This is a genomic window from Streptomyces sp. MA5143a (assembly GCF_900290235.1).
GTDB lineage: Bacteria > Actinomycetota > Actinomycetes > Streptomycetales > Streptomycetaceae > Streptomyces.
This window is the reverse complement of the sequence record NZ_OLMK01000062.1, coordinates 1-57,671: the sequence shown is the minus strand read 5'-3', so window position 1 is coordinate 57,671 and position 57,671 is coordinate 1. Positions and strand designations below refer to the sequence as shown.

The 57,671-nt window shown below is 72.2% G+C and carries 43 protein-coding genes and 5 pseudogenes (1 of these 48 running past the window's edge); 24 read left to right on the top strand and 24 right to left on the bottom strand.

From position 1 onward, the window contains the following. The 3 genes from SMA5143A_RS25265 to SMA5143A_RS25255 all read right to left on the bottom strand — a co-directional run. Window positions 1-1,494, bottom strand: the 5' portion of a protein-coding gene (locus SMA5143A_RS25265; protein WP_107465135.1) for an acyl-CoA carboxylase subunit beta. It extends 105 nt beyond the left edge of the window; only the first 1,494 of its 1,599 coding nucleotides appear in the window; the start codon lies at window positions 1,492-1,494; its stop codon lies beyond the left edge, outside the window. A gap of 91 nt (window positions 1,495-1,585) precedes the next feature. After that, window positions 1,586-3,265, bottom strand: a complete 1,680-nt coding sequence (locus tag SMA5143A_RS25260) for an acyclic terpene utilization AtuA family protein (protein WP_107465134.1) — start codon at window positions 3,263-3,265, stop codon at window positions 1,586-1,588. Continuing rightward, a complete protein-coding gene (locus SMA5143A_RS25255; RefSeq protein WP_107465133.1) occupies window positions 3,262-4,056 on the bottom strand; it encodes a TIGR03084 family metal-binding protein in 795 nt (264 codons plus the stop codon). Before SMA5143A_RS25255 ends, SMA5143A_RS25260 begins: the two co-directional genes overlap by 4 nt. Before the next feature lie 232 nt (window positions 4,057-4,288). On the opposite strand from SMA5143A_RS25255, the gene SMA5143A_RS25250 reads away from it, so the two are divergent. Next, window positions 4,289-5,272 carry an EamA family transporter gene (locus SMA5143A_RS25250; protein ID WP_107465132.1) on the top strand — a complete coding sequence of 328 codons (984 nt, stop codon included), beginning with the start codon at window positions 4,289-4,291 and terminating at the stop codon, window positions 5,270-5,272. 111 nt (window positions 5,273-5,383) lie between these two features. On the opposite strand, the gene SMA5143A_RS25245 is transcribed toward SMA5143A_RS25250, so the two are convergent. Continuing rightward, window positions 5,384-5,932: a GNAT family N-acetyltransferase gene (locus tag SMA5143A_RS25245; RefSeq protein ID WP_107465131.1), complete on the bottom strand. Its 549-nt coding sequence runs from the start codon at window positions 5,930-5,932 to the stop codon at window positions 5,384-5,386. Between the two features lie 143 nt (window positions 5,933-6,075). Between SMA5143A_RS25245 and SMA5143A_RS25240 the strand changes: the two genes are divergently transcribed. After that, window positions 6,076-6,924, top strand: coding sequence for an alpha/beta fold hydrolase (locus SMA5143A_RS25240; RefSeq protein ID WP_107465164.1), 849 nt, complete (start codon window positions 6,076-6,078; stop codon window positions 6,922-6,924). A 44-nt stretch (window positions 6,925-6,968) separates the two neighbouring features. Here SMA5143A_RS25240 and SMA5143A_RS44800 read toward each other — a convergent pair. The 3 genes and pseudogenes from SMA5143A_RS44800 to SMA5143A_RS25220 all read right to left on the bottom strand — a co-directional run. Next, window positions 6,969-7,073 (bottom strand): annotated as a pseudogene (locus tag SMA5143A_RS44800) (DUF3626 domain-containing protein); the annotation flags it as partial. A 259-nt stretch (window positions 7,074-7,332) separates the two neighbouring features. Beyond that, a pseudogene (locus SMA5143A_RS25225) lies at window positions 7,333-8,113 on the bottom strand (GntR family transcriptional regulator). Then, on the bottom strand, window positions 8,110-8,652 hold the full coding sequence (locus tag SMA5143A_RS25220; protein ID WP_107465130.1) for a GntR family transcriptional regulator: 543 nt from the start codon (window positions 8,650-8,652) through the stop codon (window positions 8,110-8,112). The pseudogene SMA5143A_RS25225 and the gene SMA5143A_RS25220 overlap by 4 nt, the downstream one beginning before the upstream one ends. Window positions 8,653-9,104: 452 nt before the next feature. On the opposite strand from SMA5143A_RS25220, the gene SMA5143A_RS44110 reads away from it, so the two are divergent. Continuing rightward, complete coding sequence (locus SMA5143A_RS44110; RefSeq protein ID WP_107465128.1) at window positions 9,105-9,407, top strand: hypothetical protein; 303 nt, start codon at window positions 9,105-9,107, stop codon at window positions 9,405-9,407. 150 nt (window positions 9,408-9,557) lie between these two features. Beyond that, entirely contained in the window at window positions 9,558-9,929 is a 372-nt protein-coding gene (locus SMA5143A_RS25205) for a DUF952 domain-containing protein (RefSeq protein ID WP_107465127.1), read from the top strand. 49 nt (window positions 9,930-9,978) lie between these two features. Here SMA5143A_RS25205 and SMA5143A_RS25200 read toward each other — a convergent pair whose 3' ends face one another. After that, window positions 9,979-10,749 carry a metallophosphoesterase family protein gene (locus SMA5143A_RS25200; RefSeq protein ID WP_107465126.1) on the bottom strand — a complete coding sequence of 257 codons (771 nt, stop codon included), beginning with the start codon at window positions 10,747-10,749 and terminating at the stop codon, window positions 9,979-9,981. Then, entirely contained in the window at window positions 10,746-13,967 is a 3,222-nt protein-coding gene (locus SMA5143A_RS44105; RefSeq protein WP_375136543.1) for an FAD-binding and (Fe-S)-binding domain-containing protein, read from the bottom strand. The genes SMA5143A_RS25200 and SMA5143A_RS44105 overlap by 4 nt, the downstream gene beginning before the upstream one ends. 429 nt (window positions 13,968-14,396) lie before the next feature. On the opposite strand from SMA5143A_RS44105, the gene SMA5143A_RS44605 reads away from it, so the two are divergent. From SMA5143A_RS44605 to serC, 6 genes and pseudogenes are all read left to right on the top strand, one after another. Further along, window positions 14,397-17,024, top strand: coding sequence for a sensor histidine kinase (locus SMA5143A_RS44605; protein ID WP_107465125.1), 2,628 nt, complete (start codon window positions 14,397-14,399; stop codon window positions 17,022-17,024). Continuing rightward, window positions 17,021-17,422 (top strand): annotated as a pseudogene (locus SMA5143A_RS25180) (roadblock/LC7 domain-containing protein); the annotation flags it as partial. The gene SMA5143A_RS44605 and the pseudogene SMA5143A_RS25180, both read left to right, overlap by 4 nt. Window positions 17,423-17,574: 152 nt before the next feature. After that, entirely contained in the window at window positions 17,575-17,922 is a 348-nt protein-coding gene (locus SMA5143A_RS25175) for a DUF742 domain-containing protein (protein ID WP_055541466.1), read from the top strand. After that, entirely contained in the window at window positions 17,903-19,192 is a 1,290-nt protein-coding gene (locus tag SMA5143A_RS25170) for a cytochrome P450 (protein WP_375136542.1), read from the top strand. The genes SMA5143A_RS25175 and SMA5143A_RS25170 overlap by 20 nt, the downstream gene beginning before the upstream one ends. Before the next feature lie 133 nt (window positions 19,193-19,325). Next, on the top strand, window positions 19,326-23,024 hold the full coding sequence (locus SMA5143A_RS25165) for an NACHT domain-containing protein (protein ID WP_107465123.1): 3,699 nt from the start codon (window positions 19,326-19,328) through the stop codon (window positions 23,022-23,024). A 10-nt stretch (window positions 23,025-23,034) separates the two neighbouring features. After that, window positions 23,035-24,153 carry a phosphoserine transaminase gene (serC, locus tag SMA5143A_RS25160; RefSeq protein WP_107465122.1) on the top strand — a complete coding sequence of 373 codons (1,119 nt, stop codon included), beginning with the start codon at window positions 23,035-23,037 and terminating at the stop codon, window positions 24,151-24,153. Between the two features lie 91 nt (window positions 24,154-24,244). On the opposite strand, the gene SMA5143A_RS25155 is transcribed toward serC, so the two are convergent. The 4 genes from SMA5143A_RS25155 to SMA5143A_RS25140 form a co-directional block, all read right to left on the bottom strand. Continuing rightward, entirely contained in the window at window positions 24,245-25,852 is a 1,608-nt protein-coding gene (locus SMA5143A_RS25155) for an alpha/beta hydrolase (protein ID WP_107465121.1), read from the bottom strand. Window positions 25,853-26,107: 255 nt separating this feature from the next. Beyond that, window positions 26,108-27,637, bottom strand: a complete 1,530-nt coding sequence (locus SMA5143A_RS25150) for a cellulase family glycosylhydrolase (RefSeq protein WP_107465120.1) — start codon at window positions 27,635-27,637, stop codon at window positions 26,108-26,110. A gap of 170 nt (window positions 27,638-27,807) precedes the next feature. Beyond that, complete coding sequence (locus SMA5143A_RS25145; RefSeq protein WP_258193733.1) at window positions 27,808-28,728, bottom strand: ABC transporter permease; 921 nt, start codon at window positions 28,726-28,728, stop codon at window positions 27,808-27,810. Further along, complete coding sequence (locus SMA5143A_RS25140) at window positions 28,725-29,741, bottom strand: ATP-binding cassette domain-containing protein (RefSeq protein ID WP_107465119.1); 1,017 nt, start codon at window positions 29,739-29,741, stop codon at window positions 28,725-28,727. Before SMA5143A_RS25140 ends, SMA5143A_RS25145 begins: the two co-directional genes overlap by 4 nt. An 87-nt stretch (window positions 29,742-29,828) precedes the next feature. On the opposite strand from SMA5143A_RS25140, the gene SMA5143A_RS25135 reads away from it, so the two are divergent. Beyond that, window positions 29,829-30,605, top strand: coding sequence for a TetR/AcrR family transcriptional regulator (locus tag SMA5143A_RS25135; protein ID WP_107465118.1), 777 nt, complete (start codon window positions 29,829-29,831; stop codon window positions 30,603-30,605). Between the two features lie 55 nt (window positions 30,606-30,660). Here the strand turns inward: SMA5143A_RS25135 and SMA5143A_RS25130 are convergent, their stop codons facing one another. Then, a complete protein-coding gene (locus SMA5143A_RS25130) occupies window positions 30,661-31,401 on the bottom strand; it encodes a VOC family protein (protein WP_107465117.1) in 741 nt (246 codons plus the stop codon). Between the two features lie 70 nt (window positions 31,402-31,471). Next, window positions 31,472-32,488: a hypothetical protein gene (locus SMA5143A_RS25125; protein WP_107465116.1), complete on the bottom strand. Its 1,017-nt coding sequence runs from the start codon at window positions 32,486-32,488 to the stop codon at window positions 31,472-31,474. Between the two features lie 167 nt (window positions 32,489-32,655). Here SMA5143A_RS25125 and SMA5143A_RS25120 point away from each other — a divergent pair, with 167 nt between their 5' ends. The 4 genes from SMA5143A_RS25120 (at window position 32,656) to SMA5143A_RS25105 (ending at window position 36,606) form a co-directional block, all read left to right on the top strand. Continuing rightward, entirely contained in the window at window positions 32,656-33,339 is a 684-nt protein-coding gene (locus SMA5143A_RS25120; protein WP_107465115.1) for a GDSL-type esterase/lipase family protein, read from the top strand. Window positions 33,340-33,450: 111 nt separating this feature from the next. Next, window positions 33,451-34,038, top strand: coding sequence for a Uma2 family endonuclease (locus SMA5143A_RS25115; RefSeq protein WP_107465114.1), 588 nt, complete (start codon window positions 33,451-33,453; stop codon window positions 34,036-34,038). Between the two features lie 156 nt (window positions 34,039-34,194). Next, on the top strand, window positions 34,195-35,535 hold the full coding sequence (locus SMA5143A_RS25110; protein ID WP_258193731.1) for an MFS transporter: 1,341 nt from the start codon (window positions 34,195-34,197) through the stop codon (window positions 35,533-35,535). Between the two features lie 78 nt (window positions 35,536-35,613). Then, entirely contained in the window at window positions 35,614-36,606 is a 993-nt protein-coding gene (locus tag SMA5143A_RS25105; RefSeq protein WP_107465113.1) for an aldo/keto reductase, read from the top strand. A 634-nt stretch (window positions 36,607-37,240) separates the two neighbouring features. On the opposite strand, the gene thpR is transcribed toward SMA5143A_RS25105, so the two are convergent. The 3 genes from thpR to SMA5143A_RS25085 form a co-directional block, all read right to left on the bottom strand. Continuing rightward, a complete protein-coding gene (thpR, locus tag SMA5143A_RS25100) occupies window positions 37,241-37,807 on the bottom strand; it encodes an RNA 2',3'-cyclic phosphodiesterase (protein ID WP_107465112.1) in 567 nt (188 codons plus the stop codon). A gap of 34 nt (window positions 37,808-37,841) precedes the next feature. Beyond that, window positions 37,842-39,509 (bottom strand): MFS transporter, encoded by a 1,668-nt coding sequence (locus SMA5143A_RS25095; protein WP_258193730.1) that lies wholly within the window; start codon window positions 39,507-39,509, stop codon window positions 37,842-37,844. A 206-nt stretch (window positions 39,510-39,715) separates the two neighbouring features. Beyond that, entirely contained in the window at window positions 39,716-40,153 is a 438-nt protein-coding gene (locus SMA5143A_RS25085; protein ID WP_107465109.1) for a MarR family winged helix-turn-helix transcriptional regulator, read from the bottom strand. A 147-nt stretch (window positions 40,154-40,300) separates the two neighbouring features. Here SMA5143A_RS25085 and SMA5143A_RS25080 point away from each other — a divergent pair, with 147 nt between their 5' ends. Next, window positions 40,301-40,483, top strand: a complete 183-nt coding sequence (locus SMA5143A_RS25080) for a hypothetical protein (protein ID WP_055520139.1) — start codon at window positions 40,301-40,303, stop codon at window positions 40,481-40,483. 37 nt (window positions 40,484-40,520) lie between these two features. Here SMA5143A_RS25080 and SMA5143A_RS25075 read toward each other — a convergent pair whose 3' ends face one another. Next, window positions 40,521-41,927: an NCS2 family permease gene (locus SMA5143A_RS25075; protein ID WP_107465108.1), complete on the bottom strand. Its 1,407-nt coding sequence runs from the start codon at window positions 41,925-41,927 to the stop codon at window positions 40,521-40,523. Between the two features lie 189 nt (window positions 41,928-42,116). On the opposite strand from SMA5143A_RS25075, the pseudogene SMA5143A_RS25070 reads away from it, so the two are divergent. Both SMA5143A_RS25070 and SMA5143A_RS25065 read left to right on the top strand, forming a co-directional pair. Beyond that, a pseudogene (locus SMA5143A_RS25070) lies at window positions 42,117-42,368 on the top strand (DUF2530 domain-containing protein); the annotation flags it as partial. A gap of 220 nt (window positions 42,369-42,588) precedes the next feature. Further along, on the top strand, window positions 42,589-44,988 hold the full coding sequence (locus SMA5143A_RS25065) for an HAD-IC family P-type ATPase (protein WP_107465106.1): 2,400 nt from the start codon (window positions 42,589-42,591) through the stop codon (window positions 44,986-44,988). Window positions 44,989-45,114: 126 nt separating this feature from the next. Here SMA5143A_RS25065 and SMA5143A_RS25060 read toward each other — a convergent pair whose 3' ends face one another. The 3 genes from SMA5143A_RS25060 to SMA5143A_RS25050 all read right to left on the bottom strand — a co-directional run bounded on the left by SMA5143A_RS25060 (window position 45,115) and on the right by SMA5143A_RS25050 (window position 50,548). Further along, complete coding sequence (locus SMA5143A_RS25060; protein ID WP_107465105.1) at window positions 45,115-45,891, bottom strand: calcium-binding protein; 777 nt, start codon at window positions 45,889-45,891, stop codon at window positions 45,115-45,117. 285 nt (window positions 45,892-46,176) lie between these two features. Further along, a complete protein-coding gene (locus SMA5143A_RS25055; protein ID WP_107465104.1) occupies window positions 46,177-49,302 on the bottom strand; it encodes a sacsin N-terminal ATP-binding-like domain-containing protein in 3,126 nt (1,041 codons plus the stop codon). A gap of 316 nt (window positions 49,303-49,618) precedes the next feature. Continuing rightward, window positions 49,619-50,548, bottom strand: a complete 930-nt coding sequence (locus SMA5143A_RS25050) for a DUF3027 domain-containing protein (RefSeq protein ID WP_107465103.1) — start codon at window positions 50,546-50,548, stop codon at window positions 49,619-49,621. Window positions 50,549-50,982: 434 nt separating this feature from the next. Between SMA5143A_RS25050 and SMA5143A_RS25045 the strand changes: the two genes are divergently transcribed. The 4 genes from SMA5143A_RS25045 to SMA5143A_RS25030 all read left to right on the top strand — a co-directional run bounded on the left by SMA5143A_RS25045 (window position 50,983) and on the right by SMA5143A_RS25030 (window position 54,557). Continuing rightward, on the top strand, window positions 50,983-52,374 hold the full coding sequence (locus SMA5143A_RS25045; protein ID WP_107465102.1) for an MFS transporter: 1,392 nt from the start codon (window positions 50,983-50,985) through the stop codon (window positions 52,372-52,374). Window positions 52,375-52,467: 93 nt separating this feature from the next. Then, entirely contained in the window at window positions 52,468-52,935 is a 468-nt protein-coding gene (locus SMA5143A_RS25040; protein ID WP_055521983.1) for a hypothetical protein, read from the top strand. 16 nt (window positions 52,936-52,951) lie between these two features. Next, window positions 52,952-53,704, top strand: coding sequence for a futalosine hydrolase (locus SMA5143A_RS25035; RefSeq protein WP_107465101.1), 753 nt, complete (start codon window positions 52,952-52,954; stop codon window positions 53,702-53,704). Next, on the top strand, window positions 53,667-54,557 hold the full coding sequence (locus tag SMA5143A_RS25030) for a 1,4-dihydroxy-6-naphthoate synthase (protein ID WP_181362005.1): 891 nt from the start codon (window positions 53,667-53,669) through the stop codon (window positions 54,555-54,557). The genes SMA5143A_RS25035 and SMA5143A_RS25030 overlap by 38 nt, the downstream gene beginning before the upstream one ends. A 34-nt stretch (window positions 54,558-54,591) precedes the next feature. On the opposite strand, the gene SMA5143A_RS44600 is transcribed toward SMA5143A_RS25030, so the two are convergent. Next, a complete protein-coding gene (locus SMA5143A_RS44600) occupies window positions 54,592-54,975 on the bottom strand; it encodes a cold-shock protein (RefSeq protein ID WP_055521981.1) in 384 nt (127 codons plus the stop codon). Window positions 54,976-55,134: 159 nt separating this feature from the next. After that, window positions 55,135-55,533: a recombinase family protein gene (locus SMA5143A_RS25020; protein ID WP_107465100.1), complete on the bottom strand. Its 399-nt coding sequence runs from the start codon at window positions 55,531-55,533 to the stop codon at window positions 55,135-55,137. Window positions 55,534-55,610: 77 nt separating this feature from the next. On the opposite strand from SMA5143A_RS25020, the pseudogene SMA5143A_RS25015 reads away from it, so the two are divergent. After that, window positions 55,611-56,371, top strand: a pseudogene (locus SMA5143A_RS25015) (transposase). 882 nt (window positions 56,372-57,253) lie between these two features. Beyond that, window positions 57,254-57,580, top strand: coding sequence for a hypothetical protein (locus tag SMA5143A_RS25010; protein WP_258193734.1), 327 nt, complete (start codon window positions 57,254-57,256; stop codon window positions 57,578-57,580). Window positions 57,581-57,671: the final 91 nt, after the last annotated feature.

The window sequence follows — 57,671 nt, the reverse complement described above, 5'->3', positions numbered from 1 at the left end:
GACGCCGTCGTCGTACAGCCGCCCGGACAGGAACATGGGCAGCGACTCGGACTCGATCTGCTGCTCCACCATGGCGCGCAGGGCCGCGTCGGCGTCCTCGTCGTAGGGGTGTCCCTTGGCGGCGGCCGACTGGCGGGCGACGATCGACAGGACACCCGCGAGCTGCTGCGGGCCCATGACGGCGGATTTGGCGCTGGGCCAGGCGAAGAGGAAGCGGGGGTCGTAGGCGCGGCCGCACATGCCGTAGTGGCCGGCACCGTAGGAGGCGCCCAGCAGGACCGACAGGTGCGGGACCTTCGAGTTGCTGACCGCGTTGATCATCATCGCGCCGTGTTTGATGATGCCGCCCTGCTCGTACTCCTTGCCGACCATGTAGCCGGTGGTGTTGTGGAGGAACAGCAGCGGGATGTCGCGCTGGTTGGCGAGCTGGATGAACTGGGCGGCCTTCTGCGACTCCGCGCTGAACAGGACCCCTTGGGCGTTGGCGAGGATGCCGACGGGATAGCCGTGCAGGGTGGCCCAGCCGGTGGTGAGGCTCGGGCCGTAGAGGGGCTTGAACTCGTCGAAGTCGGAGGCGTCGACGATGCGGGCGATGACCTCGCGGGGGTCGAAGGGCACCTTCGGGTCGGCCGGGACGATGCCCAGCAGGTCCTCCGCGTCGTACTTCGGGGGTGCGGCGGGTGCGGGGTCCGGGTGGGCCTTGCGGTGGTTGAGGCGGGCGACGACACGGCGGGCCTGGCGCAGGGCGTCGTGCTCGTCGACGGCGAACTGGTCGGCGAGACCCGACACGCGCGCGTGCATCTCGGCGCCGCCGAGGGACTCGTCGTCGCTCTCCTCGCCGGTGGCCATCTTCACCAGCGGCGGGCCGCCGAGGAACACCTTCGCCCGCTCCTTGACCATGATCACGTGGTCGGACATGCCGGGGACGTAGGCGCCGCCCGCGGTGGAGTTGCCGAAGACGACGGCGATGGTGGGGATGCCGGCGGCGGACAGCCGGGTGAGGTCGCGGAAGATGGCGCCGCCCGGGATGAAGATCTCCTTCTGGGAGGGCAGGTCGGCGCCGCCGGACTCGACGAGGCTGACGCAGGGCAGCCGGTTGGCGAGGGCGATGTCGTTGGCGCGCAACGCCTTCTTCAGGGACCACGGGTTGGAGGCGCCGCCGCGTACGGTCGGGTCGTTGGCGGTGATCAGGCACTCCACGCCCTCGACGACGCCGATGCCGGTGACGAGGGAGGCGCCCACCGTGTGGTCGCTGCCCCAGGCGGCCAGCGGGGACAGTTCCAGGAAGGGCGTGTCCGGGTCGAGGAGCAGTTCGACGCGTTCGCGGGCGAGCAGCTTGCCGCGGCCCCGGTGCCGGGCGACGTACTTCTCGCCGCCGCCCGCGAGGGCCTTGGCGTGCTCGGCGTCGAGTTCGGCGAGCTTGGCGAGCATGGCCTCGCGGTTCGCGGTGTGGTCGGGGCCGCCCGGGTCGAGGGCGGAGGCGAGGACGGTCACCGGTGCGCCTCCGAAGGGGCGGGGCGGACCTCTGGTGGGGCGGTGGGCTCCGGAGGTGCGGCGGGCTCCGGTGGGGCGGGGCGGCGGGCGGTCACAGGAGTACCTCCGGGATGTCCAGGTGGCGGGAGCGGAGCCATTCGCCGAGGGCCTTGGCCTGCGGGTCGAAGCGGTGCTGGGAGGCGACGCCCGCGCCGAGGACGCCCTCGACGACGAAGTTCAGGGCGCGCAGTCCGGGCAGCGGGTGACGCGTGACGGGCAGGGCGGCGGTCTCCGGGAGGAGGGCGCGCAGCCGGTCGGTGGTGAGGGTGTGGGCGAGCCACCGCCAGGCGTCGTCGGTACGGGCCCACAGCCCGATGTTGGCGTCGCCGCCCTTGTCGCCGCTGCGGGCCCCGGCGACCAGCCCGAGGGGCGCCCGACGGGTCGGGAGCCCGGCCGGGAGGGGCTCCGGCAGGGGCGGCTCGTCGACGGGGCGCGGTACGAGGGTGTCGTGCGGCGGGGGGACGGGGATCCGGCGGCCGTCGTGGAGGACGGCGGTGTGCTCCACGGCCCCCTGGTCGACGTACTCGGCGTCGAAGACCCCGTAGGGGGCGCCCTTCCCCGGCGGTTGCGGGACATGGAAGCCGGGGTAGCTGGCGAGGGCCAGTTCGACGGCGGCTCCGCTGAAGGCACGGCCGACGGCCTCCGGGTCCGGGTCCCGTACGACGAGGCGGAGCAGCGCGCTGGCGGTCTCCTCGGTGGGGGCGTCGGGGTGGTCGGTCCGCGCCAGCTCCCAACGCACCTCCGTCGGCGGCGACTTGGCGAGGGCGTCCGCCATCTGAGCCTTCACGACGGCGGCCTTCGCCTCGATGTCGAGGCCGGTCAGGACGAAGACGACCTCGTTGCGGAAGCCGCCGAGCCGGTTGAGCCCGACCTTGAGGGTGGGGGGCGGTGCCTCGCCGCGTACGCCCTGGACGCGGACCCGGTCGGGGCCGTCCTGGGTGAGCCGTACGGTGTCGAGGCGGGCTGTGACGTCGGGTCCGGCGTAGCGGGCGCCGGCCGTCTCGTACAGCAGCTGGGCGGTGACGGTGCCGGTGTCGACGAAGCCGCCGGTGCCGGGGTGCTTGGTGATGACGCTGCTGCCGTCCTCGTGGAGTTCGGCGAGCGGGAAGCCGGGGCGGCGGATGTCGCCGTCGGCGAAGAAGGCGTAGTTGCCGCCGGTGGCCTGCGTCCCGCACTCCAGCACGTGCCCGGCGACGACGGCGCCCGCGAGACGGTCGTGGTCGCCGGGTCCCCAGCCGAAGTGGGCGGCGGCGGGCCCGGTGACGAGCGCGGCGTCCGTGACGCGGCCGGTGACGACGACGTCGGCGCCCTCCCGCAGACAGGCCGCTATGCCGAAGCCGCCGAGGTAGGCGTGCGCGGCGAGGCTGCCGGGGTGCCGGGCGGTGAGGTCGTCGCCCTCGACGTGCGCGACCCGCACGGGGAGGCCGAGCCGGTCGGCGAGCGCCCGTACGGCGTCGGCGAGTCCGGCGGGGTTGAGGCCCCCGGCGTTGGTGACGATGCGGACGCCGCGCTCGTGGGCGTGGCCGAGGCACTCCTCCAGTTGGCGCAGGAACGTGCGCGCGTACCCGGCCGTGGGGTCCTTCAGGCGGTCGCGGCCGAGGATGAGCATGGTCAGCTCGGCGAGGTAGTCGCCGGTGAGGACGTCGAGGTGGCCGCCGGTGAGCATCTCGCGCAGGGCGTCGAAGCGGTCGCCGTAGAACCCGGAGGCGTTGCCGATGCGCAGCACGCTCATCGCGCCGCCTCCCCCGGCCCACGCCCCGGCCCCGGCGGGCCCGCGAAGGCCTGGGCGATATCCAGCCAGCGGTCGGCGTCGGCGCCCTCGGCGCGCAGGGCGAGGTCGGCGCGGTGGGCGCGCTGGGTGACCAGGAGACAGAAGTCGAGCGCGGGTCCGGTGACGCGCTCGGCGGCGTCCTCGGGGCCGTACGCCCACAACGCGCCGGAGGGGGCGGCGAGTTCGACGCGGAACTCCTCGAAGGGCGGGGTCAGGGAGTGGACCCCGAAGGAGAAGTCGCGGGTGCGGACGCCGAGGCGGGCGACATGGCGGAGCCGGTCGGTGGGGACACGGGTCACGCCGAGGGTGTCGGCGACGTCCTGGCCGTGGGCCCAGGTCTCCATCAGTCGCGCGCTCGCCATGGACGCGGTGGACATGGGCGGCCCGAACCAGGGGTACCGCTCGCCGTCGGGAGCGGCCCGCAGCGCGTCCTCCAGGGCCGCGCGCCCCGCCCGCCAGTCCGCGAGGAGCCGGTCCGGCTGCTTGTCCGCGCCCTCCTCGGCGCCGTTGTCCACGAAGTCGCCGGGCTGCGTCAGCGCGTTCTCCACCTCGTGGGCGAACGCCTTCCGATCGGTCACGGCGAGCAGCGCGGCCCGGTCGGTCCAGGCGAGATGGGCGATCTGGTGGGCGATCGTCCAGCGTGGCGCGGGGGTCGCGAGCGCCCACCGTTCCACGGGCAACTCGGCGACGAGGGCGTCGAGTTCATCGCTCTCGGCACGGAGGTCGTCGATGACGGGCGTCGGGTCGGCCATGGGGGGAGGATGGCAGGGCGACCATAAACAAGCAAGCATGCTTGCATTTTTAGTACGGGAAGGGAGGGGTACCCAGGGGGATGCGTAAGCCTCAAAAAGATTTACACCCCTGTCTTAGTCCACTAGCCTGGACTGTGCAGTCATCCACATTGAACGCACCACCTCCTTCCCCGCTCCCTGGACGGCCCCCGTGACACCTCCCCGTGCTGACCGGCCCGCACCCACCCCTGCGGTGTCGACCGCCCCGTCTCCCACCTCCTCCGCTCCCGCCACCCCCGCCACCCCCTCTCCGGCCTCCCCCCGCTTCGCGCGGGCCCGGGGTCTCGGTGCGCTCGGGCCGGTCGGGCTGGTGCTGGCCGGTGGGGTGTCGGTGCAGTTCGGCGGCGCGCTGGCGGTGAGCCTGATGCCCCGGGCCGGGGCGCTCGGCGTGGTGACACTGCGGCTGGCGGTGGCCGCGCTCGTGCTGCTCGTGGTGTGCCGCCCCCGGCTGCGCGGGCACTCCCGCGCCGACTGGGGCACCGTCGTGGCCTTCGGCATCACCATGGCCGCGATGAACGGCCTCTTCTACCAGTCGCTCGCCCGCATCCCCCTCGGCCCCGCCGTCACCCTGGAGGTGCTGGGCCCGCTGACCCTGTCCGTCGTCGCGTCCCGCCGCGCGGTGAACCTCGTGTGGGCCGGACTCGCCCTGTGCGGCGTCTTCCTCCTCGGCGGCGGGGGCGGCGGCTTCGGCGACCTCGACCCGGTCGGTGTGGCGTTCGCGCTGTCCGCCGGGGCGATGTGGGCGGCGTACATCGTCTTCAGTGCCCGTACGGGCCGACGGTTCCCGCAGGCCGACGGGCTGGCGCTGGCCATGGTCGTCGCGGCGGTGCTGTTCCTGCCGCTCGGGGTGGTGGAGTCAGGGGGCCGGCTCCTCGCCCCGACGACCCTGGCGCTGGGCGCCGCCGTCGCCGTCCTGTCCTCCGTCCTCCCCTACACCCTGGAACTGCTGGCGCTGCGCCGTCTGCCCTCCTCCACGTTCGCCGTCCTGATGAGCCTGGAGCCCGCGCTCGCGGCGGCCGCCGGCTTCCTCGTCCTCGACCAGACCCTGTCCGCGCCGGAGTCCCTCGCGATCGCGCTGGTGATCGGCGCGAGCATGGGGGCGGTACGGACACAGGTGGGGCGGAGGAAGGCGAAGGGGGTGGCTGGGGGGTCGGGGGCGGGCTCGGGGGCCGGATGAGAGCTGCGACGGACGCACGTACTGTGCCGTCTGCACGCACTGCGCGTACCCGCGCATGATCACGCGCCGGGGTCGCGCGTCGAGGTCACGCGCTGGGGCCACGCATCACGGTCACGCGTCGGGGTCGCGGAGGCCGACGGCGTCGTGCCGCCAGAAGGGCTCCGTGTAGACCAGGGTCCCCGTCATCCATGACTCGTACGCCGGGAGCCTGTGCACCTGGAAGGCGCCGTCCGGGATCCGCAGGGACGGTCTGCGAAAGCCCAGCCCGCCGCCGGGCTCGAAGCCGAGACGCGCGTAGTAGCCGGGATCGCCCTCTAGCCAGACCAGGGGAACCGCCCGTTCGGCGAGGATGCTCAGCCCGTGCCGGACCAGCGCCGAGCCGATCCCCTGCCGCTGGAACGCCGGCGCCACGGCGAGCGGGCTGAGGATGTGCACGTCGACCAGCCGCCGAGGAGCGTCGAGCAGGCCCCGGGTGAACATGACATGCCCGACGACCTGTCCGTCGTGCTCGGCGACCAGCGACAGGCCGTCGTCGGCCGTGAGGGTGTCCCGCAGGGTGTCGAGCAGGTCGGCCACGACCGGGCCGTGGTCACCGAACGCCCCCAGGTGAACGCCCCGTACGGCCTGTCCGTCGCCCGGAAGTTCTTCGCGAAGATCCATTCCCGGAGGGTAGGCGCCACTGCGGTTGTGTCTCACATGATTTTGCGGCCGAGGGCCGAGGGCCCAGGCGGCCGAAGCGGGTCTAGGTTGGACCTGGCCCCGCCGGTCCCGGTGAGGGCGCGTTGTCGGACGGGGGTGGCGTGGTGCCGGAGGTCGAGCTGTCGGCCGGGACGATCGACTATCAGGACACCGGCGGGGGCGGGCCGGTGCTCGTGTTCGGCCATGGGCTGCCGATGACGGGGACGCAGTGGCGCAAGGTCGTGCCGCTCCTGGACGACTACCGCTGTGTCTTGCCCACGCTGCCGCTCGGCGGCCACCGCCGGCCGATGAGACCGGACGCCGACCTGTCCCACCGCGGCGTCGCACGGCTGCTGGGCGAGTTCATGGAGCGGCTGGGTTTGGACGACGTGACGCTCGTCCTCAACGACTGGGGCGGCGGCCAGTTCCTGGTGACGGAGGAGCGGGGCCACAGGGTCGGGCGGCTCGTGCTGGTCGCCTGCGAGGCGTTCGACAACTTCCCGCCCGGCCCTGCCAAGGCTTTGGCCACGGTGTGCAAGGTACCCGGCGGCGTCCGGCTGCTGACCCGCCTCATGCGGGTCCCCGCGTTCCGGGACAACCCCCGCGGATACGGCGGGATGAGCCTGCGCGGCATCCCGGACGAGATCCTCGCCGAGTGGTTCGGCCCCGCGACCCGCAGCCGGGCCATCCGACGGGACTTCGCCAAGTTCGCCACGTCGGCGCCCGGCCGGGCCGTCCTGCTGGAGTGGAGCGAGGGGCTGCGGGACTTCGACCGTCCCGTCCTCGTCGTGTGGGCCACGGAGGACCGCCTGATGCCGCGCGAACACGGCCCCCGGCTGGCCGCGCTGTACCCGAAGGGCCGGCTGATCGAGATCGAGGACTCCTCGACGCTCGTACCCGAGGACCAGCCGGAACGGCTCGCCGAGGCGATCAGGGACTTCGTCGAGGAGACCGGGGCGGGGAGCGACGCTTGAGCGCCGGCTTCGGCTTCGGCTTCGGCTTCGGCTGGACAAGGTGCCTAGTCAGCGGATGGTGTGCGGCTCTGGGTGAATCGCGCCAAGCAGTGCCAGACCTTCTTGAGGTCCTGCAGGGCGTAACGGCCCGTGCGGGCGGCATCTCCCACGTCTTAGTGACGGCGCGCCGCCGACGGGATCACGACGATAGTTCAACGCCCCGTACACAGATCGCTCGTCAGCTGCGGCGTGGTCGTACGCGCCTACACCCTCCGCCGCCTTGACCAGAATCGGCCGGTCTCCCGCAGCCCGATCGGAATGAAAGTGCATCCCCACCCGCAGGTCAGGCGCTAGCGGCCCTCCCGTGGACAAGGCTGCAACATGGCGCCCACCGCCTCTACGCGCGGGTCAGATTTCACTAACGCGCCCTCACTCAGGCGTGAACTCGTACTGCAGCTCATAGAGATGGCCGGCCTTCACCAGAACCGTCGCCTCGATGACGCGTTCGTCATCGCTGTGCACCACACGAAGAGTACGCAGCACCGGAAGGCTGGTAGGGAGGTTCAGCGCTTCGTACTGTCTCTGGGTGGGCACCCGGGCGGAGACGCGGTCGACGCTGAGGCGAGGCGGATAGCCGAGTTCGGCCAGGAGCGTGGGACTTCCACCCGGGATCTTCCGGCGGCCCGTCAAGGGTGTGCCACGGGCGATGTCCAGCGGATAGTACGACTGCACGAGTTCGACCGGCTCCCCGTCGATGAACAGGATCTGGCTGCGGAGCAGCGCCAGGCCGTCCTCCGGGAGGCCGAGCGCCGTGCGCACGTCCGCCGGTGGCCGGCGCTCGCCCACGTCGAGGAGAGTGCTGCGTGCGCTCACGCCGGACTTGGCCGCCTCGGCGAGCCAGCGATACGGGTCTCCGGGCGAAGCCGGGGCCATGAAGGAGGCGGGTCGCACGGTCCGCTGCCGGTGCTCCCGAACGGTGACCGCGGCACCTGCCCGCCCGACCACCAGACGTTCGTCCTTGAGCAACTGCAGCGCCTTCTGCACCGTGGCGTTGGACGCGTCGAAGCGGGCCTTCAGGTGGGCCGTGGAAGGAAGGCTGCTTCCCGGGGGGGATTTCTCCGCTCATGATCTCGTCGCGCAGGTCGGCGGCAATGCGTTCATGCAGCGAGCGGCGGTCGGGGCTTTCGGGCTGGGCCTTGGGCACGGTCATTCCATCCTGATCTCGTATCGGAGCCGCTGCCGTCGCCCCGGCATCACCATGCAGTCGATCTGGATCGGTTGATCGTCGCGGTCCAAGGTGAGCCGGGTCAGCCGCAGAACCGGCTCACCGGGCGCGGTCTGCAAAGCCTTCCGTTCTTCCTCGTCCGGCATGTCCGCGACGACATCCTCACGTACGAGAGCGCCGACGTGTCCGAGTTGGGCGAGCAGCGTCACGGCTCCGCCCCGGATCTTGGCCGTTCCGGCCAGAGCGGTGCCGCGGGCGATGGAGGTCGGATAGTAGGTGTCTGTGAGCTCGTTCGGCTGATCGTCGAGAAGGATGACCCGACGGCGCACGACGACCGGCTCTCCCTCCGGCAGCCCGAACAGTCTCGCAACCTCGGCGGGTGCGGGAGCCTCACCGGCGTACACGATTCGCTGCGTGCCCCGGCGGCCCTGCACGGCCGCATCAGCGGCCCACGCGTCACCCTGCCCGTTCTCACGCGGCATCAGGTAAGGCATCGAGGCGCTGACCCACCTACTCGTGCCCAAAGGAGCCCTCCTGGACCACTCGTGTGCGAGCTTTGCTGCTTCACACGGTAAGCGACTTAGCGATTCCCCCTGGAAATCATCACCACTATTCGCGAAAAGCGATAAGGTTGCCAGGTCGCGTTCCTCTCGGGAGACATGGACGGAGCTGATGACATGACCGACCTTATCCGTGGTCTCATCGCGTGGATGAGTGCCCTCGGCAAGCCTCACGGTAGACACCGTGCCCGTTCCCTGCCCACGATTCCGGCGCCCGCCCCGCCAGCGACGCCAGACGCTGCGCTGCCCACCCATCGCAGCCCTTACGGCCTCCACGGTCTGCTCGACGGCACCGCCACCATCGCCGTACGCCCGTACGTCACCATCTGCGAACAGCAACGCCGGCAACCGGCCATGGCCTCCCTCGGCCTGAACGTGTCCTGCCCGCGCCGGACACACGGGATGGATGTCACCTGGTGAGCGCCACCGCAGACGAGGAAGCATCGGACCCACCACGCGTCGCCCGCCTGCTGCCCTGGTCCGGCCCTGAGAGGAAGCCTTGCTACGTCATCACCGATGATCAAGGTGGGCCGGTATCGCGGCTTGCGGACGCCGTGGAGTCCATCCAACTCGGGATGGGTGCCGAGCTTCTGGGCCATGCCCATGAACTATTGCCGGACGCCCCCAGGGGGGAGCTTCGTTTCATCGCGGAGAGATTGGCGGAGGCCCTCGGCGACGCGCTACGGGTGGCCGAGAGTCGTGGGCAGCGGCTGAGGTAGCTCGACTGACAGAGAAGCGCGAGGCCGGGGCCATCAGTGAGGACGGGCCCCGGCCCGTGCCCCGTTCCTGTACGTGATGCGGACCTTGCACCCGAGTGACGCCACTGACACGGTGAACGGCCGGCCCGTCGCCTGTTGTATAACCAGGCAATGATTCACCACGTCGTATCCCCCGAGGCCTGGAACGCCCGGCCCGATCAGCCCTACGCTCCCGCCTCGCTCGCCGAGGACGGGTTCGTGCACTGCTCGCCGGACGAGGCCACGACCGTTGCGGTCGTCAACGCGTTCTACCGGGACGTCCCCAGGCCGTTGCACGTGCTCATGCTCGACGAGGAGCGGCTCGACGCCCGTGTCGAGTTCGAGGCGGCGGCACCCGCCCCGCCGCCCGGCGTCGGCGACGACGTCCTCTTCCCCCATGTCTTCGGCCCGCTCAACCGGGACGCCGTGGTCGGCATCCAGGAGGTCGAGTGGGACGCGGAGGGGCGCGCCACCGGGCTCGGGGACGTCACGGACCTCGGCTGACGCCGGACGGAGTCCCCGGCCGCACGCGCCCCCGTTCACGCGCCCCCGTTCACGCGCCGCCTCTGCCGTCCCTCGGGCCGAACGCCGCCAGCGCCTCCGCGTCCGTCGTCCGGGCGTTGAGGTAGTGGTCCGCCCAGGCGGCGATGTCCTCGTAGCCGCATGCTGCGGTGAGGCGGGCGACGGCGGCGGGGATGTCGAACGAGGTCGTGCGGAGGTCGACGCCGGGGCCCAGCAGCGCCCAGTGCGCGCCGGGGCGGCCGTACGGCATGCCGACGCTGCCCGGGTTGACGATCAGGCGGCCCTCCGCGAGGCGGGTGTAGGGCATGTGCGTGTGGCCGCAGACGATCGTGCGGACGTCGGCGGGTACGTCCGCGAGGACCTCCGCCCAGCGGGCGGGGCGGGAGTCGACCAGCACCACCTCCTCGTCGTCGCGGGGCGTCGCATGACAGAAGAGGGTGGGCCCGAGGCCCCGGACGGTCAGGGTGCGCGTCCTCGGCAGGGACGCGAGGAAGTCGACCTGTTCGCCGCTGAGCGCCTCCGCCGCGTACGGGCCGATGGGGTCGGGGATGGTGGCGCGGTCGCCCCGGCGGTACTCGACCAGTTCACGGTCCGCGTTCCCCCTGATCCACACCACCCGGTCGCCCTCCCCGCGCAACAGGTCCAGCACCTCGGCCGGTTGTGGGCCCGCCGTGATGTCACCGGTGAGGACGATCCGGTCCGCCGCACGCACGTCCGGCTCCGCCAGTACCGCCTCCACCGCGGGGAGCACCCCGTGGATGTCCGACAGCACCGCCACACGGCCCAGTTCGGGTGACCTCATCCTTCTTCTCTCTTCCCCCGGTCCAGCGCTTCCGCCAGCACCTCCGCCAGGTGCGCACCCCGCCGTCCCGCCAGGTGCTCCAGCTGTGTCCGGCAGGAGAAGCCGTCCGCCAGGATCAGCGTGTCGTCCGTCGCCTCCCTGACCGCCGGGAGGAGTTGCTCCTCGGCGCAGGCGACGGACACCTCGTAGTGGCCCCTCTCGAAGCCGAAGTTGCCGGCCAGTCCGCAGCAACCGCCGCTGAGGTCACCGGTGAGGCCGGCGGCCGCGCGGAGGCGGCGGTCGGGGGCGTCGCCCAGTACCGCGTGCTGGTGGCAGTGGGTCTGGCCGACCACCGGGCGGTCGAGCGCGGGAGGGGTCCAGCCGGGGGCGTAGCGCTCCAGTGCCTCGGCGAACGTGACGACGGAGGCGGCCACCCTGGCAGCCCGCGGGTCGTCGTGGAGCAGCTCGGGGAGGTCCGAGCGGAGGGTCGCCGCGCAGCTCGGTTCCAGGACGACGAGGGGCAGACCGGCCGGGGCGCGGGAGGGGGAGGGGGAGAAGGAGGGGGCGAGGAACGGGTCCAGCAGGTCCAGCGTGCGGCGCAGCACCGCGCGGGCCTGGTCTAGCTGGCCCGTCGAGATGTACGTGAGGCCGCAGCAGAGCCTGCCCTGACGCGACGTGAACAGGGTGCGGGCGAGTGCCCCTTGTGCGAGGTCGGTCTCCTGGCCCGCCTTTCGCCGCTTCCGCCAGGCCGGTTTCCGCCTCGTCCCGCGCGTCGGCGGCACGATCACCTCCAGCCCGGCCGCCTCCAGCACGCGCAGCGCGGCCCGTCCCACGGACGGGGAGAGGTACTCGGTGAAGGTGTCGGTCCACAGCAGCACGGTGGCCGGCGGCAGCCCGTACGCGTCGCCGTCCCCGTCGCGCCCACCGCCCTCGGCACCCGCCCAAGGCCCGGCCTCGTCACCCGCCGCCCCGAACTCGTCCTCGGCACCCGCCCCGAGCTCGGCCTCGCCGCCCGCCCGAAGCCCGGCCTCGTCAAGGGTGCCCACCGCCAGTTCCTCGGGGACCGGCGGGCGGCGGACCTGCCTCGGCCCCCACCGCACTCCCCACCCCTCCGGACGGTCCCGCTCCCCACACTCGACCCATTCGACACCTCCGTCCGGCGCGACGCCCCCGTCCGACCCGACACCCTCTTCCGGCACGGCACTCCCGTCCGGCCCGACACCCTCCTCCCGCCCGTCCGCCTCGTCCCGCTCCCCGACCCACCCCCGGTACCACCGGGAGAACGGCACCGGCGCCAGCCTCGGCAGGTCCCGCTCCCCCGCGATCCCTCCCAGCCGTTTCGCCAGGCCGGCCAAGGGGCGTACTCCGGCGAGGAGGTTGACGAGGCCGGCCGTGCGGGTGCGGGCGAGCAGGTGGAGCCATACCGGCAGGCGGCCCATCGTGTAGTGGGCGGCGGGGCGCCGGCGGCCCGCGTAGTGGTGGTGGAGGAACTCCGCCTTGTACGTGGCCATGTCGACGCCGACGGGGCAGTCCGAGCGGCAGCCCTTGCAGGACAGGCAGAGATCCAGCGCGTCCCGCACCTCGGGCGAGCGCCAGCCGTCGGTGACGACCTCTCCGGCCAGCATCTCGTGCAGGAGGCGGGCCCGGCCGCGAGTGGAGTGCTCCTCCTCCCCCGTCGCCCGGAAGGAGGGGCACATGACCGCGCCGGAGCCCGCAGCCGCCTCCGTCGTACGGCATTTGGCGACGCCCACGCAGCGTCGTACGGCCGCCGAGAAGTCGCCGCCGTCCTCCGGGTATCCGAACACCACCGGGACCGGGTCGCGGGGCAGCGGCGCGAAGCGCAGGTTGGTGTCGAGGGGGGCCGGGCGGACGAGCATGCCGGGGTTAAGGAGGTCGTCCGGGTCCCAGAGGGCCTTGGCGCGCTCGAACACGGCGATCAGGTCGGGCCCGTACATCCTCGGCAGCAGTTCGGCCCGCGCCTGGCCGTCGCCGTGTTCCCCGGAGAGGGAGCCGCCGTGGGAGACGACCAGGTCGGCGAGGTCCTCCGAGAAGCGGCGGAAGCGGGCGACGCCCGGCTCGGTGAGGAGGTCGAAGTCGATACGGACGTGGATGCAGCCGTCGCCGAAGTGGCCGTAGGGGGTGCCGCGCAGGTCGTGGGCGCGCAGGAGGCCGCGGAAGTCCCGGAGGTACGCGCCGAGTCGGGCGGGCGGGACCGCGCAGTCCTCCCAGCCGGGCCAGGCCTCGCTGCCGTCGGGCATCCTCGTCGCCGTCCCGCTGGCGTCCTCGCGGACCCGCCACAGGGCGCGCTGGGCGGCGGTGTCGGTGACCACCAGCGCGTCGGCCGCGTCCGCCGCGCGCACGATCGCCTCGGCGCGCGCCCGCGCCTCGGCGGCCGTGTCCCCGCCGGTCTCCACGAACAGCCACGCCCCGCCCGCCGGCAGCCCGGACGTCCCCGGGGGGACGAGGTCCGCGGCCATGCCCTCCACGGTCAACGGGCCGTGCGGGAGCAGCGCGGGGGCCCCCTCGGCCGCCGCGCTCTCGTCGGCGTACCCGAGGACGGCGAGGGCACGCGCGCGGGGAGCCTCGACGAGGCGTACGACCGCCTCCGTGAGGACGCCGAGGGTGCCCTCGGAGCCGCAGAAGGCACGGGCCACGTCGGCGCCCCGCTCGGGGAGCAGGGTGTCGAGGGCGTAGCCGGAGATACGGCGGGGCAGGTCGGGGAAGCCGGTGCGCAGCAGCGCCAACTCCCCTTCCACCAGGGCCCGGAGCCCGTCCGGGGCGCCGGACCAGTCCTGTCCGAGGCGGCGGGACCTGCCCCTGCCGTCGAGGACCGACAGCTCGCGCACGCTGTCGGCGGTGGTGCCCCAGGCCACCGAGTGGGAGCCGCAGGAGTTGTTGCCGATCATGCCGCCGAGGGTGCAGCGGCTGTGGGTGGAGGGGTCGGGGCCGAAGCGGAGGCCGTGCGGGGCGGCAGCGTCCTGGAGGCGGTCCAGGACCAGGCCCGGCTGGACGACGGCCGTGCGCGCCTCGGGGTCCAGGGCGAGCAGCCGGTTCATATGGCGGGTGAAGTCCAGGACGACGCCCGTGCCCGTGGCCTGGCCGGCGATCGACGTGCCGCCGCCGCGCGCCACCACCGGCACGCCGTGCTCCCGGCACACCGCCAGGACGGCCGCCACGTCGTCCGCGTCCCGGGGCGCGACCACGCCGAGCGGCACCCGGCGGTAGTTGGACGCGTCCATGGTCATCAGTGCCCGCGCGGTCGTGTCGAACGCGACCTCGCCCCGCACGGCCGCCGTCAGCGCCGCCCGCAGCCCGGCCGCCGTCACCGACCTGGACGAGTGCCGCTCCGCCGTCGACCGCGCCCCGGTCGCGGGCCGCTCCGCCGCCGGCCCGGACCGTGACCCTGCTCGCGTCTCCCCTGGACCTTCCATCCCTCCAGCATGCATCCCACCACTGACAGTGACCACGCGGTGACGGCGGGCCGGTACCGGGGCGATGGCCGGATTCTGGTGAGCTAACCGGAAACCGCCCGACCCCCGTCACGAACTCTCATATAGTGACGCCCAATTGAGCACCAGGTGTCGCTTCTCGCACAGGAACCGACCGTGTTACCGAGGCCAGGAACCGACTGAGTTACCGAGTCCAGAACCGACCGAGGACAGCAGCCCATGACCGCGCCCAGCCCCCCACGCCCTCCGGGCGACCGCCCAGCGCTCCGCTCAGTCCTGCCCCTGCCCCTGGTCACCGCCGTGTTCGCCGCAGCCGCGGCCGGCGGTTCGGTCGCGCTCGCACCCGCGTCCTTACGGGTCCCGGTGGCGGGTGGCGCGGGCGCCGCCGCCCTGCTGCTGACGCTCGCCGTCGCGGTCGCCGTCCACGCCCGGCAGTCGGCGCGGTCGCTGCGGCACCGCCTCGACGCCGTGTCCCGTGACACCGGGATGCTCCTCCAGGAACGGGCCCGGCTGACGGCCGAGTTCGGGCAGGAACGGGCGCGGCTGACCGAGGAGTTCCTCCAGGACCGCGCCCGGATCGCCGCCGACTACGCCCGCGAACGGACCCGGCTCACCGCCGAACTGGACCACGAGCGCGGCCGGCTCGCCGACGAGCGCGCCCAACTGGAGACCAAGGCCGAGGAGGAGAGGTCCCGGCTCCTCGACCGCGCCCGGCAGGCCGAGACCGAGCGCACGGCCGCCCTCGCCGTCACCGCCAACGTGGCCGGCCGGATGCAGGCCCTCGCCACCGGCACCCTCGCCGACCTGCGCGCCATGGAGGAACGCCACGCCGACGAGGACGTCCTCGCCGACCTGCTCCACCTCGACCACCGCACCGCCCAGGCGGGCCGCCTCGCCGACTCCGTCGCCGTCCTCGCTGGCGCCCGCTCCGGGCGCCGCTGGGCCAGACCCATCCCCATGGAGTCGATCCTGCGGGGCGCGATGGGCCGCATCGGCGCCTACCGCCGGGTCCGGCTGCACTCCTCCAGCGAGTCCGCCGTCGCCGGGCACGCCGCCGAGGGCGTGATGCACGCGCTCGCCGAACTCCTCGACAACGCGGCGAACTTCTCACCTCCGACCGCCGAGGTCCACGTCTACGTCGAGGAGGTCCCGACCGGCGTCATCATCTCCGTCGAGGACGCGGGCCTCGTCATGAGCGACGTCCAGCTGCGCCGCGCCGAACGCGCCGTCTCCGGCGAGGACTCCGACCTCACCGGCCTCACCGGCACCCGCCTCGGTCTCGCCGTCGTCGGCCGTCTCGCCCGCAAGCACGGCCTCAAGGTCTCCTTCCGCCCCTCCGCCCGCGGCGGCACGGGCGTCCTGATGCTGGTCCCGCAGGACGTGCTGGCCGGTACGGTGCCGGCGGCGCCCGCGCAGACCCCGGCCCCGACGGACGAGCGGTCGACGCCGTACGCCGCCGTGCCCGCACCGCACGACCTGGACGACGAACCGACGCCGACCCACGAGTCCCCGTCCCCGTACGGCGCCGCCCCCGGCCCCGAGGAGCCCCCGACGGGCCCCGGCGGCCTCCCCCGGCGCCGCCGGGGCCGGTCCCTCGCCGAGGCCGAGGCCCGCACGCGCGCCCAGAGCGCCGACGCCCCGCCGGCCCGAGACTCCCGCCCCGCCGAGGACGCCAGCACCGGCGCCGTCCGCTTCAGCAGCTTCCGCCGCGCCGTCCGCGGCACGAGCGGCCTCGACCAGGCCTTCGTCCAGGGCACGTCCACGGACGACGAACCGTCCACGGGCCTCCACCGGCGCACGGAGGGGGCGGAGCACGGGGAGAACGCGGGGCGGCCGGAGCACAGCGAGAGCCTGGAGCGGCCGGACAGCACGGAACCGCCGGGTACGCCCGGTGCGCCGATCACGACGGGCACGCCGTTCCCGCAACCGGGGACGCCGTTCCCGCGACCGGGGACGGGGTTCCTTCCGGGCCCCGGCGGGGAGAGCCTCCCGGAACCCGTACGGGACGGTCTGCCCGACGCCGGACGGGAGGGTCTGCCGGCCTCGGGCCTCGTACGGGAGGCCCGGTCAGAGTACGCAGGGGAACTCCTGCCGGAGCCTCTGCGGGAGCCGGTGCGCGAGCCCGTCGGCGAGCAGGTGGCCGGCCCTGTCCCGGACGCCCCGGTCCCGTCGCCCGGCACCGCCGTACCGCCCCTCGCGCTGGAGCCCGCACGGGAGCCCGAGTGGGGTGTCGCCCGGGGGGCGACCTGGGAGACGTCCTCGGCGCCGGAGCCCGAGTGGGAGCCGACCGCTCCCGTAACGGACCCCGGTTGGGAGCCGGAGCCCGTGCGCGGCGCGCGGTGGGAGTTCGAACCGGTGCGGGACGATCCGTGGCAGCCGGTGGGCGACACGCCGTGGCAGCCGGGACTCGCCCGTATCCCGCTCGGGGAATCCGAGCCGGTCCGGGAGACCGCCTGGCAGGCCGAGCCGGCCCGGACCTCACCGCAGGAGCCCGAGCCGGTGCGGGACACCGCATGGCAGGCCGGGCCGACCCAGACCCCGCCTCACGAGGTCGAGCCGGTCCGGGACACCCCGTGGCAGGCCGAGCCTCCGCCGGAATCCGAGTCGGTGCGGGACATCCAGTGGCAGTTGGACGCGTTGCGGGAGCTGGCCCGGGACCCCCAGCGGGACGACCGGCCCGCGCCGGGCGACGACAACACGCCCTCCGCCCACGCGCCGTCGTCCCACACCCCCGCGCCCCCGGTGCCCCCGTATCCGGACCCCGGCGGCACCGGCGCCGGCCCCGCACCCCTCCCCCATCCGGACCCCCATCCGCATCCCGACCTGGAAGGCGACCCCACCCCATGACCGGCACCGGCACCACCGCCGACGACAGGCTCACCTGGCTCATGGAGGGTTTGCTGGAACGCACTCCGGGCGCCCGGCACGCGCTCGTGCTCTCGCGGGACGGGCTGAAGCTGTGCCGTACGCCGGAGCTGTCCGTGGACCAGGCGGACCAGCTCGCCGCGATCGCCGCCGGCATGCAGTCGCTGTCCCACGGCGCCTCCGTGGAGTTCGGCGACGGCAGCGGCGGCGTGCGGTCGGCGATGGCGGAGTTCCACGGCGGGGTCCTGTTCATCGTGGAGGCGGGCGAGGGCGCGCATCTGGCCGTCGTCACGGACGAGGAGGCCGACGCCGGGCTCGTCGGACACACCATGAGCGAACTGGTGGAGCAGTTGGGCGAGCACCTCAGCGCCCGCCCGCGCCACCGGCCGGAGTCCCCCGCGGACCCGACCGCCGCGCCCACCCGGTCGACCACCCCGGCCTCGACCACCTCCTCCACCACCGGCCCCGCTTCCCCCGCGACGACGGCGACCACCTCGGCTACTTCGGCTACGGCTCTGGCGCCCCGTACGTCATGAGCCGGCCCGGCAGGGACGACCTGCCCGACCGGCTGTACACCCTCACCGGAGGACGCAGCCGGTCCGCGCCCGGCACCCCCTTCGACCTGGTCACCCTGGTCACCGCCGAGTCGCAGCCGGTGCCGGGGATGCAGTCGGAGCACACGGCGATCCTGCGGCTGACGGAACGGCCCACGGCGGTCGTGGAGATCGCCGCCGGGCTGGGGCTGCCGGTGAGCATCACCAAGGTGCTGCTGTCCGACCTCCTCGCCGCGGGCCGGGTCAGCGCCCGGCACCCGCACAAGGCCACGCTGATCGATCTGGACATCCTGGAGCAGGTACTAGTTGGACTTCGCAACCTCTGAGCACGGCGGGGACGGCCGGACACCCGGACCGGGCCCCGGCTCCGGGCCCGCCCCCGCCCCCGTCGCCCTGACCGGCGCCCGCTTCCACGGTGACCCCGCCGCCCTCTACCGCGCACTGCGGCGCGAGCACGGCGAGGTCGTCCCCGTGCTGCTCGACGGGGACGTGCCGGCGTGGTTGGTGCTGGGCTACCGCGAGCTGCACCAGGTGACGAGCGACCCGGAACTGTTCAGCAGGGACTCCGGTTTGTGGAACCAGTGGCCGAACATCCCCGCCGACTGGCCCCTGTTGCCGGTGATCAGCCGGAAGCAGCCGTCGATCCTCGGCTCGGTCGGCGAACGGCACCGGCGGCGTGCGGCGCTGCTCGGCGAGGCGCTGGAGGCGGTCGACGCGTTCACGCTGCGCGGCCACGCCGAGCGGTTCGCGGACGAGCTGCTCGACGCGGTGTGCGGGGCGGGCAGGGCCGACCTCGTCGCACAGTACGCGGCGCTGCTGCCGGTCCGTGTGCTGGCGTACCTGTTCGGTTTCCCGGAGGAGCAGGGGCCGGACCTGGTCGCGGCGTTGACCGACATCCTCGACGGGCAGGGCCGGGCGCAGGCCGCCGAGGCACGGCTGACGGCGGCGATGACCCGGCTGGTGGCGGAGCGGCGGGAGCGTCCCGCCGACGACGTGGTGTCCCGGCTGCTGGTGAACGCCTCCGGCCACGGCTTCTCCGTCGAGGAGGTCACGCACGACGTGATGGTCATGCTGGCCGCGGGACACCAGCCGACCACCGACTGGATCGGCAACTCCCTGCGGCTGATGCTGACCGACGAGCGGTTCGCGGCCTCCCTGTTCGGCGGACGCAGCAGTGTGGCGGAGGCCATGAACGAGGTGCTGTGGGAGGACGCGCCCATTCAGAACGCGGCCGGCCGCTGGCTCTCCCGGGACACCCGGCTCGGCGGCCGTGCCCTGCGCGCCGGGGACCTCGTCGTCCTCGGCCTCCAGGGCGCCAACTCCGACCCCCGCGTGCGTACCCACGGCTCCGCGCTCACCGGCGGCAACAACGCGCACTTCTCCTTCGGTCACGGCGAGCACCGCTGCCCGTTCCCGGCGCGGGAGATCGCCGAGGTCATCGCCCGGACCGGTATCGAGGTGGTCCTGGACCGGCTGCCGGACCTCGACCTCGCCGTACCGCGGGAGAACCTCGTCCGGCGGCCCTCGCCCTGGCTGCGGGGGCTGGTGGAGCTGCCGGTGCGGTTCTCGCCCTCGCCCGCGGTCGGCGGCCGGTGACCCGTGCCGCGTCGAGTGGCGGGGGCGGGCCCCTGCTGGTGAACTGAAGGCAGGGATCCCTCCGCCCCGACATCCCGCGCCCGGAAGCGTCGGCCCCCGGCCGATCCCGGCCGAGCCGACGGAGTGGTGGTCGATGGGATACGCACTCCACCCGCACAAGGTCAAGATCGTCACGGGACCACCGCAGGCGGGCCCCCTCCACGAGTTCTGGGCGCATCTCCGACGCCCCTTCGTCTCGGTCTTCTGGCATCTGCGCGGCCGCTGGCTGCTGCACCGGGGCGTCACCCGCGCCGGGCGGTGGTGGAACCCGCCGTTCACTACGGTGCTGGTGGCGCTGGCCGCCGTGCTGACGGCGGCACTGGTCCTGTGGTCGGTCCTTGCGCTGCTGGAACTAACCGACATCAAAGGGTGGGTGCAGGACGTCGGGCCGCAGCCGTGGTGCGAGGAGAAGTCCGCCGCGTGCGACACCGTCAGCGGCGTCGCGATGCCGCTGCTGCTGTTCGCCGCCTCCACCCTCCTCTTCCTGTCCTGGCGCCTGTGGCAGGTCCGCCGCTACTGCACCCGCCAGGCCCGGCACGACCCCGGCCGGCTGGTGCAGACCGCCGGGAGCCTGATGGACGAGGTGGTCGGACGCGACCAGCTCTGCAACGCCCTCATGAAGAACCTCAACGACAAGAAGGTCCGGCGCCCGCACGTCGTCGTCGGGGGCGTCGGCGTCGGCAAGACCGCGCTGCTGGTCCGGCTGGCCCAGAAGCTCGCCGCGGTGGGGGCGGTGCCCATCCCCGTGCGGCTGCGGGACGTGCAGGGCGACGAGCCGCTGGACTTCGGCGAGTTGGCGCTGGCCCGGTTCCGGGAGATCGTGCGGGCGAAGGTGCGGTCCGAGGGCGAGGTCGACCGGATCTGGCGGTGGCTCAGACAGCGGGCGGACCGGATCGTGGTCCTCGCCGACGGCCTGGAGGAGGCGTTCGCGGAGGACGACCTGACCGGCCGCCGGGACAATCTGATCCGGGACGCGATCCGCCGGGCCGGCGAGGAGGGTCTGCCGCTCGTCATCGCGTCGCGGCCGCACGACCCGCTGCGCGCGATGCAGGCGGCCGTGTCCGAGCTGGAGCCGCTGAGCAACGAGGCGGCGTTGCGGTACGTCGCCGGCAGTGGCAGCTGGCGCGCCGACCTGACCGTGCTGGACCGCATCGTGGAGGCCGCCGACATGGCAGAGTCCCCCATCTATCTGAAGATCGCCCGGGATCTGCACGCCCAGGACCTGCTGGAACCTTTGTGGGACGGCGGCGGTGACCAGGACCTCCAGCTGTACGACAGCTGGCGGCTGCGGGCGGAGCTGATGGAGACGTGGATCCACGCCCTCGTCGCCGCGGACGTCCACCCCGAGCTGCCGATCGACCACGACACGCGGCTGGCGGTGGTGGAGTACATCTCGGCGCTCGCCTGCGTCGGGCTGGCATCCGACAGCGCCGACGTGGGCCTCGGGGAGCTGGGCTCGGCCCTCGCCGACGCGGACGGCGCGTCGGAGCCCCGGGGGTTCGCGGTGCGGGCGGGTCCGAACCGGGAGTGGAACGGGCGGGTCGCCCGCGAGCTGAACCGGCGGATGGGGGAGCTGAGGTGGTGCCCGGAGACGTACGCCCTGAGGCGCGGCGCTCCTTGGAGCAGGCCGCAGCACCCCTGTCAGGGGGCGCCCGGCGGCTCCGGCGGGTGGGTGGGGCCCAGGGTCGACATCAGGATCGCCGCGACCTGGGGCACCCGGATGGGGCTGGTCCACGAGAGCGGCGACAAGGTCCGCTTCCAGCACAGCATCGTGCAGGCGTATCTCGGCTCCCGGTTCCTGGAGAAGATCTTCGAGTCGCCGGCCGCGTCCGGGCCGAGCAGTGGTGCGACGACCTCCGCTGCCCCGCCCGAGGCGCCGGTGCCCGACGCGCACATCGCCCGGGCGCTGCGGCAGGGCGGACGGGAACTGCTCATCGCGCTCACCCTGTACTCCCGGTCGCCGAAGGGGCGGTGCGTGTGCGGGCCCTCGGGGGCGGGCCGGCGGACCTGCCCCGTCGACCGGATGCGGGAGCTGCTGACCGCGCATGCCAAGGACCTGCTGGCCGAGGCCGACGCCTCGCACGCGGTCGGGCGGCACAGCGGCGACGGCGAGCCCGACGACCGCGGCAGTCCCCGGCTGCGGGCGCTGGAGAGCTACGGCCCGGCCGTGGAGATCGACAGCGTCGCGGTCGCGCCCCGGCAGGAGCACCTCGTCAAGGAGATCGAGCGGGACTGGCACCGGCTCGGCCAGAACGAGGACCCCGCCCGGCTCCGCGAGGCGAAGATCGCGCTGGTGAAGCAGTGCGGCACGGCCGTGCGTCGGCTGGCCGCCGTGCGCGGCCGCGCGCCGGGCGACGAGCATCCGGCGTACCCGGTGTACGAGGTGATGTTCCGGATCGGCCGCAAGGAGACGGACCGCCGGGTGCGGGAGGCGCTGGTGAAGGAGGTGGGCGCGGGCGGCGAGCGGGCGTACCAGGCGTTGTGCCGCGGGCTCGACGAGGCGTGTGCCGCCGTCGAGGCCGGGCCGCGCAGGTGCCCGGCGGGCCGGGTGGCGTTGTCGCCGGAGCAGGCGGACGGGGACCGCTCGTGGGGGTGGGACCTGGCGGACCACCGGGACCGGGAGGAGCGCAGGGTGGCGGAGGAGGAGGCTCTGACGGAGAAGGGCAGATGGAGCTGCAACACCATGCGGGCCTGGCTGCTGCCGCTGCTGGTGGACTCGTCGGCGATGGGCCGGCGCCAGGCGAGCCCCCGTGACGACCTGGACAACTGGGTGCGGGCGGCGACCGGGGCGGCCCGTGCTCCGATCGACGACGACGGGCCCGGCGCCTCCATCGGTCTGGGGGTGGCGCTGGCCCAGGGGTTCAAGTTCGCCGCCAACCGGCGGCCGGGGCCGGGCGCCGTCCGCGGGGCCCGCGAGTTCCTCGTCAAGCAGGCGCGGGACCTGCTGCGGCAGAGCACCTTCTGGTACACGCGGCTGACGCTGCTGCACGCCCTGACGCTGTGGAGCCTGCCCGACGACGTCACCGCCGACCAGCCGATGCGCGGCCCCGGTTCCGACCCGAGGGGGCAGGTGCGGGAGTGGCTGGCGCTGGGCGACCGGGGCCACGCGGAGCATCCGCTGGTGGCGGGGGCGGCGAAGCTGGCGGTGCGGGCGCTCCAGACGCGGCGGCCGGAGCGGTTCCTGTGGATCGACGAGGCGGCCGTGGCGTCCTGCGTCGGCACGGAGGTGGGGCTGCCGGGCGAGCAGCGCGCCCACAACCTGTGGATACCGCCGTCCACCGGCTGGAGCACCCTGGACCCGAGGGCGCAGCAGCTGCTCGCGGACGTCCTGCTGGTGATGGTGCTCGGGGAGCGGGCGCACCGTCCGAAGGACGCGTTCCGCATCCTGGAGCTGTGTGCGCGGGAGCCGACCCGGATGCCGTCGTGCGTCCACAAGGACCGCACCCGGCTGAGCCCGGTGCGCGGGGCGGAGCACGCGGCGCAGCCCGGCTCGAACTGCACGGACGACTGCCGGCTGAGGATGTGCCCGTACCCGGCCAAGGTGGAGAGCCTGCGCATGGAGTTCAGCGAGGTCTTCTGCCTGCACCAGCGGGACCTGCTGAAGAAGTGGCAGCCGTGGGCGTGGGCCTCGCTGCGGCTGCGGCGGGAGGCCCCGTGGCAGCGCGGGGTGCCGGTCGCCGGGATGCGCCGTTTCTGGGACCAGATGAGCGACCGGGCCCGCGACATCGGCCCCGGCACGGGCCCCGTCTCATCCGACGGACGACGTTTCGCCCAGGTTTCGCGGAGCCGATAGGCTCGCACCCGTGGCTGATATCCAGATCCCCGCTGACATCAAGCCCGCCGACGGACGTTTCGGCGCTGGCCCCTCCAAGGTGCGGACGGAGGCGCTGGACGCGCTGGCCGCGACCGGCACCTCCCTGCTCGGCACCTCCCACCGCCAGGCCCCGGTGAAGAACCTGGTCGGCCAGGTGCGCGAGGGCATCAGCGAGCTGTTCTCCCTGCCCGAGGGCTACGAGGTGGTCCTCGGCAACGGCGGCTCCACCGCGTTCTGGGACGTCGCGACGCACGGCCTGATCGAGAACAGGAGCCAGCACCTGACCTTCGGCGAGTTCAGCTCGAAGTTCGCCAAGGCCGCCAAGCTCGCCCCGTGGCTGGGCGAGCCGACCGTGGTCTCCTCCGACCCCGGCACGCACCCGGAGCCGGTCGCGGAGGCGGGCGTCGACGTCTACGCCTTCACCCACAACGAGACCTCCACCGGTGTCGCCGCCCCGATCAAGCGGGTGGCCGGTGCCGACGAGGGCGCCCTCGTCCTGGTCGACGCCACGTCCGGCGCGGGCGGTCTGCCCGTGGACATCGCCGAGACGGACGTCTACTACTTCGCCCCGCAGAAGTCCTTCGCCTCCGACGGCGGCCTGTGGATCGGCGTGTTCTCCCCGGCCGCGATCGAGCGCGCCGAGCGGATCCACGCGAGCGGGCGGCACGTCCCGGAGTTCTTCTCGCTGCCGACGGCGATCGACAACTCCCGCAAGAACCAGACGTACAACACCCCGGCGCTCGCCACGCTGTTCCTGCTGAACCAGCAGCTGGAGTGGATCAACGGCCAGGGCGGTCTCGCCTGGTCCACGGCCCGCACCAAGGACTCCTCGACCCGCCTGTACGGCTGGGCGGAGGAGTCCAAGTACGCGACGCCGTTCGTCTCGGACCCGGCCAAGCGCTCGCAGGTCATCGGCACGATCGACTTCGCCGACGAGATCGACGCCGCGGCCGTCGCCAAGGCTTTGCGCGCCAACGGCGTCGTCGACACCGAGCCGTACCGCAAGCTCGGCCGCAACCAGCTGCGCGTCGCGATGTTCCCGGCGATCGACCCGGCGGACGTCGAGGCCCTCACGAAGTGCGTCGACTACGTGATCGAGAAGCTCTGACCGCTCAGCGGTACGACGCCGAAGGGCGCCCGGTGGGGTCACCGGGCGCCCTTCGTGTCGTCCTACGGGGTGTTGCCCGTGTCGTGCGGAATCAGCCGCGGAAGCCGAGGATGCCGTGCAGGGCGGCACCGCCCGTCGCGGTGGACGCGCCCGACCGCGCCGACATCTTCTGCGCGGCCTGCGGCTTCGGGTCCGGCAGCTTCTTGCAGACGGCGTCGATCTGACCCTTGCCGTGCGGCACCTTGCCGTTGCTCAGGTAGGTCGCCAGGTACTTGTCGAGGCAGGAGTTGCCGCTCAGCGAGATGCCGTGGTTGCCACCGCCCTGCTCGACGACCAGGCTGGAGTTCTTGAGCAGCTTGTGGACGGTGAGGCCGCCCTGGTACGGGGTGGCCGCGTCGTCCGTCGCCTGGAACAGCAGCGCCGGCGGGAGCTTCGAGTTGGCGACGTTCACCGGCTTGAGGGTCTTGGTCGGCCAGAACGCGCACGGCGCGTTGTACCAGGCGTTGTTCCAGGCCATGAAGGGCGCCTTCTTGTAGACGGCCCAGTTGTCCTTCTGCCACGTGCTCCACTTGCGCGGCCAGGCCGCGTCACGGCACTGCACGGCGGTGTAGATGCTGTAGCCGTTGTCGCCGGAGGCGTCGACGGCGGCGATGTTCTGGTACGCCTCGACCAGCGGCTCGGCGTTCTTGTCACCCACGTAGGCGGCGAACGCATCGGCGAGGATGGGCCAGTAGCCGTTGTAGTAGCCGCCGGGGATGAAGGTGTCGTCCAGCTCGGAGGCGCCCACCTTCACCTTGCCGCCCACGGGCTTCTTGGCGAGGGCGGCCCGCATGGCGTACCACTCGGCCTCGATCTTGGCCGGGTCGGTGCCGAGCTTGTAGGTGGCGTTGTTCTTGGCGATCCACTTCATCAGCGCCTTGTGGCGCTTGTCGAAGGCGTAGTCCTGGTCGAGGTTGTCCTCGTACCAGACGCCCGTCGGGTCGACTATGGAGTCGAGCACCAGGCGGCGCACACGGTCCGGGTACTGCTTGGCGTAGACGGCGCCGAGGTACGTGCCGTACGAGTAGCCGAAGTAGTTGATCTTCTTGGCGCCGAGCGCCTTGCGGATCGCGTCCATGTCCTTCACGGCGTTGGCCGTGTTGATGTGCGGCAGGACGTCCTTGTACTTGGTCGCGCAGGCGGCGGCGAAGGACTTGGCGCGGTCGAGGTTGGCCTTCTCGATGGCCGCCGTGCTGGGCACGGAGTCCGGGCGCACCGGGTTGAAGTAGCCCGGCTTGCAGTTCAGGGCGGGCTTGCTGGCCCCCACGCCGCGCGGGTCGAAGCCGATGACGTCGTACTGCGACGCGACGGCCTTGGGCAGGGAGCCGGCGACGAAACCGGCCAGGCCCAGGCCGCTGCCGCCGGGGCCGCCGGGGTTGACCAGCAGCGGGCCCTGGTACTTCTTCGCGGTGTGCGGCACGCGGGACAGGGCCAGCGTGATCTTCTTCCCGCCCGGCTTGGCATAGTCCAGCGGCACCTTCACCGACGCGCACTGCATCGTCGGGGCGCTGTCGGTGGCGCACTTCTTCCAGGAGACCTTCGCGGCGGCGACCTGCACGGTGTTCACGGAGTGCGGCGCGCTGGCGCTGGCGGGCGCGGCTGCGAGCGTCCCGGCCAGTACGACGGTGGCGCCGCTGAACACGGCTGCGCTTCTCTTCATGGAGTTCTCTCTGAAGTGAGGGGGGTTCCAGGTCCGCGGGGTTCGCGGCCCGTGCCGCATGGTTCCTGAAGATCACGCCGCGCATAAACAGATTCGACCAAGACTTGACTGAATTGAGTCATTGGAATTACTCAAACTACCCACAGACAACGCCAGTTGCCCGTAACCGGGACAACCTGAACGGCTGCCCGCGCCGGCCCTTCCCGAACGCCCCACGCCGACGGGGCGCCCGGCGGTCACCGGGCGCCCCTCGGTTCAGGTCGCCGTGCAGCTCACGCTCGGCACGCCCCCGCCCCCGGGCGTGCCCCCGAAGCCGAGGGTCGCCGAGGCGCCCGCGGCGAGGGCGCCGTTGTGGGCGGCGTTCGTCGCGGTGACGGTCGCACCGCTCTGGGTGTACGAGGCGTTCCACATGTTCGTGACCTTCTGGGAGCCGCTCCAGGTCCAGGTGACCTTCCAGGACTTGAGCGCGGTCGTCCCGCTGTTGGTCACCTTCACCTCGGCGTTGAAGCCGCCGCCCCAGTCGCTGCTGACGGTGTAGACGGCTGCGCAGGCGGGTGTCCCGCCGCCGGGGTCACCGGGGTCGCCCGGATCGCCGGAGCCGCCGCCCGGCGGGAAGCCCGGCGCCTTGATGCTCGTCAGATAGCCGTCCTTCACGGTGTCGACTGTCTGCCAGTCGTCCTTCAGGATGCCGCCGGTGTCACCGGAGTTGGGGTTCCAGGACCAGAAGGTCCAGTGGAAGGAGTCGTTGCCGTACGTCGAGGTGGAGCGGAGGTAGGTCACCAGGGCGGCCAGCCAGCGCTGGTCGACCGTGGCCTGGAGGGTCGTACCGAACTCGCCCACCCAGACGGGGGCGATGTTCTGCTTGAAGATGTAGCCCCAGTACCGGTCCCAGACGCCCGGCATGTTGTTGGGGAAGTTCGGGTCGCTGAACCAGCTCTGCTGGGCCACGCTGGTGGCGTAGTCGTGCGCGGAGTAGACGAGCCGGTTCGGCACGTCGAGCCGTACGGGGTGGTCGGCGACGCCCATCAGGTTGCCGCCCCACCAGCCCGAGACGCCGTTGTACGACTGGACGCCCTCGACGAGGACCAGCAGGTCGGGATTGGCGGCGAGCACCGCGTTGCCGGCGCGTTCGGCGGCGAGGCGCCAGTCCTTGGAGGTGTCGCCGCAGCCCCAGCAGGCGGGGTCGTGCGGCTCGTTGTGGAGGTCGATGCCGATGACGGTGGAGTCGCCCTTGTAACGGGTCGCGAGGGCCTTGAGGCCCGCGATCCACGTCGACTCGGGGACCGTCGAGGTGTACCAGAGCGCCGACTGGCCCGCCGAGTCCGGGCGGTGCCGGTCGAGGATGATCTTCAGCCCGCTCCGCCCGGCGTGCGCCACCATCTTGTCCAGGACCTGGAGCGAGGTCAGACCGCGCAGATCGGTGTTCTTGCCGTCGAAGTTGAGGCTGTCGGGCATGGTGCCCGGCTTGAGGATGTCGTCGCTGTAGGGGATGCGCAGGGTGTTGTAGCCCAGCGACTTCATCTGGTCGATCATGCTCTTGTAGTCGCGGGACCACAGGCCGTGGGGCACGTGGTTGGCGGTCTCGAAGCCGAACCAGTTGATGCCGGCGATCCGCACCGACTGGTTGTTCGCGTCGAGGATCTGGCGCCCGTTGGTGTGCCAGTAGCCGGCACCGGCGGCGGCCTCGGCCGCCGCGGCCGACGGGGCACCGCCGGCCAGCGGCAGCACCAGCACGGCGGCGGCCGCGCACAGGGCGCCCAGAGTTCTCCGTAAGCTGCGGAACATGACGCTGCTTCCTCCTCGGGAGGCGCGGGCCCGGAACAGATGGGAGCGCTCCCATCACCCGCATCCCCCATGGAAGACAGGTCACATGGACACGTCAAGGCGTCCGACGCCTCGTTGTGCGCCGGACGCCTCTCGGTGCGGCCCGAGAGCCAGGGACCGAAGTCAGCGGCTCAGCGGCTCAGCCTCCGGAACCGGCGCACCGCCAGCGGGAGGAAGACCAGTGTGAGCACGACCGGCCACACGCCCGCCATCAGCAGCGCGTGCTGCTCGATCCAGGAGTCACCGCCGCCGACCGGGGTGCCGAACAGCTCACGGGTGGCGGCCGCCGTGGAGGAGAGCGGGTTCCAGGCGGCGACCCAGCCGAGCCAGTCGGGCATGAGCTGCGGGGCCACGAAGATGCTGGAGATCATCGTCAGCGGGAAGGCGACCACGAAGAGGCCGCCCGCCGCCTCCGGGTTGGGCACCAGGAGGCCGAGCCAGACGCCGATCCAGATCAGCGCGAACCGCAGCCACAGCAGCAGACCGAACGCGGCCAGGAAGCCGAGGTCGGCGTCGGGGCGCCAGCCCATCGCGAGGGCCGTCAGCATCATGATGGCCAACTCCGCGCAGGCGACCACCAGATCGGTGACCCCCCGTCCCGCGACCACGGCCGACGGCGCCATCGGCATGGAGCGGAAGCGGTCGATGACGCCCTTGGTGGAGTCGTGGACGACGAGGGTCGCGGTGTTGATGAACCCGAAGGCCATCGTCATCGCGAACATGCCCGGCATCAGGAAGTCCCGGTAGTCGCCCCCGCCGGGCACCTGCATGGCGCTGCCGAAGACATAGCCGTAGAGGAGGACGGAAAGGATCGGGAAGCCCAGCTGCCAGGCGATGTTGACCGGCTGGCGCCGGTAGTGGGTGAGGCCGCGCCGGACGATGTTCCCGACGTCGGCGAGCAGCCAGTACGTACGGCTTCGGACGGGGAGGTCGGTGAGGTCGGTGAGGTCGGTGAGCTCGCCGAGGCCCGGGGCGCCGGAGCCGGTTCGGGCGTCGGAGCGGGAGCCGGTTGCGGCGCTCGGGCGGACGTCGGGGCTGACGGGGGTGCTCATACGGCGGCCTCCTTCGGCTGCGGCGCGGACGGCGGGGTGCCCCGCTCGCCGGGCGGTTCGGTACGGTGCCCGGTCAGCCGCAGGAACACGTCGTCCAGGCTGGGCCGGCGCAGGCCGATGTCCTCGACGGCGACACCCTCGTCCTGGAGGGTGCGGGCCACCTGCGTCAGGGCGTTCACCCGGTCGGTCACCGGCGCGTGCACCCGCAGCTCGGTCTCGTCGGCCTCCGGTTCGCCGTCGGCGACGCGGGCGACGGCCTTCACGGCGTGCGGGATGTCCGCGCGGTCGGCCACGACGACCTCGACACGGTCGCCGCCCACGGTGTTCTTCAGCCCGTCGGGGGTGTCGTCCGCGATGGCCCGGCCCTGGTCGATGACGGTGATGCGGGAGGCCAGCCGGTCGGCCTCCTCCAGGTACTGCGTGGTGAGCAGGACGGTCGTGCCGCCCGCGACCAGCGCCCGCACCGAGTCCCAGACCTCGCCCCGGCTGCGCGGGTCGAGGCCGGTGGTCGGCTCGTCCAGGAAAAGAACGGCCGGGGCGAGGATCATCGAGGCGGCGAGGTCCAGCCGGCGCCGCATACCGCCGCTGTATGTGCCGACACCCTTGTCGGCGGCGTCTGCGAGGTCGAACCGGTCGAGCAGTTCGGCGGCGCGCCGTTTTGCCCGCCGGCCGCCGAGATGGAAGAGCCGGCCGAACATCTCCAGGTTCTGCCGTCCCGTCAGCACCTCGTCCACGGCCGCGTACTGGCCGGTGAGGCCGATCCTCGCCCGGACCTCTCGGGGCCGCCGGGCCACGTCGAGCCCGGCGACCGTCGCCCGCCCGCCGTCGAGCCGGACGAGGGTGGACAGGATGCGGACGGCCGTGGTCTTGCCCGCGCCGTTCGGGCCGAGGAGGCCGTGGACCGTGCCCTCGCGGACGGCCAGGTCGAAGCCGTCGAGCGCGCGCTTCTCGCCGTACCGCTTCTCCAGCCCCTCCGCCCGTACCGCGTACCCGTCGCCGTTTCCGTCGCTCATGGGTCCCCCTTCGCTAGAACTGAGTACACCGTACCCTATTTCGCGTACGTCGTACTCAGTTTTTTCGGGGGGACTTAGACTCGGCTCATGGCAAGCAGTGACGGCGGTACGCAGACCAGCGGCAGCGGCGACATCGTCCGTACGCTCGAACTGCTGTGGGACACGGGGAGGCGCCCCAGCCGGGGCCCCAAACCGGGGCTCACCCTGGAGCGGATCGTGGAGGCGGCGGTCCGGGTCGCGGACGCGGAGGGGCTGGAGGCCGTGTCGATGCGGCGGGTCGCCACGGAGCTGGGCACCGGCACGATGTCGCTGTACCGCTACGTCCCCGGCAAGGCCGAACTGCTCGACCTGATGCTGGACCGGGTGCAGCGCCCCTCCGACGATCCGGCCGACCTCGGGGACGGCGGCTGGCGGTCCGCGCTGGAGGCCCTGGGCCGGGCGACCCTCGCGCTCTACCGCCGCCACCCCTGGCTGCTCCAGGTCAACCAGAGCCGGCCGCTCCTCGGGCCCAGCGCGCTGGACGGCATGGAGAAGGTGCTCTCCCGCATCAAGTCCATGGGCCTGACCGACCCCGAACTGGTCTCCGCGATCATCGCGGTGGACGGCTATGTGGTCGGGGCCGCCCGTACCCAGCTCTACGAGGCGGAGGTGGAGCGGCGCACAGGGCTCACCGACGCGGAGTTCTGGGCGGCGCAGGCGCCCCTGCTGGAGAAGTTCATGGCGTCCGGGCGCTACCCGATGCTGGCCGGGCTGTCCGAGGACGCGTTCGGCCGGGACTTCGACCACTTCGAGTTCGGGCTCCAGCGGATCCTCGACGGCCTGGAGGCCCTGGTGGCCCGGCGGGCCGGGGACGGGGTCGCGTAGGGGGCCGAGGACGAGGGCCCGAGCGGCAGCCGGGGCGGTGGCCGGGCGGACCGAGTCAGTGCGGGGCCAGGACGCAGAACTCGTGGCCCTCCGGGTCGGCGAGGCAGGTCCACGGGACGTCGCCCTGGCCGACGTCGAGATCGGTGGCGCCGAGGGCCCGCAGCCGGTCCACCTCCGCCGCCCTGTCGTCCCCGGGGTAGGGCAGCAGGTCGAGATGGACGCGGTCCGGCGCGGTCTTCACGCCGGGCGTGCGCAGGAACTCCAGATACGGGCCGACCCCCCGGGCGGAGCGCAGCACCGCGTGGTCGTCGGTCACCTCGTGCAGCGCCCAGTCGATCGCCTCGCCCCAGAACCGGGCCATGGCCCGCGGGTCGGCGCAGTCGACCACCACCGCGGCGATCGGCCCGGTGTCCCGGTAGACGTCGCGGGGCTCCAGCACACAGAACTCGTTGCCCTCCGGGTCGGCGAGGACCGTCCACGGCACGTCACCCTGGCCCACGTCGGCGGGGGTCGCGCCGAGCTTCCGCAACCGCGCGACCAGTTCCGTCCGCTGGGCGGCCGAGTGGGTGGCGATGTCCAGGTGCACCCGGTTCTTCGCGGGCGTCTTGGGATCCGGCACGGGGACGACGTCGACCCCGAGGGCGACCGGATGCGGCCAGACGAGCCCGCCGGCGGGACCGACGTAGGTGGCGGCACCGGGACGGTAGGCGGTCCAGCCGAGCGCCTCCGCCCAGAACCGGCCGACCGCCGGGGCGTCGACGGCCTTGACGATCACATGCACGGGTCGCAGCGCCATGCCGACGATCCTATGCAGCGGTGGACGGCCCGCCGGACGACCGGCTGACGGGCCGTGGGAGAACGCCCCGTCAGGACGGGCGGCGCCGGACGCGTTTGAAGCCCCAGATGACGACGGCGGCGCCGACGACGGCGATCGCGCCGACCTTGAGGCCCGAGCCGGTGCCGTCGGCGTCCTGCCCGGCGGACGAGCCGCCCCCACCGGAGGAGGACGAGCCGGAGCCGCCGTTGCCGGAGCCGCCGGAGCCGCCGCCGGGGACGTCGCGGGCGACGACCGTGCTGGCGGCGCCCTCACTGCCGTACATGATCTTCGAGCCGTCGGTGGTGTACGTGAGGGACTCGCCCTGCCGTTGCAGGGGCACGCTCAGCCGGTCGGCCTTCTCGATCTTCCCGCCGTTCCAGTCGTAGAGGATCGCGCCGAAGTACGAGCGCAGGGCGAGGTGTTTGCCGTCCGGCGAGAACGCCCCGTCAGTGACCTCCAGATCGGGTACGGAGGCGACCTTCCTGAAGATGTTCGTGCCGGACGCGGAGAGTTCGGCCGGGCCCTCGTACAGCGAGCCCCCCGCCTCGTTCTTGTCGGCGATGTAGACGCGCCCGGTCTTCGGGTGCACCATCAGCGCCTCCGCGTCCCGCGCCCCGTCCTCGTACTTCACGACGTACTGCGTGGCCTTGAGCGTCTGGTCCTTGAGCTGCTTGGGCTCCGGCAGCTCGTAGATCCACACGTACTGCCAGGTCCCGCCGAGGTTGTCGCCGATGTCGCCGACGTAGAGGTGGTTGTCCGGGCCGATGGAGATCGCCTCGACGTCCCGCGGTGTGCCGACACCCGTCAGCGTCACCGTGGCGACCGTCTTCCCGGTCCTGCTGTCCACGGCGTACAGGAACGCGCCGTCGTCGCTGTCGTTGTGCGTCCAGTACACGCCCGGATGCTGACGCGAGGCCGCGAGACCGCTGGACTCGGTGATCCTGGGGTCCTTCACCGTGAAGTTGCCGTCGTCGGCGACCGCGGGCACGGCCGGTACGGCGGCGAGCAGAGCACCGGCGAGCACGGCGAGTCCGGCGAGCAGGGGACGGCGGAATGGTCGGCGCATGGCTCCCACCCTGCCATGCCGCTGCGTGGGGCGGGGGTGGGAGAGCTTGGCGGAGCGGGGGTGGCAGAGCTCGCGGGCCCGTGGTCCCCGCACCACGTGGTGATGCTCACAGGGGTGTGTGCCCCAGTCCCTCCTACCGATGGGTAGCGATCGTTCATGATGAGCCCATGCTCAGGTTCATGCCCGTAGGCGACTCCATGACGATCGGGAGCGCGGGCGAACACACGTGGCGCTACCGGCTCTGGCAGCACCTGTGCGCGTCGTACGACGGCCCCTTCGGGATCGTCGGCCCGCGCGAGTCGCTCTACGACAAGGCGACCGACGCCCCCACGTCGTACGAGTACGCCGACGGCGACCCCCTCTTCCCCCGCGCCCACCTGGCCGGCTGGGGCGAGGGCTGGCTGCACATGGCCCCGCTGATCGCCGACGCGGTCCGCGCCCACCGCGCGAACGTCCTCCTGGTCTCCCTCGGCCTGATCGACCTGGGCTTCTACACGGACGCCGAGCAGACCGTCGAGAACACCCGCCGCTTCGTCGCCGCCGCGCGGGAGGCCGACCCTCGGGTCCGCATGGTGCTCCTGCCGGTCATCCCGAACGTCCGCGCCGAGGGCGACGCCGCCTTCGCCGCCCAGGTGGCCCGCTTCAACGAGCTCCTCGCCAAGACGGCCGCCGACCTCGACGAGCCCCGCTCCGAGCTGCTGCTGGCGTCCCCGCCCCCGGGGTACGACATCCACCTGGACACCTACGACGGCACCCACCCCAACGCCTCCGGCGAACACCGCATCGCGGCGGCCTTCGCGAACGCGATGCACGAGGCGTGGGACCTGGGCGGCCCGTACGAGCTGCCGTAGGCCCGGCTCCGCAACCGAGTTCCGCGGCGCCGCACGTGTCCTGGTCACCGTGCGTATCGTTGTACCGCGCGGCTGTTCGCTACCCGGCGGCAGCCGGGGAGGAGCGCCACGATGACCGTCCTTGAAGACAGGATCGAGATGGCCGAGGGAAGCCGCGAGCTGACTCTGGACGTCATGTTCGACTGCCTGGAGAAGATGCCCATCCCCGAGGGAACGAAGGTCGAGATCGTCGGGGGAAACATCTTCATGTCGCCGCAGCGCCAGACTCACTTCGAGATCACTTTCCACATCCTGCAACAGTTGTACGGCTCTTACACCATTAAGCGGCTGGCCTCGGACGTCCGCATCGACTTCCCCGGAGACCTGAACGGCTTCGCCTGCGACGTCGTGGCCCTGGCCGCCCGGTCGGTGAAGGACGGCAAGGGCCGCTGGCGCTACCAGGACATCGAGTTCGTGGCGGAGGTCATCTCAAAGGGCACCGCTGCCAACGACTACGGCCCGAAGAAGCTCGCCTACGCCGAGGCCGGGGTCCCCGTCTACCTGATCGTCGACCCGTACCAGGGCAGGTGCCACGTCTACACCCAGCCGAAGGACGGCGACTACGCCACGGTGACGAAGATCCCGTTCGGGGACGACGTGGACCTCACCGACACCGTCGTCGGCCTCACCCTCAAGACCGACGAGTTCCCCCGCGACTGAGCCGCGACCCGGCCTCGCCAAGGGGCCGCCAAGGTGTGGCCAAGACCCGTTCACGGGCCCGGCGCGGGCTTGCCCGGGGCGTCGCCGCTCGCTTGGATGGCGCGGTCGGCGTGAGCAAGGGCTGCGTCGCGTACGGCGACGAGGGGTGGGCCCGAGGTGGTGGCGGGGGCGGCCGGGCAGCGGCTGGGCCGGGAGTTCCGGTGGCTGTGGGCGGCGTACGCGGTCAGCGTCTGCGGCACGCGGCTCGCGTTCGACGCGCTCCCCCTGATCGCGGTCCTGGTCCTGGACGTCGGCCCGGCGGAGGTCTCCGCGCTGGCGGCCACCGGGCTGGCCGTGGGCGCGGCGGTGGCGGTGCCGCTCGGCCCCTGGGTGGAGTTCCGCCGCAAGCGCCCGGTGATGATCGGGACGGATCTGCTCCGCGCCGGCGCCCTCCTGACCGTCCCCGTGGCCTACGCCCTCGACCTGCTGTCCTTCCCGCAGCTGCTGCTGGTCTCGGTCGTCGTCGCCGCGGCCGACATCACCTTCGGCGCGGCGAGCGGCGCGTTCCTGAAGTCCCTGGTCCCCCCGGAGCACCTCCTCGCCGCGAACGGCCGCTTCGAGGCCACCAACTGGACGGCGACCATGCTCGGCCCGCCACTGGGCGGCGCCGCGATCGGCCTCCTCGGCCCGGTGGTCACGCTCGTGACCGACGCGGTCAGCTATCTCCTCTCCGCGACCGCCCTCCGGGCGATCGGCGACACCGAGCGTTCCGCCGAGCGCCTCGCCGAGCGCCCGTCGACGCGCCCGGCGCACCCCGGGGAAGCGCCCGCCGAGGGAGCGCCCGCCGACGGAACGCCTCCCGAGCCGGCCGCGCCGCGCCTGCGCGCCCGTGATCTGCTCGACGGCTGGCGGTACATCCTCACCAGCCCGGCGCTGCGCCCCCTGTTCCTCAACACGATCCTGGTCAACGGCCTGATCATGGCGACCGCCCCGCTGCTGCTGGTCCTGATGGTCGGCGAGCTGGGGTTCACGCCCTGGCAGTACGGTCTGGCCTTCGCCCTGCCCTGCGTGGGCGGTCTGATCGGTTCGCGGCTCGCCCGGCGGCTGGTCGCCCGGCACGGGCAGCACCGGGTGCTGCTGGCGACGGGCGCGCTGCGGGCGTGCTGGCCGGTGGGGCTGGCGTTCATCCACCCCGGCGTCACCGGGCTCGTCCTGGTGATGGCCGTGGAGCTGGGCCTGATCACCTGCATGGGCGTCTTCAACCCGGTGATGGCCACGTACCGCCTCGACGAGACCCCGCCGGACCGGGTCGCCCGCACCCTGTCCGCCTGGTCGGTCACCAGCAAGCTGACGATCGCCGCGCTGACCGCCCTGTGGGGTCTGCTGGCCGCCGTCACCGACCCGCGCACGGCGGTCGCCGCGGCCGGGGCCCTGATGCTCGCCACCCCGCTGCTCCTCCCCCACCACCGGCCCGAGCGGCCCGCCCCGAAGGACGACACGGCCGAACTGAAGGGCTGACCGGCCGCTCGCGAGGCACCAGCGGCCGGGCGCGGGGCCCTTGCCTAGAGCGCACTCCACGGCCTTGGCTGGAGGACCATGGAGTACACACAGCTCGGACGCACGGGGCTCAAGGTCAGCCGGCTGGTGCTCGGCACCATGAACTTCGGGCCGCAGACCGATGAGGCGGACAGCCACGCGATCATGGACGCGGCGCTGGACGCGGGGATCAACTTCTTCGACACGGCGAACGTGTACGGCTGGGGCGAGAACAAGGGCCGTACGGAAAAGATCATCGGCGACTGGTTCGCGCTGGGCGGTGACCGCCGCGACAAGGTCGTCCTCGCCACCAAGGTGTACGGCAACATGGCCGCCGACGGCGACGCCTGGCCCAACCACGACAAGCTGTCCGCGCTGAACATCCGGCGGGCGGTCGACGCCAGCCTGAAGCGGCTGCGGACGGACTACATCGACGTCTACCAGTTCCACCACGTCGACCGTGCCACCCCCTTCGAGGAGATCTGGCAGGCCGTCGACGTCCTGGTCCAGCAGGGCAAGATCCTCTACGCCGGCTCCTCCAACTTCCCCGGCTACAAGATCGCCCAGGCCAACGAGATCGCCGCCCGGCGCTCGGGCACCATCGGTCTCGTCAGCGAGCAGTGCCTCTACAACCTCGCCGAGCGCCGCGCCGAGATGGAGGTCATCCCGGCCGCCCAGGAGTACGGGCTCGGGGTGATCCCCTGGTCGCCGCTGCACGGCGGGCTGCTCGGCGGTGTCCTCAAGAAGGAGGCCGAGGGCGGCCGGCGTGCCTCGGGCCGCGCCGCGGACACGCTCGCCGATCCGGGCGTACGCGGCCGGATCCAGGCGTACGAGGACCTCCTCGACAAGCACGGTGTCGAGCCCGGCGAGGCCGCCCTGGCGTGGCTGCTGACCCGTCCCGGCGTCACCGGCCCGATCGTGGGGCCGCGCACGGCCGCACAGCTGGAGTCCGCGGTCCGGGCGGCCGAGCTGGAGCTGAGCGAGGAGCTGCTCGCCTCCCTGGACGAGATCTTCCCGGGCCCGGGCCCGTCCCCGGAGGCCTTCGCCTGGTAACACCGGGCTCCGCCCCAAGAGCGAGCGAGCGGGAAACCGCACGACCGGCCCGCACGGGCCCGGGGTCACTCCGACCCGCCGGGCCCGCGCGGGACACCGGCCACGCCGACAGGCCGACACGTCACGGCCCGCAGGTACCTCCGACCGCCCGACGAGTCACGGGTCGTCGACGCCTCCCCACGCCCGACCAGCCGCCAATCACTGGGCACTCCCACCAGCCGACCCCGCGCGAGCCACCGGTCACGGGGCGCGGGTCACTCCGCCCGGCGACGGGCCACGGGTCGCGGGTCCACTCCCACCGGCCCGCCCCGCGCGGGACACCCGTCACGGGGCGCGGGTCACTCCGCCCGGCGACGGGCCACGGGTCGCGGGTCCACTCCCACCGGCCCGCCCCGCGCGGGACACCCGTCACGGGCCCCGGGTCACCCCGGCGGTCGGCGGTTCCCCGGCGTTCGTCCGGGCGGCGGCGCGGTCACTTGCCCAGCGCCGCCGCGAGGGCGACCACGGCGAACATCAGCACAAGCACACCGGCCATGATCCGGTTACGGGTCTTCGGGTCCACACCATCGAGCCTAACCGCCCGGCCCCGGCCCACCCGAGACGGCCCCCGCGGTCCCGCGAGGGCGCCGCTCGGTCAGTGACCCAGCTCCCACCGCTCCACGGCCTCGTACCGGGGCTGCTCCCCCGACATCCCCGACGTCGGCAGATGGCTCCGCACCAGCGCGAGGTCGGCGACGGTCCAGGTGCGCCCGACGAACGCCGCCAGCGTCTCGACGTACGGCCGCACCTCGAACGCCTCCCGGCTGCGGGCCACCGTCAGATGCGGTGTGTAGCGGCGGTGCTGCCCCATGTCGACGCCGGCCTTTCGCCCGGCCGCCTCCGCCCGGTCGGCCAGCAGCCGCAGGGTCCGCGTGTCTCCCTCGGCGCCCGCCCACAGCGCCCGCCCGTGACCGAACTGTCCGCCGCCCGCCACGGCCAGCGGAAACGGCTCGCTGCGGTGCGCGGCCCGCGCGAGCCGTTCCGTCAGCTCCGGCACGAGCGGCGGGTCGACCTCGCCGTAGAAGGCGAGCGTGAAGTGCCAGCCGGGCGGCTCGGTCCAGCGCAACCGGTCGGCACCGGCCAGCCCCTTCAACCGGGCCACGGCCAGACCGAGTTCGTCCACCACCTCGTCCGGCGGCAGCACCGCCGCGAACAGTCTCATGGCACTCATGCCCGTCACCCTTCCAGGGAAAGGATCACCTGGCGAGCGTTCCCGCTGACCTCTCTGCCTCGACCAGCTCCTTCTCGGTCGCCTGCCGCTTCGGCACGAAGCGCAGCCTCGGCTGCCGCCCCTGCCAGCCCACCGCCAGCCGCATCCCGCCGGACCTGATGAGCACCAGGCCCACCGTGACGGCGGCGACCGTGGAGACGACACCGCCGGCGACGAAGCCGATCCGGGGACCGTACGCGTCGGTGACCCAGCCGGCGATCGGCGCGCCCAGCGGGGTGCCGCCGAGGAAGACCATCATGTAGAGGGCCATGACCCGGCCGCGCATGACGGGGTCGGTGGCCATCTGGATGGCCGTGTTGGTGGTGACGTTCACCGTGAGGCCGAACATCCCCAGCGGGACCATGAACAGCGCGAAGATCCAGTACGTCGGTGCCAGCGCGGCCACGATCTCCAGCAGCCCGAAGGCGAGGGCGCCCGCGATCAGCACCCGCAACCGGGCCGTGCCGCGCCGGGCCGCGAGGAGGGCGCCCGCGACGGAGCCGACCGCCATGAGGGTGTTGAAGAGGCTGTACGAGCCGGCGCCGGTGTGGAACACGTCGTCCGCGTACGCCGACAGCCAGACCGGGAAGTTGAAGCCGAAGGTCCCGATGAAGCCGACCAGCACGATCGGCCACAGCAGTTCCGGGCGCCCGGCGACATAACGCAGGCCCTCCCGCAACTGGCCCTTCTTACGGGGCGCGCGGCGGGTGGGGTGCAGCTCACGGGTCCGCATCAGCAGCAGACCGGCGATGGGGGCGATGAAGGAGAGGCCGTTGTAGAGGAACGCCCAGCCCGTACCGACGGTGGTGATCAGGACGCCGGCGACGGCGGGGCCGACCAGCCGGGCCGACTGGAAGTTCGCGGAGTTGAGGCTGACCGCGTTCTGCAACTGGTCGGGGCCGACCATCTCGGACACGAACGACTGCCGGGCCGGGTTGTCGACGACGGTCGCCATGCCGACGGCGAAGGCGGCCACGTACACGTGCCACATCTGGACCTGGTGGGAGAGGGTCAGCGCGGCGAGCGCGAGCCCCGTCACGGCCATCGCCGTCTGGGTCAGGAACAGCAGCCGCCGCTTGGGGAACCGGTCGACCAGGACGCCGCCGTACAGCCCGAACAGCAGCATCGGCAGGAACTGCAGGGCCATCGTCACCCCGACCGCGGTCGACGACCCGGTCAGGCTCAGCACCAGCCAGTCCTGGGCGATCCGTTGCATCCAGGTGCCGATGTTCGACACCACCTGCCCGACGAAGAACAGCCGGTAGTTCCGCACCCGCAGGGACCGGAACATGGACACGCGCTCACGGGGGGCGGGGGGCTCGGGGGTGACGGCCGCCGGGGCAGGAGTGCCGGCCGCCCGCCCAGGGGCCGCGGCCGCCGGTTCGGGGGTGGCGGTCGGGGAATCGGGGGCGCTCACGTCGGACGAGGTCGTCGGGGCCGTGGCGCGGGGTTCGGTCGGGGTGGGGGCCGTGGGCCCGGGGGGCTGGGGCGTCGGCGAGCCGGGGAGCACGAGGGGGGCCGGGGCGGCGGCGGTCGCGTCGGGGGTCCGGGGGCCGGTGGTATCCGGCGGGGCCTCGGGGACGCCGTGGGCCGGCGGGGACTCGTGGGCGGTCGTCGGTGCGGGGACGGAAGCTGCTCCGGGTCCCGTACTCAAAGGGTTCGCCTCCTTGCGCTGAACACGTGTACGTCCTGCGGTTGCGTGAGCCTCACCGCTCCTGTTCTGTCTGCTGGTTTCCGGGCCCTCCCATGCCGGGTCCACCACGGCGCTCGGGCTGTCCGGCGGGCGCACCGACGGCCTTCCCGGCGGGCGGTGGTCCCACCGGAGTGCGGTGGGACCACCGGCGTACGGTGGTGGCCCGCTCAGAGGTGCGCGAGCTTCTCCAGCACCGGCGCGGCCGCGCGGAGCGCCTCCCACTCGTCCTCGTCGAGCCCCTCCACGAGGGACGCGAGGAACGCGTTGCGTTTGCGGCGGCTCTCCTCGAGCATCGCCTCGGCACGCTCGGTCTGGGTGACCACCTTCTGCCGCCGGTCCTCGGGGTGCGGCTCCAGCTTCACCAGGCCCTTGCTCTCCAGCAGCGCGACGATGCGGGTCATCGACGGCGGCTGCACATGCTCCTTGCGGGCCAGCTCACCGGGGGTGGCGCTGCCGCAGCGGGCGAGCGTCCCGAGCACGGACATCTCCGTCGGGCTCAGCGACTCGTCGACCCGCTGGTGCTTCAACCGGCGGGACAGGCGCATCACGGCGGACCGCAGCGCGTTCACGGCGGCCTCGTCGTCGCCATGGGTCAGGTCAGGCATGTTCTTTAGCTTAACTCATTACTCTCGCTAAAGACCACCGGAGCTCCACAACCACGGTCGTGAGTCCCACCACTCCTCTCACTCAAACGAGTGACTAATACGGAGAACGCCGCACGGCGGCCCGGAACGCGCCTGACCCTCGTACACATGGGGACCACTGTGCTCAGCCTGCGGATAGACCGGGAACTGCTCGACCGGCTCCGGGACCACGCGGCGAAAAGGGGGATGAGCGTCCAGGACTACGTCATCGGGACGCTCATGCGGGACGACTTCGACCAGCGCTTCCAGACCGCCGTCGAGGAGACCGAGAAGTTCTACGGGGTCACGTGATCCATGGGGTCACGTGACCCACCGATGGCCCACGGGATCAGGTGAGGCCCAGCGCCGGCATCAGGTAGTAGAAGCCGAAGACCGCCGCCACCACGTACATCGGGACCGGGACGTCCCGTCCGCGGCCGACGGCGAGGCGCAGGACGACGAAGGTGATGAAGCCCATGCCGATGCCGTTGGTGATCGAGTAGGTGAACGGCATCATCACCATCGTCACGAAGGCCGGGACCGCGATCGTGTAGTCGGCCCAGTCGATCTCCCGGACCGAGCCCGCGAGGATCAGGAAGCCGACCGCGAGCAGCGCGGGCGTCGCCGCCTGGGACGGCACCATGGTGGCGACCGGCGTCAGGAACAGCGCGAGCCCGAAGAGGGCACCGGTGACGACGTTCGCGAAGCCGGTGCGCGCGCCCTCACCGACACCGGCCGTGGACTCCACGAAGCAGGTCGTGGCCGAGGAGGAGCTGGCGCCGCCGGCGGCGACCGCGATGCCGTCGACGAACAGGACCTTGTTGATGCCGGGCATCTGGCCGTCCGCGTCGGTCAGCTTGGCCTCGTCGCCGACACCCATGATCGTGCCCATCGCGTCGAAGAAGCACGACAGCAGCACGGTGAAGACGAAGAGGACGCCGGTCAGCATCCCGACCTTGCCGAAGCCGCCGAAGAGGCTGACCTCGCCGAGCAGCCCGAAGTCGGGGCCGGCGACCGGGTTGCCCGGCCACTTCGGGGTGGTGAGGCCCCAGGAGCCGGCGGGCAGCTTGGCGATCGCCTCGATGATCACGGCGAGCAGGGTCATGGTGACGATCGAGATGAGGATGGCGCCCGGCACCTTGCGCACGATCAGCGCCAGCGTCAGCAGCGCGCCGAGCACGAAGACGAGGACGGGCCACCCGTCGAGGTGACCGGTCGCGCCCAGCTGGAGCGGCACGGTGGTCTTGGCGACATCCGGGATACGGGTGACGAAGCCGGAGTCCACGAGCCCGATCAGCATGATGAACAGACCGATACCGATGGAGATGCCCTTGCGCAGACCCAGCGGCACGGCGTTCATGACGCGCTCCCGCAGCCCCGTCGCCACCAGCAGCATCACCACGAAACCGGCGAGGACGACCATGCCCATCGCGTCCGGCCACGACATGCGCGGCGCGAGCTGGAGCGCGACGACCGTGTTCACGCCGAGGCCCGCCGCCAGCGCGATCGGCACATTGCCGATGACACCCATCAGGAGCGTGGTGAACGCTGCGGTGAGCGCGGTCGCGGTGACCAGCTGGCCGTAGTCCAGCTGATGCCCGTACATGTCCTTCGCGCTGCTCAGGATGATCGGGTTCAGCACGATGATGTACGCCATCGCGAAGAAGGTGGCGAAGCCGCCCCGGACCTCGCGCGACAGCGTGCTGCCGCGCTCCGAGATCCTGAAGTAACGGTCGAGAGTGCCCTGCGGGGACATACGGAACCTCAATCCCCAACAGGTTCCCCCGTCTGTTGGAGTTTTCTACGAACAGAAGTGGTCAATCAGAAACCGTTTCAGTATGAACATATAGTGCCGCTAACTCCATCTCCGCGCGTAGACCCGTGTGGCGCTGCGGTTCTCCGAGGCCAGGAGGGGCCGCTCCGGGTGTACTCGTAAGCTGTGCCCATGGCGAAGTGGACCCCCAAGCACGAGGCGCCGGAGCCCCTGGAGGGCCCCGTGGTGCCGACCATCATCGGCGGCACGATCCTGTGGTTCGTCCTCTTCGTCGTCCAGCTCCCGTTCTACGGGTGGTACGAGGACCACGGCCACACCTGGTGGGTGTGGACCTGCCTCGCGGGCGCCGGCCTCGGCCTGATCGGCATCTGGTACGTCAAGAAGCGCGACACGGCGATCAAGAGGGACGCGGCCCGCCAGGCCGGCACGGACGCGGAGGCGGACGCGCGGTCCGCCGCCGGTACCCCCGCGGACGGGACGACGGCCGAGTCCGGGCGCTCGAAGCCGGTGGAGTCGGAGACGCCCTGAGGTTTCACGGGCCCGTACGACCTCGGAACCAGGCCCGCCCCCGCCCCTCCTCCCCTGGTCGGACTTCGGCGCACTCGGCGGGTGAACTCCCCACTCCGCACGTACCGTCGAAGGCATGACGCACATCGACGCGGGCACCGGCCTCGATCCTGTGCACCCCACCACCGCCCCGGCCACGGGGCGGGCGCGCGGCCTGACCGCCGCCGAGGTGGCCGAGCGAGTGGCCCGCGGCGAGGTGAACGACGTCCCCGTACGGAGCAGCCGCTCCCTGGTGGACATCGTCCGCGCGAACGTCTTCACCCGGTTCAACGCGATCATCGGCGTCCTCTGGCTGATCATGCTGTTCGTCGCACCGATCCAGGACAGCCTGTTCGGCTTCGTGATCCTCGCCAACACCGGCATCGGCATCGTCCAGGAGTGGCGGGCGAAGAAGACCCTGGACTCGCTCGCGGTGATCGGCGAGGCGAAGCCGACGGTGCGCCGGGACGGGGTCGCGGCGGTGGTCGGCACCTCCGAGATCGTCCTCGGGGACCTGATCGAGATCGGCCCCGGCGACAAGATCGTCGTGGACGGGGCGTGCGTCGAGACGGACAGCCTGGAGATCGACGAGTCGCTGCTCACCGGAGAGGCCGACCCGGTCGTCAAACACCCCGGCGACCCGGTGATGTCCGGCAGCTTCGTGGTCGCGGGCGGCGGGGCGTTCACCGCGACGAAGGTGGGCCGCGAGGCGTACGCGGCGCAGCTGGCGGAGGAGGCGAGCCGCTTCACCCTCGTCCACTCGGAGCTGCGCTCCGGTATCTCCACGATCCTCAAGTACGTGACGTGGATGATGGTCCCGACCGCGATCGGCCTGATCATCAGCCAGCTGGTGGTGAAGGAGAACGGCTTCAGGAACTCCGTCGCCCGGACGGTCGGCGGCATCGTCCCGATGGTCCCCGAGGGGCTGGTCCTCCTCACCTCCGTCGCCTTCGCGATCGGGGTGATCCGCCTCGGCCGCAAACAGTGCCTGGTCCAGGAGCTGCCGGCCATCGAGGGCCTCGCCCGCGTCGACACCGTGTGCCTCGACAAGACGGGCACGCTGACCGAGGGCGGCATGGACGTCACCGGGCTGCGGCCGCTGAACGGCAGCGACGAGGCGTACGTCCGTAAGGTGCTCGGCGCGCTCGGCGAGTCCGACCCCCGCCCGAACGCCTCCCTGAAGGCCATCATCGACGCCTGTCCGGACAGCGAGGACTGGCGCTGCACCGAGGCGCTGCCTTTTTCCTCCGCCCGCAAGTACAGCGGCGCGCGTTTCAGCGAGGGCGACGGCCAGTCCAGCGCCTGGCTGCTCGGCGCGCCCGACGTCCTCCTCCCCGACGACGACCCGGCCCTCACCGAGACCGAACGGCTGAACGAGCAGGGGCTGCGGGTCCTGCTGCTGGTACGGGTGACCCGCGAACTCGACGACCCGGAGGTGGCGCGGGACGCCCGCCCCACGGCCCTGGTCGTCCTCGAACAGCGGCTGCGCCCGGACGCCGCCGACACCCTGCGCTACTTCGACGAGCAGAACGTCCGGGCGAAGGTCGTCTCCGGTGACAACGCGGTGTCGGTCGGGGCGGTGGCCGGGAAGCTGGGCCTGACGGGAGAGGTCGTCGACGCGCGGCGCCTCCCGGCCGGGCGGGACGAGATGGGTGAGGCGCTGGAGTCGGGCACCGTCTTCGGCCGGGTCACCCCGCAGCAGAAGCGGGACATGGTGGGCGCCCTCCAGTCCCGCGGCCACACGGTCGCGATGACCGGCGACGGGGTGAACGACGTGCTGGCCCTCAAGGACGCCGACATCGGGGTGTCGATGGGCTCGGGCTCGGAGGCGACACGGGCGGTGGCCCAGATCGTGCTGCTGAACAACAGCTTCGCCACGCTGCCGTCGGTGGTGGCGGAGGGCCGCCGGGTGATCGGCAACATCACGCGGGTCGCGACCCTGTTCCTGGTGAAGACGGTGTACTCGGTGCTCCTGGCCGTCCTGGTGGCGTGCTGGCAGGTGGAGTACCCCTTCCTGCCCCGCCACCTCACCCTGCTGTCCACGCTGACGATCGGCGTCCCGGCGTTCTTCCTGGCGCTCGCCCCCAACAAGGAGCGCGCGCGACCCCACTTCGTCCGCCGCGTCATGCGCTACGCCATCCCCGGCGGTGTGCTGGCGGCACTGGCCACGTTCGCCATGTATCTGATCGCCCGTCACCACTACACGGGTGAGGGCTCGTTGGAGGCGGAGACGAGCGCGGCTACGCTGACCCTCTTCCTGATCTCCATGTGGGTGCTGGCGATCATCGCCCGCCCCTACACCTGGTGGCGCCTCGGCCTGGTGGCGGCGATGGGCGGCGCCTTCCTCCTGGTCCTGGTCGTCCCCTCGCTCCAGGACTTCTTCGCGCTGCGCCTGGTGGGGACGACGATGCCGTGGACGGCGGTCGCGATCGCGGCGGGTGCGGCGGCGGTCCTGGAGTTCCTGTGGCGCTGGGTGGACCACCGCTTCCCCGCGTAGCACGGGCCCCGCGTGACGAAGCCCCCGGAGCGGAGCCCTCCACGGTCGGCGGGTTCGCCGGCCGTTCGGGGGCTCCGTTTCCGGGGGCCTGTCACCGCTGACCGTGCGGCGGCGGTTTCCTGCTGCTTACTTCACGTCGAGCGTGTCGCCCACGGCCGTCGCCGCCGCCGTGCCCGAGCTGCCCGCGAAGACGTAGCGGTACGTGCCGTCGACGGACGCCTTGACGGTGGTGGACAGGTCGCCCGTGGCGGACGTCTTGACCGTCTTGACGTTCTTGTAGGCGGACGCGCCCGCAGCCTTGAACTGAAGCGTCACCGACTGGTTGCCGTACGCGGCGTTCGTGCCGGCGTCCCAGTTGGCGCGGGTCAGCTTGCTGGTGACGGTGACCGTCTCACCCTTGGCGACCGGCTCCGGGGCGACGTCCGCGCCCTGGAGCTGCGTGGCACGCTGCACCTTGAAGGACTTCGCGTTGTCCTTCTGGATGAAGTTGGTGTCCTTGGCCTGGGCGATCACCCAGGTCTTCCAGGTGCCGGCGACCTTGTTGACCGCGTTGGCGCCGGCCTTGAAGGTGTAGTTCGCCGAGCAGGTCGACTTCGTGGAGCTGACCTTCTTGCACTTGATCCAGGTGCTGCCGGAAGCCGCCGCGCTGTCCGCGGTCTCCAGGCTCCCGCCGTGGTACAGCTGCGCGGCGGCACGCCACGCACCGGAGTTGTCGGTGACGGAGAAGGACAGCTTGACCGTCTTCTTGCCCGTGGCGCCGACGACGACGGGCTTGCCGCCGTTGATGACGAAGTTGGAGACCTTGACGTTGCCGACCTTCTCGTCGGCCTGTGCGGCCGGGGCGACGAAGGCGGTCAGGGCCAGGGCGCCGGTGATGACACCCAGAGTGGCACGCTTGTGCAATGTATTCCCCACGTGGAAGGGACCCCGCGGCAGCTCAATGTCGCACGAGATCCGTTTGTCGGTCTGAGAGCCCGAGGGCTTCGGGAGGCGCCGGGGGTTCAGGGGACCCCAGGGGCTCACCGGGAAGCCGGTCGGCTCGGGTGATCAGATCCATGAGTGTGGCGAATGGTTGTACGAGATGCGAATGACTTTCGGAGATGTCGCGCACGTCACATCCGCATCCCCGACCAGAGGGGCACCAAGGCGTGACAACCGGGACGGACCCGACGGGCCGCCCCGGCCCGGTCAGTCGAACCAGCGGTCGCGGGCCAACTCCTCCGTCCTGGACGGGTCCTCCAGCAGCGCCGCGACCTCGAAACGGCGCGGCCACTGACCCGCCGCCCACGCCAGCCCGGCCGCGACGCCCTCCAGGGTCGCGGCGTGCAGGACACCGTCCCCGGTGCGGCGCCAGTCGAGTTCGACGCCGTCGACGACGAGTTCCTCGTGCTCGACATAGGTCGCGGGGGTGGCCGGCCCGAGCAGCACCCGCACCGACTCCGGTACGTCGTGCTCCGCGCCCTCGGAGTCCACCTCGCCCGTCACCGACTCGCTGAGCCGCCGCACCTGGAACAGTTCGGCCAACTCCGCCGCACGGGACGGCCGCACGGGCAGCAGCGGCACACCGGAGGTGAAGGGCAGCAGGTCGGGCGAGTCGACGACGACCGCGTCGGCGGCGTCCACCACCGTCACCTCGCCGTCCACCACGGCCCGCAACTCGTCCGGCAGCGTGACCTGTTCGGGATCGAGGTCGGCCAAGGCGCCGTACAGGCCGTGGAGTTGCGCGGCGGTCACCTCACGCTCCGGGTCGGCCAGGCGGTCCAGCAGTTCGGCGGCGCCGCCCGGCTCGTCGAGCAGCGCGGCGACCGAGGTGCGCACGCCCAGCGCCCGCAGGACCTGCTCGTCGTCGAAGCCGGTGGCGTCGGCCTCGTCGTACAGGCCCCGCAGCAGCGGGTCGCCGCCGGACGCGAGGAGACCGGCGGGGCGGCGCCCGTCGAGGACGGGGTGGCCGCGCAGCCACCAGGCCGTGTACGGGCGGACGACCTCGTGGGTGCCGTCGGGCAGCAGGATCCGCACCGGCTGCACCAGCGCGTCCCGCAGCGGGGGCCGGGCGAGCAGGGTGAGCGCCTCGGGCCAGCGGTCCTCGTCGACGAGGTCCAGGTCGCGCACGGCGACGATCTCGGTGGCGACCGGCGGGACGGGGCTGTCCGGGAACCGGTCGAGGATGTCCTCGCACCACACGTCGACGGCGTCCAGCAGCCCGGCGTCGTCGGGTTCGGCGAAGTCCCCGTCACGGGGCTCCAGTTCGTCGGGGTCGAGGACGACGTCGGTGGCGCGGACGAGCGCGAAGTCGGCGAGGACACCGCACGCGGCCAGCGGCTGCTCGCCCCAGCGCTCGGCCAGCTCGGCGTCCACGAAGGCCAGTTCGTCCTCGCGCATGATCCGGGCGAACGGGCTGCCGGGCAGGACCAGTTCACCGGCGGGCGCCAGTTCGCCGTCCTCGTCGGGCAGGGCGAGGGCGCCCAGCCAGGGCTCGTCGCCGGGGTCAAGGGCCGCGTCACGGACGAGGGTGAGGACCAGCTCCGCGAGCTCGTCGGCGTCCGGGCGGCCGTCCTCGTCGTCCCACGCCATGCCCTCGTCGTCCAGCGAGGCGGCCACGGCGGCCCGCACCTGCGGGGTGGTGAGCACGGCGCGCGGGGTCGCGGGCAGGGCGCCCAACTTCTCCAGGAGCGGGTGCGCGGCGTCCGGGTGAGCGACCTTCAGACCGAGCCGGGCGAGGGTCTCCGGGGCCGTCTGCGGGCCGTCCGGGGTGGGCAGCAGCACCTGGCGCGGCCCGATCGTCGTACGCCCGTCCGCGAGCGGCACCGGAAGCCCCGAGAGGCGGTCCGGGTCGACACCCGCCAGGCTGTCGTAGAGCCGCCGCCACCAGTCGGGCGCCTTCTCCAGACCGGCGAGCCGGTCGATGGTGTCGCCCAGCGGCAGGCGCGCGACACCGAGCGTGCGCAGCTCCGCGCGCCGTTCGAGCCCGGCGGGCAGCAGACAGGGCAGCACCTCGGCGAGGACCCGCACGGTCTCCGCACCGGCGCCCTCGACAACCTCGGCGTCCCGCGGCCGGAGCGCCTCGGGCAGCTCGTCGTCCTCCACGGGCGGCAGCGCGCGCGGCAGGAACGCGGTGCGCGGCAGCCGCTCCAGGATCGCCTGGCGCAGCGCCCCGTCCAGCTCTCCCTTGCCGAGCGGACCGGGCACGAGACCGATGATCTGCTCGGTCACCGGCTGCCAGGCGGCGAGGAGTCCGGTGTACGCGTCGGCCGCGCGCTGCACGAGGAAGTCGGTGAGGGGACCGGGCGCGGCGTGCCGCCGGGTCGTGTCCAGCGGGAACGACGCGATGAGCAGCGCGGGGACACCGAGGGCCTCGTCGCTGGGCGTCGGCGCGTGCACCACGGGGCTGGTACGGGGCCGGACCGGCTCTCCGTCCGGCCCCGTCGGGACCGCCCACGTCACGGACCAGTGGGGCCGCAGCCGCTCCTCCACGGGCCGGTCGGCGAGCAGCGCGGCCTCGATCGCGCCGTGCTCGGCGACCGTGCGCCAGCGCGTGACCCCGTCCCGCGAGTCCTCGATGACGACGTACGCCCCCTCCTCGCGCCGTCGCACGGTGCGCGCGGGAGCGTCACCGTTCTCGATGACGACCTCCTCCAGGCCGGGCAGGGCGAGGAGCAGGGCGTCGTCGACGGCGTTCAGCAGCCGCTCGGCGAGATCCCCGGCAGCGGCGTCGCGCAGCGGCAGGATGACGACGGTGTCGTACGTCTCCGGCGCGGACCCCTCGGCCGCGAACGGCAGCCGCAGCAGCGGTACGTGCCCCTCGCGCCGGCGGATCTCGTCGCCGAGGCCGGGGCTGTGCCGGGCGGTGTCGGCGGCGAGCAGCCGGGCCTCGGCCAGCGACCAGCGGATACCGCCGTGCCGGCCGACGACGGCGGGCTCGTCGGTGACGGCGAGAACGGCGGCGAACCCGACACCGAACCGGCCGACCGCCTGGTCGTGGCCCTCCCGCTTCGCGGACGCGCGCAGCGTGGACAGCGACTCGACGCCGGCCGCGTCGAGGGGGGCGCCGGTGTTGGCGGCGACGAGAACGCCGTCGCGGAGGGTGAGCCGCAGCCGTCCCGGCACCTTGGCCCTGGCCGCGGCGTCGGCGGCGTTCTGCGCCAGCTCCACGACGAGCCGGTCCCGGTACCCGCCGAGGGCGAGGTCCTCCTCGGCGTTGGCGTCCTCACGGAACCTCGCCGGGCTGGTCGCCCAGGCGTCCAGCACCCCGCGCCGCAACCGCGCCGTCCCGAACGGATCCGCACCCTCGGCCGCCGGCCGCACGAACTTGCTCACGGTTCACCTTCCATGTCGCCGGTGAGCACGAACGTACCGCGTGCGGGGGACACCGGGCGCCTCGGAGGGTGGGGGGCGCGTGTGGGTTCGGCGTGTGCGGGCCGGTGGGGGCCGTTCGCGCAGTTCCCCGCGCCCCTGAAAAGCGACCGGGGCTGCGCCCCGTGCTTTTCAACGGCGCCGTGGAATGAAGGCCGGGCCGCAGGCCCCAGCCTTCAGGGGGCGCGGGGAACTGCGCGAACAACCACAACGCACCCGCACCCGCCAACAACAGGCGCACCCCCGAGCTATCAGGCGCCCCTGAGCACCACAGCCAAGGTCACGAGTGACCCAGATCCGCCTCGGCCTCGGCGTCCGCTTCCACCGGTACCGACCCGGAGTCCGGCGACGGCCGCAGCGGGAAGGGATCGACCCTCGTCTCGTCGAGCCGCGGCGGAGCCGGCTGCGGCGGTTTCGGCATGACCGCCGCCTCGGAGTGCCCCCCGCACCCGTACGTCAGCGACACGACCCGCCCGTCCGCCGGCGCGAACTCGTTCGCGCACACCCCGAAGGCCTGCCCGAGCGACCCCCCGATCGGCACGAGGAACCCGCAGCTGACGCACGACGCGGGCGCGGCCTGGGCCATCGCGGTCTTCGCCCCGAACCCCTCCTCCCAGCGGTCCGCGGCCGTGTGCAGCCCGTACCGGGACAGCACGCGGGCGCGCCGCAGGCCCAGTTCCTCGGCGATGGCGGCGATGGAGCCGCGGCTCGGCGCGATCGGCAGGTTCGCCGGGACACCGCCCGCGACCTCCGCGTCCTCCGCCTCCACCAGCTCGGCCATGTCGTCGGAGACCGGGGAGTTCGGCGGCGGCTCGTCCTCACCGGAGAAACCGGGCTCCAGCCGCAGGTCCTCCGCGTCGGTGGGCAGCAGATCGCCGGGACCCATGTCACCAGGGCGGAGCCGCTCGCTCCAGGGCACCCACTCCGGCGCGAGCAGCGCGTCGGGGCCGGGCAGCAGCACGACCTCGTCCAGCGTGACGATCTTCGCGCGGGAGGCGCGGGCGACGGTGACGGCCCAGCGCCAGCCCCGGTAGCCCATCTCCTTGCACTCGAAGAAGTGCGTCACAACGCGGTCGCCCTCCGAGACGGCCCCCGCGTGCTCCCCCACCACACCGGGCGCGGCCGCCTCCTCGGCGGCGGCGCGGGCGAGGTCGACGGCCTCGGCGCACAAGCGGTCGGGGGTGCGGCTTCGCGTTGTCGCTGCGCTCACAGGTATCGCTTCTCTCCTACGCCGTCTCACGAGTGCGCCTCCCTCGGCGGGGGGTGCGGACGGAGCGGACCAGGGGGCCGCGTCGACGTCCGCGCCCGATCGCACTCGGGCGCACCTATGTCACCCATTCTGCGGGATGAACGTCAGGCGCGCGGCCGAGAACAACCGCCGCGGGCGCGCTATGCACGCTACCTTCTCCAGCGCCCGGCGCCCACACCGACGTTACGGTTCCGCTGCGCCGGGCTTGGGCCGGGGGGTGTTCCGGGCATCGGATCAGGTGGCCCGGCGTTGGCGTGAACCAAGCACGTGCGGGCAGGTGGGGGCTGGTCGCGCAGTTCCCCGCGCCCCCCACCCCCTAGCCACCCCCACCCCTGTTCACCGCCATACGAGCGGTAACCGCACTACCGCCCCCCATCTCGGGGCACTATGACGAGGTGACCGGCGCCGAGCGGAGCGGAACCCGCGGCGGTTCAGGTCGACTGACCGGAGCCGTCCGCTCGCTGACCCGCGCCCTGCACCGGCCGGTGACCGCCCCGGCTCGCGGTATCCGCAAGGCCACCCACGCCCACGGAGCCGGCGAGTCCGGCCTCGGCAAGCTCATCGAACTGCACGGAGTGAACGGCGCCGGCGACGTGATGATCACCGTCTCCCTCGCCTCCACCGTCTTCTTCTCCGTCCCCACCGACGAGGCCCGCGGCCGCGTCGCCCTCTACCTCGCCATCACCCTCGCCCCCTTCGCCCTCCTCGCCCCCGTGGTCGGCCCCCTCCTGGACCGCCTCCCGCACGGCCGCCGCGCCGCGATGGCCGGCGCGATGCTGGCGCGGGCGTTCCTCGCGCTCGTCCTGGTCGGCGCGGTGGAGACGGGCGGCATCGAGCTGTACCCGGCCGCGCTCGGTGTCCTCGTCGCGTCGAAGGCGTACGGGGTGGTCAGGAGCGCGATCGTCCCCCGACTCCTCCCACCCGCGTTCTCCCTGGTCAAGGCGAACTCACGGGTCACGCTCTGCGGCCTCCTCGCCACCGGTGTCGCCGCCCCGATCGGCGCCGGGCTCCAGGCCCTCGGCCCGCGTTTCCCGCTGTACGGGGCCTGCGCGATCTTCCTCGTGGGGACGTTCCTGTCGTTCACGCTGCCGCCCAAGGTCGACTCCGCGAAGGGCGAGGACATCGCGCTGCTCGCCGCGGACCCGGAGCATCTGCACGGCCCGCACCGCGCGAAGACGTTGAAGCGGCCGAATCTGCGGACGGTCGGCCCGGCGGTCACACACGCCCTCGCCGCCAACGCGTCGCTGCGCTGTCTGTCCGGCTTCCTGATCTTCTTCCTGGCGTTCCTGCTGCGGGTGCACCCGCTCCCCGGGCAGAGCGCGGCCGTCTCCCTCGGCATGGTGGCCCTCGCGGCGGGCACGGGCAACGCGCTCGGCACCGCCGTGGGGGCGTGGCTGAAGTCCCGGGCGCCAGAGCTGATCATCGTGACCGTCGTGGCGGTGGAGCTGGCCGTCGCGGTGCTGGCGGTGGTGTTCTTCAGCGCGTTCTTCATCGCCTGTCTGGCCGCGTTCGCCGGTCTGTCGCAGGCCCTGTCGAAGCTGGCCCTGGACGCGCTGATCCAGCGGGACGTGCCCGAGGCCGTCCGGACCTCCGCGTTCGCCCGCTCGGAGACGCTGTTGCAGATGGCGTGGGTGGTCGGCGGCGGCATCGGTATCGCCCTGCCCCTGGTCGGCACGCTCGGCATGGCCGTGGCCGCCGGGATCGTCGCCCTCGGCTGGCTGACCACGGTCCGCGGCCTGCTCTCCTCGGCCCGGCGCGGTGGCGCGCCCCGGGCGAAGGTGGCGTGACCGGGGCGGAACGGGACCGCCGTGACGCCCTCCGGCCCGGCACGCCGTACCCCACGTAGGGGCACCCCTGGACATGCCAGATAGCCTTCGCCCATGACCTCCCAGCGTTCCCGTCGCGCCGCAGCCACTCTCGGCGCTGTTTCCGCCGGACTCCTCGTGCTGTCTGCCTGCGACAAGCCGACGCCGATGGCCACCGTCACGTTCGGCACCGAGTCGGTCAGCACCGAGGCCGAGTGCTACGAGACCCTCAGCGCCGAGCAGGCCGCGAAGTGCGCCAGGGAGAAGCCGTCGAAGTCGATCGACGTACCCCAGGGCGAGACCCTGCGCATCGGTGTCGACCCGGAGATCGCGGAGACCGGCTGGGCCCTGTGGATCAACGGCGAGCCCGCCACCGACACCTTCAAGAAGACGTACTGGGCCTTCCAGAACGCCGACCTGTTCGCCACGCAGCCCGGTCAGACCGCGCAGAAGTCACTGACGGTCAGCGTCGTCGAGCAGAAGAAGGGCTCCACGCAGTACAAGGGCGTCTGGAACTTCAAGTTCGAGAACCCGGACGCCTGATCCGCGTACGCCGCCCATGCGCATCCTCGTAGCCACCGCGGTCCCCGCCGAGCGGGACGCGGTGGCACGCGCGTTCCCGGGCCCGTGCACGGAGGTGCCCCTCCCGACGGCGTCCCTGCACCGCCACACCGCCTCCGGGACCGTGTACGACCTCCTGGCCGCCGGTGTGGGGCCCGCGCTCGCCGCCGCCTCCACCGCCACCGCGCTGACCGCCGGGGTGCTCGGCGGGGCGCCGTACGACCTCGTGGTGTCGGCCGGGATCGCGGGCGGTTTCCCGCCGGGGGCGCCGCTCGGGTCGCTGGTGCTGGCCGAGGCGATCACGGCGGCGGACCTGGGCGCGGAGACCCCGGCCGGCTTCGTGCCGGTCACCGACCTCGGGTTCGGCACCGTCACCCATCACCCGCCGAAGGCGCTCGTGGCCCTGCTCGCCGCGGCGACCGGGGCCCGTACCGGCACGGTGCTCACCGTCTCCACGGTCACCGGCAGCGCCGAGCGCGCCGCGGAGCTGCGGACCCGGCACCCGGACGCGATGGCGGAGGCGATGGAGGGCTTCGGGGTCGCCGAGGCGGCCGCCGCGCACACGACGCCCGTACTGGAACTGCGCGCCGTCTCCAACCCCGTCGGCCCCCGCGACCGCGCGGCCTGGCGCATCGGCGACGCGCTGACCGCCCTCACCGGGGCCTTCGGGAAGCTGACGCCCGTACTGGAGAGTTGGGACCGACATGAGCCGGATGAGCCACAGGAACAGCACGAGCGGCACGAGCGCTGAGCGGGCGGCCGACACCGTGCGGATCGCCTACTCCCCCTGCCCCAACGACACGTTCGTCTTCGACGCGTGGGCCCACGGCCGGATCCCGGGCGCGCCCCCGCTGGACGTGACGTTCGCGGACATCGACATCACCAACGGCATGGCCGAGCGCGGCGACGACCTGGACGTACTGAAGGTGTCGTACGCGGTCCTGCCGTACGTCCTCGACGAGTACGCCCTGCTGCCGTGCGGCGGCGCGCTGGGCCGGGGCTGCGGGCCGCTGGTCCTGACGCGGGAGCCGGGCACCGAACTCGCTGGGCGCACGGTGGCCGTGCCGAGCGAGCGGTCGACGGCGTATCTGCTGTTCCGCCTCTGGGCGGCGGACACGCTGCCCGGCGGGGTCGGCGAGATCGTCGTCATGCCGTTCCACGAGATCATGCCCGCCGTGCGGGACGGGAAGGTCGACGCGGGACTCGTCATCCACGAGGCCCGCTTCACCTACCGGAACTACGGGCTGCACAAGCTCGCCGACATGGGTGAGCACTGGGAGTCGACGACGGGTCTGCCGATCCCCCTCGGCGCGATCATCGCGAAGCGCTCGCTGGGCGAGGAGACGCTGCGCGGCCTCGCGGACACGGTCCGCGCGTCCGTCCAGGCCGCCTGGGACGACCCCGAGGCGTCCCGCCCGTACGTGCTGGAACACGCGCAGGAGATGGACCCCGCCGTCGCCGACCAGCACATCGGCCTGTACGTCAACGAGTTCACGGCGGACCTGGGCGAGGACGGCTACGCGGCGATCCGCGGTCTGCTCACCCGCGCGGCGGCCGAGGGACTGGTACCGCCCCTCGGCCCGCACGCACTCGACTTCCCCTGACGGCCCCGCGGGCGGGGGACCACGACTAGGGGAGCTACACGTCCAACTGGTCGGCCACCGCCCGCAGCAGGCCGGCGATCTTCTTGCCGGCCGTGCGCTCGGGGTAGCGGCCCCGCTCCAGCATCGGTGTGATGTTCTCCAGGAGGGTCGTCAGGTCCTGCACGATCGAGGCCAGTTCGTCCGGCTTCTTGCGCTGGGCGGCGGCGACCGAGGGGGCCGGCTCCAGGATCGTCACGGACAGCGCCTGGTCGCCGCGCTGACCGGCGACGACTCCGAACTCGACGCGCTGGCCCGGCTTCAGGCTGTCCACGCCGGTCGGCAGTACGGAGGAGTGGACGAAGACGTCACCGCCGTCGTCACGGGAGAGAAAGCCGAAGCCTTTCTCGCTGTTGAACCATTTGACCTTGCCAGTCGGCAAAGCACACGCTCCCTCGATCGCTCCCGGACTGGCCGGACACCCTTGATCTGCCGTTGAGACAGCCTACCGGGGGTCTCTCCAGCCGGACACGCCTTAAAACGACACTGAGTCCCTACCAGTGAAGGCAGAGGCTCAAAGTGGTGCAGGGAGCGTGAAGGGCTACCTAATGTGCCGGTAGAGCGTGGCGCGGGAGACTCCGAGAGCCTTGGCAATGGCAGTGATGCTCTCCCCCTTGGCCTTGCGAGCCTCGGCCCCAGTCAGCACGTCCTCAGTGATGACGGACGGACGTCCACCGGTACGCCCCTGAGCCTTGGCCGCATCGAGACCAGCACGGGTGCGCTCCACGATCATGTCTCGCTCAAGCTCAGCAAAGGCAACTATCACGGTGAAGAAGAATTTTCCCTCCCCCTTGGGCGAGTAGTTACCGGCGAGAGTGCCAGTGAGGATGCGGAGCGCGATTCCACGCGCGCGCAAGTCCTCAGCGATCGTCAGCACGTCCTTGGTTGAACGGCCCAACCGGTCCAACTTCCATACACAGAGGGTGTCTCCCTCTCGCATGCAGTCGAGAGCCGAGAGGACCTTTGTGGCGTCTCAGGAACGATGGTTTGTGAAACTGTCCGGCGAGACGGCTCCCGGTGATCACGGCGTCGGAGCCGTCCTGGATAGCCCCGTTCACCGGGCTGAGTTCGCGTCAGTTCAGCAAGTTGATTACCGCGTTGCGGCGCGAGGGCGTAGACCCGGTCCGTAAGGGACGGCCCTGGAGCCTGCCGTTGGAGGACCGGGTCCTGCTGGTCGCCGTGTACTGGCGCACCAACCTCACACTGCGCCAACTCGCCCCGCTGGTCGGGGTGTCGAAGTCGGCCGCCGACCGCGTCATCGACCACCTCGGACCGTCTCTCGCGCTCCAGCAGCGCAAGCGGTTCCGCAAGGACACCGTGCTGATCGTGGACGGAACCCTGGTGCCCACCCGCGACCACACCATCGCCGAGCAGTCGAGAAACTACCGGTACTCCACCAACCACCAGGTCGTCATCGACGCTGACACCCGACTCGTCGTCGCCATAGGCCGGCCGGTGCCCGGCAACCGCAACGACTGCAAGGCGTGGGAGCTGTCCGGCGCGAAAGACGCTGTCGGCAGGACGATCGTGATAGCGGACGGCGGTTACCGGTGAACCGGTCTGGTCATTCCGCACCGCCGCGAACGCGGCCAGGCCGAACTCCCGGCCTGAAGGAGGAACACAACGCTTCGCACCGCAAGGTTCGCGCCCGCGTCGAGCACGCCTTCGCCCGCATGAAGACCTGGAAGATCCTGCGCGACTGCCGTCTCAAGGGTGACGGCGTCCACCACGCCATGCTCGGCATCGCCCGCCTCCACAACCTCGCCCTCGCCGGGTGATGGGAACGGGCAGGTTATCGAGCACGCCGGAGATCTATTACGGGACAGCCTTTAGGAAGCATGGAAAGCCGCAACTCTTCTGCCTCCAAGGAGACCGCAGTTCCACCCTTATTGATAAAGCGCAGCTTCAACACGGAACGCCCGGCGTAACTCTCCCTCCCTTGAGCCTCTACCACGAGCTTCACTCTGGGCCTACCTCGGCGGTACGCGGCGAACGAGACGAGCATGTTGCTGGCAGTGAAGAGGGCGCTTGCGCAGGAGATGATGATCGCAACGACTGGAAGCGACATGCGCCAAGGATGCCCAGACAGAAGCCTGTCGGACCCTGGCTTGAGGAACATCTGCGCTTGGGCATGAGAGAGCCCCCAGACAAGGCGTCCAGGGCTCTCTGAGGGCTTGGGCTACTTCCCGGCTTCCTCGTGTACGCGGGGAGCCTCTGTACACGGCTCTCAGCGATGTTCAGGACCTCCGTCAAGCTCTCGATGAGCCGTCCGGCGATCCACCGCAACTCATCTGCCGTGAGCTTGGCCTCCTCCCCCACCATCGGCCGCGCCAACTCCACGATCACGGCGGCCGTTCGATCTGCTGAGTCTCGATCTTGTCTGCCAGGAGAGATAGGGGGGTGGGAGTGCCGTCCGCGGACAGTGAGCCAGCCTAGAGGTTGTCCCGTATGGGCTGTGACTTATCCGGTGAGGGGCATGTTGTGTCGGCGGGCGATGTCAAGGATGGCTTGGTGAACGCCGTTCAGCCGGGACAAGCGCGTGTTCCACGCGCGCCCAGGCCCGGCAGTGAGCTCTTTTCAACCTCAGCGGGCTGCTGGCGAGGCTCGCCCCTGGTTGAGCCGGGCGGAGGCTCTGGGGGCAGGATGTCTTCGTGCCCACCATGGTTGTTGAGATCCACGTGCCGTTGCTGCCGACGCCCGGCCTGCCAGACGGCTCCTACCCGTTTCCCTGGATCGAGGAGGTTGAGGGCTTCCTGTCCGATCTCGAAGACCAAGGTGACGTGGAAGTCTTCGACGAGGGAGAGGAAGACGGGGATGTCTACGTCTTCTTCGTCACCGGAGCCGGTGAGGGGGATCTTCTGACGGTGGCGTCCCGCGTGGCGACGCTGCCTGGGATCCCTGCGGGAGCCGTTGCGGTGGTCAGCAACGACGAGGCCGAGGAGTTTGGCCTCGGGCGGCGGGTGGCGCTCCCACTGCCTGCCCTCTGAGTACTGGGGCGGAGCCTCCGCCCCCTTGTCCAGGGCGGTTCAGGTCGCCCGGCACCGGGGCACCGCGTGCGTGACGAAGTGAAGCTCCTGG

Excerpts from the sequence above, each read along its gene's own strand:
- SMA5143A_RS25135 (WP_107465118.1), top strand. The coding sequence starts at position 29,829 with ATGGCAAGCAGTGACGGCGGTACGCAGACCAGCGGCAGCGGCGACATC.
- SMA5143A_RS25155 (WP_107465121.1), bottom strand. The coding sequence starts at position 25,852 with ATGAAGAGAAGCGCAGCCGTGTTCAGCGGCGCCACCGTCGTACTGGCC.
- SMA5143A_RS44105 (WP_375136543.1), bottom strand. The coding sequence starts at position 13,967 with ATGGACGCGTCCAACTACCGCCGGGTGCCGCTCGGCGTGGTCGCGCCC.
- SMA5143A_RS25105 (WP_107465113.1), top strand. The coding sequence starts at position 35,614 with ATGGAGTACACACAGCTCGGACGCACGGGGCTCAAGGTCAGCCGGCTG.
- SMA5143A_RS25080 (WP_055520139.1), top strand. The coding sequence starts at position 40,301 with ATGGGGACCACTGTGCTCAGCCTGCGGATAGACCGGGAACTGCTCGAC.
- SMA5143A_RS25065 (WP_107465106.1), top strand. The coding sequence starts at position 42,589 with ATGACGCACATCGACGCGGGCACCGGCCTCGATCCTGTGCACCCCACC.
- thpR (WP_107465112.1), bottom strand. The coding sequence starts at position 37,807 with ATGAGACTGTTCGCGGCGGTGCTGCCGCCGGACGAGGTGGTGGACGAA.
- SMA5143A_RS25040 (WP_055521983.1), top strand. The coding sequence starts at position 52,468 with ATGACCTCCCAGCGTTCCCGTCGCGCCGCAGCCACTCTCGGCGCTGTT.
- SMA5143A_RS25130 (WP_107465117.1), bottom strand. The coding sequence starts at position 31,401 with ATGGCGCTGCGACCCGTGCATGTGATCGTCAAGGCCGTCGACGCCCCG.
- SMA5143A_RS25165 (WP_107465123.1), top strand. The coding sequence starts at position 19,326 with ATGGGATACGCACTCCACCCGCACAAGGTCAAGATCGTCACGGGACCA.
- SMA5143A_RS25030 (WP_181362005.1), top strand. The coding sequence starts at position 53,667 with ATGAGCCACAGGAACAGCACGAGCGGCACGAGCGCTGAGCGGGCGGCC.
- SMA5143A_RS25075 (WP_107465108.1), bottom strand. The coding sequence starts at position 41,927 with ATGTCCCCGCAGGGCACTCTCGACCGTTACTTCAGGATCTCGGAGCGC.
- SMA5143A_RS25115 (WP_107465114.1), top strand. The coding sequence starts at position 33,451 with ATGACCGTCCTTGAAGACAGGATCGAGATGGCCGAGGGAAGCCGCGAG.
- SMA5143A_RS25085 (WP_107465109.1), bottom strand. The coding sequence starts at position 40,153 with ATGCCTGACCTGACCCATGGCGACGACGAGGCCGCCGTGAACGCGCTG.
- SMA5143A_RS25120 (WP_107465115.1), top strand. The coding sequence starts at position 32,656 with ATGCTCAGGTTCATGCCCGTAGGCGACTCCATGACGATCGGGAGCGCG.
- SMA5143A_RS25125 (WP_107465116.1), bottom strand. The coding sequence starts at position 32,488 with ATGCGCCGACCATTCCGCCGTCCCCTGCTCGCCGGACTCGCCGTGCTC.
- SMA5143A_RS44605 (WP_107465125.1), top strand. The coding sequence starts at position 14,397 with ATGACCGCGCCCAGCCCCCCACGCCCTCCGGGCGACCGCCCAGCGCTC.
- SMA5143A_RS25200 (WP_107465126.1), bottom strand. The coding sequence starts at position 10,749 with ATGAGGTCACCCGAACTGGGCCGTGTGGCGGTGCTGTCGGACATCCAC.
- SMA5143A_RS25140 (WP_107465119.1), bottom strand. The coding sequence starts at position 29,741 with ATGAGCGACGGAAACGGCGACGGGTACGCGGTACGGGCGGAGGGGCTG.
- SMA5143A_RS25035 (WP_107465101.1), top strand. The coding sequence starts at position 52,952 with ATGCGCATCCTCGTAGCCACCGCGGTCCCCGCCGAGCGGGACGCGGTG.
- SMA5143A_RS25010 (WP_258193734.1), top strand. The coding sequence starts at position 57,254 with ATGGTTGTTGAGATCCACGTGCCGTTGCTGCCGACGCCCGGCCTGCCA.
- SMA5143A_RS25260 (WP_107465134.1), bottom strand. The coding sequence starts at position 3,265 with ATGAGCGTGCTGCGCATCGGCAACGCCTCCGGGTTCTACGGCGACCGC.
- SMA5143A_RS25245 (WP_107465131.1), bottom strand. The coding sequence starts at position 5,932 with ATGGATCTTCGCGAAGAACTTCCGGGCGACGGACAGGCCGTACGGGGC.
- SMA5143A_RS25255 (WP_107465133.1), bottom strand. The coding sequence starts at position 4,056 with ATGGCCGACCCGACGCCCGTCATCGACGACCTCCGTGCCGAGAGCGAT.
- SMA5143A_RS25020 (WP_107465100.1), bottom strand. The coding sequence starts at position 55,533 with ATGCGAGAGGGAGACACCCTCTGTGTATGGAAGTTGGACCGGTTGGGC.
- SMA5143A_RS25175 (WP_055541466.1), top strand. The coding sequence starts at position 17,575 with ATGAGCCGGCCCGGCAGGGACGACCTGCCCGACCGGCTGTACACCCTC.
- SMA5143A_RS25145 (WP_258193733.1), bottom strand. The coding sequence starts at position 28,728 with ATGAGCACCCCCGTCAGCCCCGACGTCCGCCCGAGCGCCGCAACCGGC.
- SMA5143A_RS25150 (WP_107465120.1), bottom strand. The coding sequence starts at position 27,637 with ATGTTCCGCAGCTTACGGAGAACTCTGGGCGCCCTGTGCGCGGCCGCC.
- SMA5143A_RS25205 (WP_107465127.1), top strand. The coding sequence starts at position 9,558 with ATGATTCACCACGTCGTATCCCCCGAGGCCTGGAACGCCCGGCCCGAT.